Annotated in this window: 32 protein-coding genes (1 of these 32 running past the window's edge); 14 read left to right on the top strand and 18 right to left on the bottom strand. The window is 71.0% G+C overall.

The features are described 5' to 3' along the window. The 5 genes in view from ACIQRL_RS27550 to ACIQRL_RS27530 are tightly spaced (at most 34 nt apart) and all read left to right on the top strand, a layout consistent with a single transcriptional unit that may run on beyond the window. Nucleotides 1–81, top strand: partial view of a beta-ketoacyl-[acyl-carrier-protein] synthase family protein gene (locus ACIQRL_RS27550; RefSeq protein WP_401336566.1) — the end only. 1,188 nt of this gene lie to the left of the window's left edge; the window shows 81 of its 1,269 coding nt (coding positions 1,189–1,269); its start codon lies off the left edge, out of view; its stop codon occupies nt 79–81. After that, nucleotides 78–1,325 carry a ketosynthase chain-length factor gene (locus ACIQRL_RS27545; protein WP_401336563.1) on the top strand — a complete coding sequence of 416 codons (1,248 nt, stop codon included), beginning with the start codon at nt 78–80 and terminating at the stop codon, nt 1,323–1,325. The genes ACIQRL_RS27550 and ACIQRL_RS27545 overlap by 4 nt, the downstream gene beginning before the upstream one ends. A 29-nt stretch (nt 1,326–1,354) precedes the next feature. Beyond that, a complete protein-coding gene (locus tag ACIQRL_RS27540; protein WP_401336560.1) occupies nt 1,355–1,615 on the top strand; it encodes an acyl carrier protein in 261 nt (86 codons plus the stop codon). Nucleotide 1,616: 1 nt separating this feature from the next. Continuing rightward, on the top strand, nt 1,617–2,096 hold the full coding sequence (locus ACIQRL_RS27535) for an SRPBCC family protein (protein WP_401336557.1): 480 nt from the start codon (nt 1,617–1,619) through the stop codon (nt 2,094–2,096). Between the two features lie 34 nt (nt 2,097–2,130). Then, entirely contained in the window at nt 2,131–2,463 is a 333-nt protein-coding gene (locus ACIQRL_RS27530; RefSeq protein ID WP_401336554.1) for a TcmI family type II polyketide cyclase, read from the top strand. 84 nt (nt 2,464–2,547) lie between these two features. Here the strand turns inward: ACIQRL_RS27530 and ACIQRL_RS27525 are convergent, their stop codons facing one another. The 6 genes from ACIQRL_RS27525 to ACIQRL_RS27500 all read right to left on the bottom strand — a co-directional run bounded on the left by ACIQRL_RS27525 (nt 2,548) and on the right by ACIQRL_RS27500 (nt 9,137). Then, nucleotides 2,548–3,576 (bottom strand): methyltransferase, encoded by a 1,029-nt coding sequence (locus ACIQRL_RS27525; RefSeq protein ID WP_401336551.1) that lies wholly within the window; start codon nt 3,574–3,576, stop codon nt 2,548–2,550. Nucleotides 3,577–3,712: 136 nt separating this feature from the next. Next, nucleotides 3,713–4,771: a nitrous oxide reductase family maturation protein NosD gene (locus ACIQRL_RS27520; RefSeq protein ID WP_401336548.1), complete on the bottom strand. Its 1,059-nt coding sequence runs from the start codon at nt 4,769–4,771 to the stop codon at nt 3,713–3,715. A 113-nt stretch (nt 4,772–4,884) separates the two neighbouring features. Next, entirely contained in the window at nt 4,885–5,535 is a 651-nt protein-coding gene (locus ACIQRL_RS27515) for a hypothetical protein (RefSeq protein WP_401336545.1), read from the bottom strand. 59 nt (nt 5,536–5,594) lie between these two features. Next, nucleotides 5,595–5,825, bottom strand: coding sequence for a DUF397 domain-containing protein (locus ACIQRL_RS27510; RefSeq protein ID WP_401336543.1), 231 nt, complete (start codon nt 5,823–5,825; stop codon nt 5,595–5,597). Further along, complete coding sequence (locus tag ACIQRL_RS27505; RefSeq protein ID WP_401336540.1) at nt 5,822–6,685, bottom strand: helix-turn-helix domain-containing protein; 864 nt, start codon at nt 6,683–6,685, stop codon at nt 5,822–5,824. Before ACIQRL_RS27505 ends, ACIQRL_RS27510 begins: the two co-directional genes overlap by 4 nt. A 232-nt stretch (nt 6,686–6,917) precedes the next feature. Continuing rightward, nucleotides 6,918–9,137 carry an NADP-dependent isocitrate dehydrogenase gene (locus ACIQRL_RS27500; protein ID WP_401336537.1) on the bottom strand — a complete coding sequence of 740 codons (2,220 nt, stop codon included), beginning with the start codon at nt 9,135–9,137 and terminating at the stop codon, nt 6,918–6,920. Nucleotides 9,138–9,451: 314 nt separating this feature from the next. On the opposite strand from ACIQRL_RS27500, the gene ACIQRL_RS27495 reads away from it, so the two are divergent. Beyond that, entirely contained in the window at nt 9,452–11,005 is a 1,554-nt protein-coding gene (locus tag ACIQRL_RS27495) for a M1 family metallopeptidase (RefSeq protein ID WP_401336535.1), read from the top strand. A gap of 145 nt (nt 11,006–11,150) precedes the next feature. Here the strand turns inward: ACIQRL_RS27495 and ACIQRL_RS27490 are convergent, their stop codons facing one another. The 3 genes from ACIQRL_RS27490 to ACIQRL_RS27480 form a co-directional block, all read right to left on the bottom strand. Further along, the gene (locus ACIQRL_RS27490) at nt 11,151–12,236 is read right to left on the bottom strand and encodes a mechanosensitive ion channel family protein (RefSeq protein ID WP_401336532.1); all 1,086 of its coding nucleotides are present in this window, start codon (nt 12,234–12,236) and stop codon (nt 11,151–11,153) included. Between the two features lie 485 nt (nt 12,237–12,721). Continuing rightward, nucleotides 12,722–13,486: a crotonase/enoyl-CoA hydratase family protein gene (locus tag ACIQRL_RS27485; RefSeq protein WP_401336529.1), complete on the bottom strand. Its 765-nt coding sequence runs from the start codon at nt 13,484–13,486 to the stop codon at nt 12,722–12,724. 599 nt (nt 13,487–14,085) lie between these two features. Next, a complete protein-coding gene (locus ACIQRL_RS27480) occupies nt 14,086–15,069 on the bottom strand; it encodes a YbhN family protein (RefSeq protein WP_401337026.1) in 984 nt (327 codons plus the stop codon). A gap of 324 nt (nt 15,070–15,393) precedes the next feature. Here ACIQRL_RS27480 and ACIQRL_RS27475 point away from each other — a divergent pair, with 324 nt between their 5' ends. After that, nucleotides 15,394–17,295, top strand: coding sequence for an ABC transporter ATP-binding protein (locus ACIQRL_RS27475; RefSeq protein WP_401337024.1), 1,902 nt, complete (start codon nt 15,394–15,396; stop codon nt 17,293–17,295). 104 nt (nt 17,296–17,399) lie between these two features. On the opposite strand, the gene ACIQRL_RS27470 is transcribed toward ACIQRL_RS27475, so the two are convergent. The 3 genes from ACIQRL_RS27470 to ACIQRL_RS27460 form a co-directional block, all read right to left on the bottom strand. Beyond that, nucleotides 17,400–20,618 carry an alpha-L-rhamnosidase gene (locus ACIQRL_RS27470; protein WP_401336526.1) on the bottom strand — a complete coding sequence of 1,073 codons (3,219 nt, stop codon included), beginning with the start codon at nt 20,616–20,618 and terminating at the stop codon, nt 17,400–17,402. A gap of 271 nt (nt 20,619–20,889) precedes the next feature. Then, nucleotides 20,890–21,102, bottom strand: coding sequence for a DUF397 domain-containing protein (locus ACIQRL_RS27465; RefSeq protein ID WP_401336524.1), 213 nt, complete (start codon nt 21,100–21,102; stop codon nt 20,890–20,892). Next, nucleotides 21,099–21,929 carry a helix-turn-helix domain-containing protein gene (locus ACIQRL_RS27460; protein ID WP_401336521.1) on the bottom strand — a complete coding sequence of 277 codons (831 nt, stop codon included), beginning with the start codon at nt 21,927–21,929 and terminating at the stop codon, nt 21,099–21,101. The genes ACIQRL_RS27465 and ACIQRL_RS27460 overlap by 4 nt, the downstream gene beginning before the upstream one ends. A gap of 240 nt (nt 21,930–22,169) precedes the next feature. Between ACIQRL_RS27460 and ACIQRL_RS27455 the strand changes: the two genes are divergently transcribed. Next, a complete protein-coding gene (locus ACIQRL_RS27455) occupies nt 22,170–22,583 on the top strand; it encodes an ATP-binding protein (protein WP_401336518.1) in 414 nt (137 codons plus the stop codon). Here ACIQRL_RS27455 and pflA read toward each other — a convergent pair. From pflA to adhE, 3 genes are all read right to left on the bottom strand, one after another. Beyond that, entirely contained in the window at nt 22,555–23,379 is an 825-nt protein-coding gene (gene pflA / locus ACIQRL_RS27450) for a pyruvate formate-lyase-activating protein (RefSeq protein WP_401336515.1), read from the bottom strand. The two genes, ACIQRL_RS27455 and pflA, sit on opposite strands and share 29 nt — an antisense overlap. 70 nt (nt 23,380–23,449) lie before the next feature. Then, on the bottom strand, nt 23,450–25,714 hold the full coding sequence (gene pflB, locus ACIQRL_RS27445) for a formate C-acetyltransferase (RefSeq protein WP_401336513.1): 2,265 nt from the start codon (nt 25,712–25,714) through the stop codon (nt 23,450–23,452). Between the two features lie 52 nt (nt 25,715–25,766). Beyond that, complete coding sequence (adhE, locus tag ACIQRL_RS27440) at nt 25,767–28,466, bottom strand: bifunctional acetaldehyde-CoA/alcohol dehydrogenase (protein WP_401336510.1); 2,700 nt, start codon at nt 28,464–28,466, stop codon at nt 25,767–25,769. Nucleotides 28,467–28,941: 475 nt separating this feature from the next. On the opposite strand from adhE, the gene ACIQRL_RS27435 reads away from it, so the two are divergent. Further along, nucleotides 28,942–29,697 carry a thioesterase II family protein gene (locus ACIQRL_RS27435; protein ID WP_401337023.1) on the top strand — a complete coding sequence of 252 codons (756 nt, stop codon included), beginning with the start codon at nt 28,942–28,944 and terminating at the stop codon, nt 29,695–29,697. Between the two features lie 294 nt (nt 29,698–29,991). Next, nucleotides 29,992–32,850 carry an AAA family ATPase gene (locus ACIQRL_RS27430; RefSeq protein ID WP_401336508.1) on the top strand — a complete coding sequence of 953 codons (2,859 nt, stop codon included), beginning with the start codon at nt 29,992–29,994 and terminating at the stop codon, nt 32,848–32,850. Between the two features lie 124 nt (nt 32,851–32,974). On the opposite strand, the gene ACIQRL_RS27425 is transcribed toward ACIQRL_RS27430, so the two are convergent. Together ACIQRL_RS27425 and ACIQRL_RS27420 are read right to left on the bottom strand one after the other, a co-directional pair. Further along, complete coding sequence (locus ACIQRL_RS27425; RefSeq protein WP_401336505.1) at nt 32,975–33,610, bottom strand: response regulator; 636 nt, start codon at nt 33,608–33,610, stop codon at nt 32,975–32,977. Continuing rightward, a complete protein-coding gene (locus tag ACIQRL_RS27420) occupies nt 33,600–34,895 on the bottom strand; it encodes a sensor histidine kinase (protein WP_401336502.1) in 1,296 nt (431 codons plus the stop codon). Before ACIQRL_RS27420 ends, ACIQRL_RS27425 begins: the two co-directional genes overlap by 11 nt. 236 nt (nt 34,896–35,131) lie before the next feature. On the opposite strand from ACIQRL_RS27420, the gene ACIQRL_RS27415 reads away from it, so the two are divergent. The 3 genes from ACIQRL_RS27415 to ACIQRL_RS27405 are packed head-to-tail and all read left to right on the top strand — an operon-like array spanning nt 35,132 to nt 37,795. Beyond that, entirely contained in the window at nt 35,132–35,686 is a 555-nt protein-coding gene (locus ACIQRL_RS27415) for a hypothetical protein (protein ID WP_401336499.1), read from the top strand. A 58-nt stretch (nt 35,687–35,744) separates the two neighbouring features. Continuing rightward, a complete protein-coding gene (locus tag ACIQRL_RS27410) occupies nt 35,745–36,245 on the top strand; it encodes a PH domain-containing protein (RefSeq protein ID WP_401336497.1) in 501 nt (166 codons plus the stop codon). Beyond that, complete coding sequence (locus ACIQRL_RS27405) at nt 36,242–37,795, top strand: PH domain-containing protein (protein WP_401336494.1); 1,554 nt, start codon at nt 36,242–36,244, stop codon at nt 37,793–37,795. Before ACIQRL_RS27410 ends, ACIQRL_RS27405 begins: the two co-directional genes overlap by 4 nt. Nucleotides 37,796–37,942: 147 nt before the next feature. Here ACIQRL_RS27405 and ACIQRL_RS27400 read toward each other — a convergent pair whose 3' ends face one another. Further along, nucleotides 37,943–39,061, bottom strand: coding sequence for a nucleotide disphospho-sugar-binding domain-containing protein (locus tag ACIQRL_RS27400; RefSeq protein ID WP_401336492.1), 1,119 nt, complete (start codon nt 39,059–39,061; stop codon nt 37,943–37,945). Nucleotides 39,062–39,261: 200 nt separating this feature from the next. On the opposite strand from ACIQRL_RS27400, the gene ACIQRL_RS27395 reads away from it, so the two are divergent. After that, on the top strand, nt 39,262–57,671 hold an 18,410-nt coding region (locus ACIQRL_RS27395; protein ID WP_401336490.1), incomplete at its 3' end, for a type I polyketide synthase.

Here is a 57,671-nt window from a genome sequence, read left to right as displayed (position 1 = left end):
AATGTGCTCTCCGTCGGCAGCGGGTTCGGCGGATTCCAGTCCGCGGTGCTGCTGACCGGGCCGGCTGGGAGGACACGATGAGCACTCAGCGCCCCCGGCGCGCGGCCGTCACCGGCATCGGTGTGATCGCGCCCAACGGACTGCGCGCCGACGCCTACTGGAAGTCCGTCAGGGAAGGCCTCGGCGTTCTGGACCGGATCACCCGCGAGGGCTGCGAGTACCTGCCGCTGCGCGTCGCGGGCGAGGTCCGGGCCTTCGACGCCGCGGACCTCATCGAGGAGCGGTTCCTCGTCCAGACCGACCGCTTCAGCCATTTCGCGATGGCGGCGACCGTCCTCGCCCTCGACGACGCGGGCCTCGGAGCGGTCGACCCCGAGGAGGCGTACGACATCGGCGTGGTCACCGCCGCCGGATCCGGCGGCGGCGAGTTCGGCCAGCGGGAACTGCAGAAACTGTGGGGCCAGGGCTCCCGGTTCGTCGGCCCGTACCAGTCCATCGCCTGGTTCTACGCCGCCAGCACCGGCCAGATCTCGATCCGCGGCGGCTTCAAGGGGCCCTGCGGAGTCGTCGCGAGCGACGAGGCCGGGGGACTGGACGCCATCGCGCACGCGGCCCGCGGTGTGCGGCGCGGCACCGGCGTGATGGTCGTCGGCGCCGCGGAGGCGCCGCTGGCCCCGTACTCGATGGTCTGCCAGCTCGCCTACCCCGAGCTCAGTACCGTCGAGGACCCGGATCGCGCCTACCGCCCCTTCACCGAGGGAGCCTGCGGCTTCGTGCCCGCGGAAGGCGGCGCCATGCTCGTCGTGGAGGACGAGCGGCGGGCGCGCGACCGGGGAGCGGCCGTCCGGGCCGTCGTGGCCGGACACGCGGCCACGTTCACCGGCGCCTCGCAGTGGGAGCGGTCCCGCGAAGGACTCGCGCACGCGATCCGGGGCGCCCTCGCCGAGGCCGACTGCGCCCCGGAGGAGATCGACGTCGTCTTCGCCGACGCGCTGGGCGTCCCGGCGGCGGACCGCGCCGAAGCCCTGGCCATCGCCGACGCCCTCGGGGCGCACGGCACCCGGGTCCCCGTCACGGCACCCAAGACGGGAATCGGCCGGGCCTACTGCGGGGCACCCCTGCTGGACACGGCGGCCGCGGTGCTCGCGATGGAGCACGGCCAGATTCCCCCCACCCCCAACGTGTTCGACATCTGCCACGACCTCGACCTGGTGACGTCGAACGCCCGCCCCGCCGAACTGCGCACGGCCCTGGTCCTCAGCAGGGGACTCATGGGGTCCAACGCGGCCCTGGTCGTGCGCCGAGGCGGCGAACACGCCCGGTAGCCCGGGCCGCACGTGAGGAGAACACCCGCATGATCACCACCGAAGTCACCGTCGACGAACTGGCCGCGCTCATGAAGAAGGCGGCCGGGATAACCGTCGACCCCAAAGAACTCGCGCAGTCCCTGGACTCGCCGTTCGGCACCCTCGGACTCGACTCGCTCGCTCTGCTCGGCATCGTCGGCGAACTGGAGAACCGGTACAGCCGGCCCCTGCCGCCCGACGCGGAGCGCTGCAAGACCCCCCGCGCGTTCCTCGAACTCGTCAACGACACCCTCAAGGCTGGAGCCTGAAGTGGCCGGACACACCGAGAACAGCATCGTCATCGACGCCCCGCTCGATCTCGTCTGGGACATCACCAACGACATCGAGAACTGGCCGCGGCTCTTCAGCGAGTACGCGGCCCTCGAAGTCCTCTCCAGAGACGGCGACACGACGACCTTCCGCCTCACCATGCACCCGGACGACAACGGCAAGGTGTGGAGCTGGGTCTCGCAGCGCACCGTCGACCGCGCCGGGCGGACCGTCCGGGCGCGCCGTGTCGAGACGGGGCCGTTCGCGCACATGAACATCCGCTGGGAGTACGAGGAGACCCCGGCCGGCACCCACATGCGCTGGGTGCAGGACTTCGCGATGAAGCCCGACGCCCCGGTCGACGACGCCTGGATGACGGACAACATCAACCGCAACTCCGTCACGCAGATGGCCCTCATCCGGGACCGGATCGAGCAGGCCGCCCGGGAGCGCCGCAGCCCGGCCGCCATGCCCCGTTGACCGCCGGCACCGGCACAGAAAGAAGGGACACCCGATGCACCACGCCCTGATCGTCGCCCGCATGGCGCCCGGCTCGGCGCCGGCGATCTCCGACGTGTTCGCCGCCTCCGACCGGGGTGAACTCCCGCACCTCATCGGGGTGGACCGGCGCAGCCTCTTCCAGTTCGGTGACGTGTATCTGCACCTCATCGAGTCCGAGCGGGACCCGGCACCGGCCATCGCGAAGATCGCCGGACACCCCGAGTTCCGGAGCGTCAGCGAGGAACTGTCGGCGTACGTGAGCGCGTACGACCCGCAGACATGGCGGAGCCCCAAGGACGCCATGGCGCACTGCTTCTACCGCTGGGAGCGGGACGCCGCCGGCTGAGCGAGCGGCGGACACAACCCGAGGCCGCCGGCTCCGCGACGACGCGGAACCGGCGGCCTCGGGTTTTCCCGGGTGCCTTCCGGGTCAGCCGGGGACGGTGCACTCGAAGGCGTGCAGATAGGCGTTCACCGGGCGGATCTCGCCGATGACCAGGCCGGCGGCCGTGAGCCGGTCGACCATGCTCTGCCGGGTGTGCTTGGCACCACCGACGTTGAGGAGCAGCAGCAGGTCCATGGCCGTCGTGAACCTCATCGACGGGGTGTCGTCCACGAGGTTCTCGATGACGACGACCCGGGCGCCGGGACGCGCGGCCGCGCGGACGTTGGCGAGCGCCCTGCGGGTGCTCTCGTCGTCCCACTCCAGGATGTTCTTGATGATGTAGACGTCCGCCTGGACCGGGATGTCCTCACGGCAGTCCCCGGCCACGATCCGCACCCGGTCGGCCAGCGCCCCGCCGCTCCGCAGCCGCGGATCGGCGTTCTCCACCACGCCCGGCAGGTCGAGCAGGGTGCCGTGCATGCCGGGGTGCTTCTCCAGCAGACTGGCCACGACGTGTCCCTGACCGCCACCGATGTCGGCGACCGCCTTCACACCCCGCAGGTCGAGCAGCTCCGCGACGTCCCGCGCCGACTGCGAACTGGACGTCGTCATCGCCCGGTTGAAGACGTGCGCGGACTCGGGGGCGTCTTCGTTGAGATACGCGAAGAACTCCTTGTCGTACACGTCCTCGAAGACGTTGCGGCCGGAGCGGACCGCCTCGTCGAGCTGCGGCCACACGTTCCACGTCCAGGGCTCGGTGCACCACAGGGCGATGTACCGCAGGCTGTTCGGGTCGTCCTCGCGCAGCAGCCGGGACATCTCCGTGTGCGCGAACGTGCCGTCGGGGCGCTCCATGAAGACGCCCTGGCAGGACAGGGCGCGCAGGAGCCGGCGCAGGGTCCCCGGCTGGGTCTTCACCGCGCCGGCCAGGTCCTCCGCGCTCATGGGTGTTTCGTCCAAAGCGTCCGCCACACCGAGGCGGGCCGCGGCGCGTACGGCGGCGGCGCAGGCCGCCCCGAAGACGAGTTCCCTCAGCCGCATGGGCGGCGGGGGACTCTGATCGACAGTCGTCATTCAATGCCTCGTTTCTGATGTCGTGCCGTACGGGGAGCGGACCGGTCCGCAGAGGGGCGGACCGGACCGGTCCGCTCGGAGGCGGGACCGTGCCGTACGGGGGTGCGTACCCGGTTCCGCCGCAGGCCCGGGACGGTCAGCACATTCCGGCGGGCTCGGAGACCTTGCAGGTGTTGCCAGGGAACGTGTTGCCCTTGCCGGTGTCGCGGTTGGCCAGGTCGGACGGTCCGTTGCGCAGGACCACGTTGTCGCGCACGACGTTGCGCTCGCTGAGCGCGCCCACGAAGCTCTTGAACAGCACGATGCCGCCCGACAGCGGGGAGGTGCCCACGTTGTCCTCGACCCGGTTGTGCGTCACGCGCACGTCCTCCGCGCCGGTGAGGACGATCCCCGAGCCCTGGAGGGCGGGCAGCCGGGCGGTCTTGGGGCAGGACTTGTTGTTGGCGTGGATGTAGTTCCGGCGCACGGACAGGTCCCCGACGCGCGGTTTGTTCTCGTCACCCACGATGAACACGGCCGTGCAGTTGCCGGTGGCCTCGTTGCGGGCGACGGTCAGGTTCCGCAGCCGCCGCACCGTGATGCCGATCCGGTTGCCGCTGAGCTGGTTGTGGGCGACCAGCGTCCCCCGGGTGTCGCGGGCTCCCTCCTCGGTGGCGACCGTGTTGGAGAGGAACACTCCGGCGTCGCCGTTGTCCTTCGCGATGTTGCGGACGAACTTCGTGCGGACGGACCTCTCCTCGGCGAGGCCCCACTGGCCGTTCTTCTCGGCCGTCACCCCGCGGACCGTCAGCCCATCGGTCCCCGAAGCCCACAGACCCTGTTTGGAGAAGCCCCTGAGGGTCAGCGAGGCGACCGTGACGCCCCGGACGCGCTTGACGTCCGTCCCCGTCACACAGACGCCGTTGCCCGCCTTCGCGCACGCGTCGGTGGTGGAGGTGCCCGGCACGATGACGGTGGTACGGGCGCTCGCGCCGCGCAGGGTCAGGTCCGGCACCGTGATGGTGACGCTCTCGTGATAAGTGCCGGGGGCGACGACGACGGTGTCGCCCGCGCGCGCCGAGTCCACGGCCTTCTGGATGGATTCACCCGGGCGTACCAGGTGCACTGACGGGTGGTCGGCCGGCAGGGCGGCGCCCACACCGGACGCCACGACCACCGCGGTGCACGCGAGGTAGGCCATCTGTTGTTTGGTCATAGGCCGAAGTTATGAACGGGTGTTCCGGCCCGCCACCGGTGATCCCCCAGGTGGGCCGCAGCTGTCACCGTGACGCGCCGAGCGACGGAGCGGGACGGAGCGGACCCCGGCTGTCACGGCCCCACGAGCGGGAGCTGTCGCGGGGCGCGCCGCGACAGCGGAGCGGGGAGCTCCCCGACCCTGACGTCGAGGAGGGAGTGGGTACAGCGGTAGGAGGGGACGGTGTCGACGAGGAGCAGATACGTGATCGTCGTGCCGGAGCCGATCCGCCCCGGGCCGATGCTCACTTCCGAGCCGTCCACCGAGGCCGGCGGGGGCTGCGCCGCGCTCGGCTCGGACTCCGTGCCGAGCATCTCCAGGTAGGGCACGGCGAGGTCGACACGGAAGGGCTGCCCCCGGTCGAAGGCGCTGCTGGGGATGTCGAGCCGGCCGGGGTTGCTGAATACGAGCCGCACCAGATGGGGATCCATGAGCAGCGTGCCGTTGCGCCGGATCTCCAGCCGGCCACCGACGAGCGGGTCGACCAACGGGTCGTGGCCCGTCGAGTAGGTGAGGCGCCGCCTCGGATTCGAGGTGCGCAGGGCGGCCCAGATCGCACCGCCGCCCGTGAGGACGGCGACCACGACCCCCGTCGCGGCCCAGAAGGTGTTCGCGGTGTAGAAGGCGCCGGACGCGACGGGCGCGAGATGGTGAACGTCGTACACGGTCAGCCCGACGCGCCGAGGGGCCGGCCGCGCGTCGTACTCCATTCGTACGTGCGGCAACTGTTCCGGTTGTTTCGCTCACCGCCCCGGCCCGCCGGCGGTCCTGTGATGGCGGACGGTCAGGGGCGGCCGCGACAGCCGAGGTGCGGCCCGTCGAGGAACGCGGTCCAGCCCGCTGCCGAGAAGACGAGGACCGGGCCTCCGGTCTCCTTGGAGTCCCGTACCGCGACGACGCCCTCGGCGAAGGCGACCTCGACGCACGCTCCGTTGCCGGAACTGCGGCGGCTCTTGCGCCAGTGGGCCTCCCGCAGATCGACCTGGCGGGCCGACTGCCCGTCGTTCCCGCTCATGTGCCGTACATCTCCCTTGTGATCGCCTCCAGAGCCGCGGGTGTCTCCTGAGGATCGGGAGCCGCCGCGCGCACCAGGTCGAAGGTCTGTATGAACGTCCGGACGTCGCGCTCCTTCTCCAAGTACACGTTTCCTGCGATGGAGTTGACGTAGACGACGGTGGGCGTCCGGGGCTCGAACTCCAGGAGGGAGAACATCCCGGCCAGCGCCGCGTGCGCCCCTTTCGCGGTCGGCATGATCTGGATCGTCACGTTCGGCATCGCCGTCGCCTCGGCCAGATGGGCGAGCTGGGCCGCCATGACGTCCTTCCCGCCGACCGGTCGCCGCAGTGTGCTCTCCTCCAGGACCACCCACAGCTCAAGAGGTTCGGGCTCGCGGGTCAGCAGGGACTGGCGCTCCTTGCGGAAGTTCACCAACTGGTCGACCTCGTACGGTTCGTTGGGCCGGGCCGCGGCGATCACCGCACGGGCGTAGTCCTCGGTCTGCAACAGGCCGTGCACGAAGGTCGGTTCGTACGAACGCAGGGCGCGGGCGTCGGACTCCAGGCCCGCGTAGGTGGCCATGCCCGAGGGCAGCACCTCTCCGTAGTGCGCCCACCAGCCCTGCTGCTGTGCGTCCTTGTGGATCTGCATGACGGTCTCGGTCCGGGCGGCGTCCGTGACGCCGTACCACTCGAGCAGGTCCCGTACGTCGCGCGCCTTGATGGGAGCCTGGCCGGTCTCCACCCGGCTGATCTTGGACATCGAACACTCCAGATGGGCCGCGGCATCCTCGATCTTCTTGCCCGCGTGCTCCCGCAGTCGGCGCAGCTCCGATCCGAGCTGGCGGCGCCGTACGGTCGGCCCACCGGTTGGGGTCATGGCCCCTCCTCACACCGGACGTGGTGGCGTATTGCTCCACGCAAGTGTGCTCGCCCTTCAACTCCCTTGTCATCCGGTTCACTTGGTTCGAGACATGTGGCTGACGCAATTGCGTGGAGGAAGTCGGTCGGCCGCCCCCGGCGTGCGCCCCCGTCACGACGAAAACCGCCCCGGCCGGAGAGATCCGGCCGGGGCGGTATGCGCGGAGTGCGACCGCGAGGTGGTGCGGAGGTCAGGCGAGGGTCGCCAGTGCCTCGTTCCAGGTGGCGGACGGGCGCATGACCTTCGCGGCCTTGGCCGGGTCGGGCTGGTAGTAGCCGCCGATGTCGGCCGGGTCGCCCTGGACCGCGTTCAGCTCGCCGACGATCGTCGGCTCCTGCGCGGTGAGCGTCTCGGCGAGCTGGGCGAACGCCTTGGCGAGGTCCGCGTCGTCGCTCTGGCGCGCCAGCTCGTCCGCCCAGTACAGGGAGAGGAAGAAGTGGCTGCCGCGGTTGTCGATGCCGCCGACGCGACGGGTCGGCGACTTGTCCTCGTTGAGGAAGGTCGCCGTCGCGCGGTCGAGGGTGTCGGCGAGGACCTGGGCGCGCGCGTTGCCCGTGGTGGTCGCGAGGTGCTCGAAGCTGGACGCCAGCGCGAGGAACTCACCGAGGCTGTCCCAGCGCAGGTAGTTCTCCTTGACGAGCTGCTGCACGTGCTTCGGGGCGGAGCCGCCGGCGCCCGTCTCGAAGAGGCCGCCGCCCGCCATCAGCGGGACGATCGACAGCATCTTGGCGCTGGTGCCCAGCTCCAGGATCGGGAACAGGTCGGTCAGGTAGTCGCGCAGCACGTTGCCGGTGACCGAGATCGTGTCCTCGCCGCGGCGGATGCGCTCCACGGACAGCTTGGTCGCCTCGATCGGGGACAGGATGCGGATGTCCAGGCCCTCGGTGTCGTGCTCCGGCAGGTACCGCTTGATCTTCTCGATGAGCACGGCGTCGTGCGCGCGGTCCTCGTCCAGCCAGAACACCGTCGGGTCGCCGGTGGCGCGGGCGCGGGTGACGGCCAGCTTCACCCAGTCGCGGATCGGGGCGTCCTTGGTCTGGCAGGCGCGGAAGATGTCGCCGGCGGAGACGGACTGCTCCAGGACGACGTTCCCGGCCTGGTCGACGAGGCGGACCGTACCGGTGGCCGGGATCTCGAAGGTCTTGTCGTGGCTGCCGTACTCCTCGGCCTTCTGCGCCATCAGACCGACGTTCGGGACGGTGCCCATGGTCGACGGGTCGAAGGCGCCGTTGGCGCGGCAGTCGTCGATGACGACCTGGTAGACACCGGAGTAGCTGCTGTCCGGCAGGACCGCGAGCGTGTCGGCCTCCTGGCCGTCCGGGCCCCACATGTGGCCGGAGGTGCGGATCATGGCCGGCATCGAGGCGTCGACGATGACGTCGGACGGCACGTGCAGGTTGGTGATGCCCTTGTCGGAGTCGACCATCGCGAGGGCCGGGCCCTCGGCGAGCTCGGCGTCGAAGGACGCCTTGATCTCGGCACCCTCGGGCAGGGCCTCCAGGCCCTTGTAGATGCCGCCGAGGCCGTCGTTCGGGGACAGGCCGGCGGAGGCGAGGGCCGCGCCGTGCGCCGCGAACGTCTTCGGGAAGAAGGCGCGCACCACGTGACCGAAGACGATCGGGTCGGAGACCTTCATCATCGTGGCCTTGAGGTGCACCGAGAACAGGACGTCCTCGGCCTTGGCGCGGGCGATCTGCTCGGTGAGGAACTCGCGCAGCGGCGCGACGTGCAGGACGGACGCGTCCACGACCTCGTCCGCGAGGACGGGTACGGACTCACGGAGCACGGTGGTGGAGCCGTCGTCGCCGACCAGCTCGATCCGCAGCGAGCCCGCCTCGGAGATCACCGCGGACTTCTCGGTGGAGCGGAAGTCGTCGACGCCCATGGTGGCGACGTTCGTCTTCGAGTCGGACGTCCACTTGCCCATGCGGTGCGGGTGGGTCTTGGCGTAGTTCTTGACCGACGCGGGGGCGCGGCGGTCGGAGTTGCCCTCGCGCAGCACCGGGTTCACGGCGCTGCCCTTGACCTTGTCGTAACGGGCGCGGATGTCGCGCTCCTCGTCCGACTTCGGGTCGTCCGGGTAGTCCGGAAGCGCGTAGCCCTGCGCCTGCAGCTCGGCGACCGCGGCCTTGAGCTGGGGGATCGAGGCCGAGATGTTCGGCAGCTTGATGATGTTCGCGCCGGGCGTCTTGGCCAGCTCACCGAGCTCGGACAGGGCGTCCGCGATGCGCTGGTCCTCCTGGAGGAACTCCGGGAAGAGGGCGATGATGCGCCCGGCCAGCGAGATGTCACGGGTCTCCACAGTGACACCCGCCTGCGAGGCGTACGCCTGGACCACCGGCAGGAACGAATACGTCGCCAGGGCCGGGGCCTCGTCAGTGTGCGTGTAAATGATGGTCGAGTCAGTCACCGGGTGCTCCGCTCCACGTCTGCAACATTGCTCGACATCAAGATATCTCGTGAGCGGCCCCGGCTCGACAGGGGTCCGTCCCGGGCCGGGCCGGACAGGGGGAAAACCGCCGTTCGCGTCGGACCGGGCGGCCGGTGCGGACACCGCCCGCATCGGGCCCGGCCCGGGCGGATGTGAACGGCGGGGTCGGAGTGAACACGCGAAATGCCGATCGAAGGCAACCGGGCGCCCCGCCCAGGCGTACAGAAGGGTGATCGCCCAATTGATCTTGCGGCGGGCCTCCGGGCTCTCCGTCGCCCGAACGAAAGCGAACCATGAGAAATCGCACCAGAGTGACGGCCCCCGCGGCCGCGCTGCTCGGCACGGCCGCCCTGCTCGTCGCCGCACCCACGGCCTCGGCGCGGCCCCTCGCCTTACAGCCCGACCAGGGCACCCCGGGCGCGGAGACCCTCGGCGACTCCGTCTACCCGGCCCTCGGCAACGACGGCTACCGCGTCCAGGCGTACCACCTCGACTTCTCGTACGACGCCACGACCCGGCTGGTCGACGCCCAGGCCATCCTGATGATCAGGGCGACCCAGGACCTCTCCCGCTTCTCGCTGGACGCGCTCGGCCTGGATGTCCGCGCGGTCCGGGTCGGCGGTGTCGCGGCGGCCTTCGAGCAGGCGGGCGAGAAACTGCGGGTCACCCCGGCCCGGACCCTGCCGGAGTCCTGCGCCGTCGCGGTCTGCGTCGAGTACGGCGTCGACCCGGCCAAGGCGCTCGCGCACACCGCCTGGGTTCCCACCCCCGACGGCTTCGCGGTCTGCCCCCAGCCGAACTCCGCGCACACCGTCTTCCCCTGCAACGACCATCCGGTGGACAAGGCGGACTTCAGCTTCCGCATCACCGTGCCGAACACCCTGCGCGGTGTGGCGAACGGCAGGCTGATCGGCACGGAGAGCCTGGACGGCGGCCGGACCGCGTACACCTATCGCTCGGGTTCCCCGATAGCCACCGAGCTGGTGCAGATCACCGTCGGCGACTACACGGTCAAGGAGCGGCAGGGGCCGAACGGTCTGGGGCTGCGCGATGTCGTCCCGACCGCGCGCGCCGCCGCGCTGGAGCCGGCCCTCGCACTCACCCCCGGCCTCCTCGACTGGCTGGAACAGCGGCTCGGCGCCTACCCGTTCGAGACGTACGGGCTGCTGCCCTGCAACTCCGACGATGCGAACGCCTTCGACTTCACGGGCCTGGAGACCCAGACCCTGACGCTCTACAAGCCGAACTTCCTGCTCCAGGAGGAGAAGAAGATCGGCTCGCACATGATGCACGAGCTGGTCCACTCCTGGTTCGGCAACAGCGTCAGCCCGGCCAACTGGGCCGATCTGTGGCTGAACGAGGGCCACGCGGACTTCTACGGGCTGCTCTACCGCTACGAGCGCGGCTGGGCCGACTCGCTCGGCCTGACCACCATGGAAGCCCGGATGAAGGACACGTACGCCAGGGGCGACCAGTGGCGCCAGGACTCCGGGCCCGTCGCCGCGCCGAACGAGGCCAACCTCTTCGACAGCCAGCGGTACCTGGGTGGCGTCCTGGTCCTCTACGCGCTGCGCGAGGTCGTCGGCGAGGACGTCTTCAACGCCATCGAGCACACCTTCCTCGCGCGTCACCGCAACTCCTCGGCGACCACCGCGGACTACATCGCGGTCGCCTCCGAGATCTCCGGACAGGACCGGTCCGGCTTCCTGAACGACTGGCTGTACGGGACGAAGACACCGCGCATGCCGAACCACCCCGACTGGACGGTCACCCCGGTGGTGTCGAGCCTGGTCGCACCCCGCCACCGCGAGCCCGGCCACTACCCGGACTCGACCGCCACGCTCTGATCGCGCCGGTGACCGGTGACCGGTGACCGGACGGGGGCCGGGCGGAGTGTGCCGCCCGGCCCCCGGCCCGTTCCCTAGTCCGTTCCCCGGCCCGTTCCCGAGTCCGTCTCCGGACCCGTTGCCGAGTCCGGTCACGGGCCGGTTCTCAGATCCGCTTCGCGGCCTCGCGCTGATGGGGGATGGCCGTCTCCAGGAACCCCGCGCCGCCGGTCTGGAGCACGACCGACCGGGCGGGCGACGGAATCAGGATGCCCTCGTCGCGGTAGCGCTTGTGCAGGCGCTTGATGAACTCGTGCTTGATCCGGTACTGATCGCTGAACTCGCCGACGCCGAGGATCACGGTGAGACCGATGCGGGAGTCGCCGAAGGTGTGGAAACGCACGGCGGGTTCGTGCTCCGGCACGGCGCCGACGATCCCGGTCATCACCTCGGCGACGACCTCGTTGGTGACCCGCTCGACGTGGTCCAGGTCGCTGTCGTAGCCGACACCGACCTGCACGGTGAGCGTCATGCGCTGCTCGGGCCGGGTGAAGTTGGTCATGTTGGTGCCCGAGAGCTGGGCGTTGGGGATGATGACCAGGTTGTTGGAGAGCTGACGGACCGTGGTGTTGCGCCAGTTGATGTCGACGACGTACCCCTCCTCGCCGCTGCTGAGCTGGATGTAGTCGCCCGGCTGGATCGTCTTCGACGCGAGGATGTGCACGCCCGCGAAGAGGTTGGCGAGGGTGTCCTGGAGCGCGAGGGCGACGGCCAGACCGCCTACACCCAGGGCCGTCAGCAGGGGCGCGATCGAGATCCCGAGGGTCTGCAGGACGATCAGGAAGCCGATCGCCAGCACCACGACCCGGGTGATGTTGACGAAGATGGTGGCCGAACCGGCGACGCCCGAGCGGGACTGGGTCACCGACCGGACCAGGCCGGTGATCAGCCGGGCCGCGGTGACCGTCGTGACCAGGATGAGCAGGACGGTCAGCGACCGGTTGACGGTGCGGCCGATGGGGGCGGTCAGCGGAAGCACCGCGGCCGCCGCGGCGATGCCCCCGGCGACGGCCGACCACGGCACCACGGTGCGCAGCGCGTCCACCATGATGTCGTCGCCGCTCCAGCGGGTGCGTTCGGCGTGCTTGCCCAGCCAGCGCAGCAGCATCCGCAGCAGGAACGCCGCCAGCAGCCCGGCTGCCACGGCTATGCCGGCGATCATCAGGTCGTCCAGGGTGACGGAACGCTTCATCGATGACCTCCTCGGGAGCCGGGACCGGGGTGTGGGCCCGCGGGCCGAATGTGCTGTGTCGTCACTTGCCACCTGCTCGAATCCGGGAACGCGCGATCATGCCCGGACGTGTGTTCATCGCCGTCCGGGGGGACCGCTCATCCTGCCGCATCCGCGTGCCCCTCCGTCACCAGCCCTGCGCGCGAACGCCCTTGACGCCAGGCCCGGCCAACTGCCGTGGCCGGGCGGGGCCCAGGTGCCGCCGTCATGGCCCCTGCCGGCCAGGCGTCCGGGTGCGCCGGCCTCGCCCCTTGCCGGACAGGGGAGGGACAGGCGTCCCGGCCACGAGCCTTGCCGAGCAGGGGGACGGGCGCCCCAGCCACGAGCCTTGCCAGGCAGGGGCACACGTGTCCGGTCACGCCCTTGCCGGGCAACGGGTGCGGGAGTCTCGGTCACGGCTCTTGCCGGGCGAGGGCCCGGTGCCGGAGCGGGCGTCGGCCCCGGTGTCACAGCCCGCCGAACGAGCCGTGCCGCCCCGCACCGGAGGCGAAGCGGGCCGCGCCCTCCATGCTCTCGTCCAGCACGCCCATGCCGTAACGGAGTTCGGTCCGCATGGCCTCCTTCTCGATCAGGCCCTCCTGGTCGAGGACCGAGGCCCGGTCGCTGCGCAGACACGACTGCGGGAAGTCGGCGATCTCGGCGGCCAGTCGCTCGGCCTCCGCGCGGGCCCGGCCCACCGGGACGAGACGGTTGGCGAGCCCCATCCCGTACGCCTCCGGAGCGGCGACCGCGCGACCGGTGAGGATCATGTCCATCGCGCGGCTCGTGCCGATCAGCCGGGGGAGCCGTACCGTGCCCCCGTCGATCAGTGGGACACCCCAGCGGCGGCAGAAGACCCCGAAGACGGCGTCCTCCTCGGCGACCCGCAGATCGCACCACAGGGCCAGCTCCAGACCGCCGGCCACGGCGTGTCCCGCGATGGCCGCGATCACCGGCTTGGTCAGACGCAGCCGGGTGGGACCCATCGGGCCGTCCCCGTCCTCGGCGACCTCGTTCCCGTTCTCGGTGCCGATGGCCTTGAGGTCCGCGCCCGCGCAGAACGTGCCGCCCTCGCCCCAGAGGACGGCGACGCGCGCCGTCTCGTCGGCCTCGAACTTCCGGAAGGCGTCGGTGAGTTCGGCTGCGGTCGGCCCGTCCACCGCGTTGCGGGCTGCGGGCCGGGAGAGGATGACGGTGGTGACGTGACCGTGACGTTCGATGCGGACCGGCATCGCGCTGTCCCTTTCTCCGGCCGGCGCGCCTCACCGCGCACCGTGGTTACTCCTCGGTATCACAGCGCGCGGCGGAACGCACGGCCTGCGGCGGAAGGCGCGGGCCCTGACGCCCGCACCCCGGACGCCGGATCCCCGCACCCCGGGCGCCGGATCCCCGCACCCCGGGCGCCGGATCCCCGCACCCCGGACATCGGATCCCCGCACCCCGGACATCGGATCCCCGCACCCCGGACATCGGATCCCCGCACCCCGGACATCGGATCCCCCGGATCCCCCGGATCCCCCGGATCCCCGGATCCCCTGGAACCCCGGAACCCGGACCCAGCCCCAGGGACCGAGCGCACCGCGCGAGCCGGAGCGAGCGGACTGGCCCCGTTGGGACCGGCCCGGTTGGGACCGGCCCGGTTGGGACCGGCCCGGTTGGGGCCGGCCCGGTTGGGGCCGGCCCGGTTGGGGCCGGCCCGGTTGGGGCCGGCCCGGTTGGGGCCGGCCCGGTTGGGGCCGGCCCGGTTGGGACCGGCCCGGTTGGGACCGGCCCGGTTGGGACCGGCCCGGTTGGGACCGGCCCGGTTCGGACCGGACCGGACCGGCCCGGCTCAGATCACCTTGTAGCGGACCAGCGCGCCCAGCGTCAGCGCGCCCGGGAGGAGCGGCAGCCACACCGTGATGATCCGGTACGCCAGGACCACCGCGGTCGCCACGGCCACCGGGCCGCCCGCGGCGACCAGCGCCACGATCAGCGCCGCCTCCACCGAACCGAGTCCGCCGGGCGTCGGCACCATCGCGACCGCGATCGTCGCGGCCAGGTAGGCGATCATCATGTGCGTGGGCGACACCGGGAGGCCCAGCGCCCGCCCCACCGCGGCCAGTCCGGCCGCCTGGAGCAGCGGGAAGGCGAGCGAGCCGCCCCACAGGGCGAGGGCCCGGGACGGACGCGTGTGCACCGAGCGGGCCTCGCCGAACGCGGCGCGCAGGAAGGAGAAGACGGCCGTGCGCAGCCGTCGTGCGAGAACGAGCACCGCCACCGCGGCGCACAGGGCCACACCGATGCCGAGCAGCAGCGGTCCGACCGCCCCGTGCGGAAGCGGACCGCCGACCTGAAGCGCTCCCGGGAACGCGATCAGCAGGCCGAGGAGCAGGGTCAGCCGGGCGACCGACTCGGCGAGCAGATACAGCGCGAGCGCGGCGGAAGAGCGGGCCAGTGGCACTCCGCACACCGTCATGAACCGCAGATTGACCGCACCGGCGCCGAGCCCCGTCGGCAACAGATGGTTCGCCGCGCCCGCGGCGAACTGCGTGGCGAGCAGACGGCGTGCGGGCAGCCGTTCCATCACCGCGCCCTGGCGGGTCACGGCAGCGGCCACCCAGGTCAGACAGGTCGCGGCGGCCGCGGCCACTAGCCAGGGCCACTCGGCCGACCGCAGATGCCCGAAGCCCTCGACGAGCACGGACCGGTGGCGCACGGCCACCACCAGGACCAGGGCCAGCGGCAGCAGGCACAGGACCGGCCGGACGGCAGGGCGCAGGGTGAGGCGGCGGGGGAACCGGGGCAGTGCCCGGGGAAGTCGTACGGCTGTCACATCGGGAGAGGTTTTCCACACCGCACCAACGTGAGGTTGCGGGCGCGGAGACGGAGGCTGACACGCCGGGCAAGCTGCGGGAGGGGTGACCCTCTGGCGTCCCGCGTCGACCCTGGTGTTCACCTCGATGTCGACCCCTGTGCCGACCCCAGTGCGCACCCCTGTGCCGACCCCGGTGCGCACCCCTGTGCCGACCCCGGTGCGCACCCTGGTGCCTACCGGGATGTCGGCCCCGGTCGCGACGAGGGGTCGCCCGTGCGCGTGCTCCCGCCCGGATCGGTTGACCTCAACAAAGCTTGAGGTCCTACTGTCTCTCCCATGAGCATGGAGACCACAGCCTGGACACAGCTCCACAGTGTCATGAACGCCCAACAGGAGCGTCGTCCCTTCGACCGTGCGACGCTCCGCCGCATCGCCGCCTTCGCCCGTCCGCATCGCCGTCGTATCCGGCAGTTCGTCCTCCTCAGTGTGCTGACCGCGCTGCTGGCCGTCGCGACGCCGGTGCTCGCGGGGCGCGTCGTGGACGCCATCGTGACCCACGGCGACGAGAGCACCGTCATCCGTCTTGCCGTGCTCATCGCCGTCATCGCCGTCGCCGAGGCGGCGCTCGGGATACTGGGCCGCTGGCTTTCGTCGACGCTCGGCGAGGGACTCATCCTCGATCTGCGGACGGCTGTCTTCGATCATGTGCAGCGCATGCCGGTCGCGTTCTTCACACGTACACGTACGGGCGCGCTCGTCAGCCGACTCAACAACGACGTCATCGGCGCCCAGCGCGCCTTCAGCAACACCCTGTCCGGAGTCGTCAGCAATGTGGTGACCCTGCTGCTCACCCTCGTCGTGATGCTCACCCTGTCCTGGCAGATCACCCTGCTCGCGCTGGTCCTGCTGCCGGTGTTCGTGCTCCCCGCCCGGCGGATGGGCCGCCGGATGGCCAAGCTCCAGCGGGAGGCCGCCGACCTCAACGCCTCCATGGGCACCCGGATGACCGAGCGCTTCTCCGCGCCCGGCGCCACCCTCGTCAAGCTCTTCGGGCGGCCCGGGGAGGAGTCCGCCGAGTTCGCGGCCCGCGCGTCGCGGGTGCGGGACATCGGGGTGCGTACGGCGATGGCGCAGTCCGCCTTCATCACCGCGCTGACCCTGGTGTCGGCCCTGGCACTCGCCCTCGTCTACGGGCTCGGCGGCTGGTTCGCCCTGCGGGGCACCCTGCAGCCGGGCGCCGTCGTCTCCCTGGCGCTGCTGCTCACCCGGCTGTACGCGCCGCTCACCTCGCTCGCCGGGGCCCGCGTCGAGGTGATGAGCGCCCTGGTCAGCTTCGAGCGCGTCTTCGAGGTGCTCGACCTGAAGCCGCTCATCGACGAGAAGCCGGACGCCCGCACGGTCCCCGACGGGCCCGCCGCCGTCGAGTTCGACGACGTCCGCTTCGCCTACCCTTCCGCCGACAAGGTCTCCCTCGCCTCCCTGGAGGAGGTCGCCGCCCTCGACACCCGGGGCGGCGCCGAGGTCCTGCACGGCATCTCCTTCCGCGCCGAACCCGGCCAGACCGTCGCCCTGGTCGGCTCCTCCGGCGCCGGCAAGTCGACCATCGCGCAACTGCTGCCACGCCTGTACGACACCGACGCGGGCGCCGTGCGCATCGGCGGGGTCGACGTCCGCGAGCTCAGCGCCGCGTCGATGCGCGCGACCCTCGGCATGGTCACGCAGGACGGGCACCTGTTCCACGAGTCGGTCCGCGAGAACCTGCTCCTCGCCCGGCCGGGCGCGACCGAGGACGAGCTGTGGGACGTGCTGCGCCGTGCCCGCCTCGACGAACTCGTCCGGTCCCTGCCCGACGGCCTCGACACCGTGGTCGGCGAGCGCGGCTACCGGCTCTCCGGCGGCGAGCGCCAGCGCATGACCATCGCCCGGCTGCTGCTGGCACGCCAGCGGGTCGTCATTCTCGACGAGGCCACCGCCCACCTGGACAACACCTCGGAGGCGGCGGTGCAGGAGGCGCTCACCGAGGCGCTGGAGGGCCGCACCGCCGTCGTGATCGCGCACCGGCTGTCGACGGTGCGGGCCGCCGACCTGATCCTCGTGGTCGAGGCGGGCCGGATCGTCGAGCGGGGCACCCACGAGGATCTGCTCGCGGCGGACGGGCGCTACGCGGAGCTGTACCGGACGCAGTTCAGGACCGGGCGGGAGGACACGGCGGAGCTCCCGGTCACGGTGGACGCGACGCCGTAGGCCCGGGGGCGGGAGACCGAGTGGACGCCCGCCGCGTTCCCGGCGGGCGTCCACTCGTGTTCCCTTGCGGGACAGCCGGTCCCGGCTGCCCTCCGGGCACCGGGTCAGACGGTGAACCTGTGGCTGCCGGAGCCGACCCGGTACACCGCGCAGCCGTCCTCCGTACGCAGGAAGGTCGCGCGGGTGTGGGAGACCGCGTCCGGTCCGGTGGCGGGGACCCACACCTCGGCCGTGGTGTTGGCGGGCACCGCGCAGGTGAGGTCGAAGCCGCCGGAGCGCTGCTGCCACCGCGTGGAGACCGGGCCGTACAGGGAGGTGAAGGTGGCGCGCGCGGAGGTGACGTCGCCACCCGGGCGGGGACGGACGACGATCTCCCGGTAGCCGGGCCGGCCCGGCGAGATCCCGGCGATGTTGGCGTACATCCACTCGCCCACCGAGCCGTAGGCGTAGTGGTTGAAGGAGTTCATGTCCGGGGTCTGGAAGCTGCCGTCGGGCCGGATGGAGTCCCAGCGCTCCCACATCGTGGTGGAGCCCTTGTCGATCTGGTAGCCCCAGCTCGGGAAGGAACGCTGCTGGAGCAGCCGGTAGGCGACGTCGGTGTGCCCGGTGTCCGTGAGGACGGGCAGCAGCCGGGGTGTGCCCAGGAAGCCCGTCGACAGATGCCAGTCCTTCGCGCGGATCAGATCGACGAGACGGCCGGCCGCCGCGGTGCGCAGGGCGTCCGGCAGCAGGTTCATCGACAGGGCGAGGACGTACGCCGTCTGGGTGTCGCCCTTCACCTTCCCGTCGGTGCCGACATAGGCGTCCTGGAACGCTGCTCGGATGCGTTCGAACAGGGTGGCGTGGGGCGCGGGATCCTTGCCGAGCGCGGTGGCCATCCGGGCCGCGAGGTCGGCGCTGTGCGCGAAGTACGCGGTGGCGATGACGTCCTTGGGCGTCTCGTCCGAGACGTTCAGCCAGTCCCCGTATCCGTCGGCCGGCCGCAGCAGGTGGTCGCTGTGACGCTCCAGGTAGGCCAGCCAGGACTGGACGGACGGCCAGGCGTCGGCCAGGACCTGGCGGTCCCCGTAGGCCTCGTACAGCGACCAGGGGACCGTGACACCCGCGTCGCCCCAGCCCGCCACGCCGTTGCCGACCGTTCCGACCATGGGCGCCACGTCCGTGAACGCGCCCTCCGCCGTCTGGCCGTCGCGCAGGTCCACGAGCCACTTGGCGAGGAACCGGGCCGACTCCATCGTGTAGGCGGCCGTGGGCGCGAAGACGTTGATGTCACCGGTCCAGCCCAGCCGTTCGTCGCGCGCGGGCGTGTCCGTCGGGACGGAGAGGAAGTTGCCGCGCTGCCCCCACGTGATGTTGCTGTGGAGCTGGTTGAGCATCGGGACGTCGGTCTCGAAATCGAGGGTGAAGGGCGCCGACGTATGCATCACGCGGCCGGTCACAGCCCGCGCGGAGGGAGTGCCGGGGAACCCGGTGAGTTCGACATAGCGGAATCCGTGGAAGGTGAAGCGCGGTTCGTACGTCTCCTCGCCGCCGCCCTTGAGGGTGTACGTGTCGGTCGCCGCGGCCGAGCGCAGATTCGCGGTGTAGAGGGTGCCGTCCGGGTTCAAGACCTCGGCGTGACGCATCCGTACGGTCGTCCCGGCGTCGCCCGAGACGCGCAGCCGGACCGAGCCGACCATGTTCTGGCCCAGGTCGAAGACGAAGACGCCCGGCGCGGGTTCGGTCACCTTCTCGGCCGGCCGTTCACCGGCGACGCGCACCGGGCCGTCGGCCTGCGCGACGATCCGCGGGGGCGCGGCGTCGCCCGCGGCGCGGACCGCGAGCCACGTCCGGTCGTCGAAACCGGGTGAGGTCCAGCCGGCTGTCTCCATACGAGCGTCGTACGTCTCGCCGCCCAGCAGGTCGGCGGCGACGATCGGCCCGGCCGCGGCCCGCCAGTCCGTGCCCGAGGTGACGCGTTCACTGGTCCCGTCGGCGTAGTCGATCTCCAACTGGGCCAGCAGCGCCGGGCGTTCGCCGTACTGGTGCGGCCCGAACATGCCGACGTTCCCCGCGTACCAGCCCGGCGCCGCATACGCCCCGATGGCGTTCGCGCCCGGCCGGAGCAGGGAGGTGACGTCGTACGTCTGGTACTGGACGCGTTCGCGGTAGTCGGTCCAGCCGGGGGCGAGCTGATCGCGGCCCACCCGGCGGCCGTTGAGGTGGGCCTCGTACAGGCCGAGGGCCGTCGCGTACAGACGGGCGCGGGCCACCTTCTTGCGAGGCAGCGTGAACTCGTGCCGCAGCTGGTTGGCGGCGAAGGACGCCGGGACGACCCTGCCCCAGGGGCCCGACCCCCACGCGGCGGCCACCTTCGCCGCCGTCCAGCCGCTGTCGTCGAAACCGTCCCCGCGCCAGTCGCCCGCGGGCTCCGCGTCCGTCGTCCTCCAGGAGGCGTCGGTGACGATCCGCTGCTCGTCTGAGGCCGTGCTCAGGGTGAGAACGGCGACCAGACCGGCGGGCCCCACCGTCGCGTTGGTGGCCGCGACGGCGAGGACGTTCCGGCCGGGGCGCAGTCGCCCGAGGACGTCGAGGACGGCGGGACGGCGCCAGCCGTCGTGGTCCGTCGCCAGATCGGTGCGGGCCACCTCGGCGCCGTTCACGGACAGCGAGAAAACGTTGTCAACGGTGATGGCGATCTTCGCCGCCGTGACACCTTCGGGGAGATCGATCACCCGCCGGAACCACCGGGTTTCCGCCGGAGCACTGCTCGCCGGATCCCCTTCGGGGAACCAGATCCAGGAGCTGCCTTCGAGGGAGGGCGCGTCCGTGAGGACGGTGGGAGCGGAGACCCAGTCCGCCGACCACCGCGCGTCCATGAGCCCGGTCTCCCACCAGGACGGCGCGCTCCAGCCGGAGGCCGCGCCGTCGGTGTCCCAGACCCGAACGGACCAGAAGTAGCGCGTCCGCGAGGCGAGTTGAGGGCCCGCGTACGGGACGAGGACGGACTGGTCGGACGTCACCTTCCCGCTGTCCCAGACGTCCGGACGGGACAGCCTCGACGTGCTGGTGGCGACACGGAGTTGGTACGCGCTCTGGAGCGTCCCCGGCTTGTCCGAGACGATCGGCCAGCTCAGCCGGGGCTGTTGAACGTCGAGACCCAAAGGGTGCTGGACGTACTCGACGGTCGGAGCGGTGACGCGCGGAGCTCCGCGCCGGGCACGTGATCCGGCCGGCGCGGATGCCGGTGCGGACGTCGGCGCGGCCACGGCCGCTCCGGCTCCGGCGGCCGTCGCGGCGACGGCGCCCGCCGCGCCCGCCAGAATGTTCCTCCTGCTGATCAACTGCGGCCCCTCACCTCGAAGTTGTGAATCGATTCAAATCAACTTCACAGCGGCGAACGTAGGGGTGCGAGGGGTGAGGGTCAATGAGTGTGCAGGTATTTTCCGGGGTTCGGCGCTGCTGATCCGTGTCATCACGAGGATCTGGCCGGTTCACTCACCCAGGGATTGAACGGTTTCAGTTCTCGATCCGGGAAGGCGAACTGTCCTCGGTGACACGGCTGGGCCGCCTGGGTGACCACTCCAAGCGTGACTGGATCCGTCGCGCGACGCCTCAGACGGTGTGCCGGGCCGCGAAGCCGACGAACTCGGTCCAGGCGTGGTGGCCGAGGCTCACCATGGGGCCCGCCGTGTCCTTCGAGTCGCGTACGTGGGTGACGCCCATCCAGGGGGCTGCTTCGAGGCACTCGCCGCCGTTGCCCGCGCTGTAACTGCTCTTGAACCAAGCCAGGTTGTCGCTGTCCGGCCTGACCGCTGCCCCGCTCATCTCTCTCCCAACAGCTTCTCGATCAACGAGAGCGATTCAGCCGGCGTGAGTGCCTGTGCACGGAGACTCCCGTACGCGGCCTCGACTTCCCGGACCTTCCCACGCTCCGTATGGACGCGGCTGTCACCTTGGACCTCCGTATAGGCGATCCTCCGCCCATCCACTGTCTCCATCAAGGTGAACGGGCCCGCCAGTCCTGCGTGTTCCACGCGGGTCAGGGGCATCACCTGAATCTCGACGTTCCGTCTCGCTCCTGTCAGGAGGAAGTGTTCCAACTGGCCACGCCAGACTCCCTCCCCGCCAAGAGGGCGGTGAAGCACTGCCTCCTCGATCACGAAGGTCAAGTGAGGCGCCGGACGCCTGACGAAGATCTCGTGCCTCGCCAGCCGTGCGGCCACTCGCTGTTCGATGACCGCTTCGTCCAGCAGCGGCCGCCACATGACAAAGACCGCCCGCGCGTATTCTTCCGTCTGCAACAACCCTGGTGCGGCCTGGGTTGCGTAGACGTGCAGTTCAACGGCTTGGGCCTCCAAGCTCGCCGCGTCCCGGAAGAACGCCGGATACTGCGCCCGGGCCACTTCCTCCTTCCCGGCCGCCAACACCCCGCCCGCGTCCAGTACTTCATCGGTCCGGTCGATGAACCTGGGTGGCGGGATACGCCTTCCCTGCTCGAAGGAGGCGATCGTCGACGCCGAGTACCCGGTCCGGGACCCCAGTTCCGCCCGGTCGAGCCCCGCCCGCTCACGGAACAGCTTCAACTGCCGCCCGAACACGTGCAGGATGCCCGCCCCGGACTCGTACTCATCCTCCGCCCGCCGCTCCTCCACGCCCGGCACCTCCCGTACGCACCGCCGATGGAACCGCTCCCGCGACCAACGCGCCGCGGGGCAGGCCGGTCACGCCCCACACCGCGTACAACCGCTCAGCCGTCACGTACAACGGGTGCCGGTCCGCGCGTCGTGCCTGTTCAAAGCTGCGCACGGGCCGCGACCGTTCTCCCCATGAAGCCGGAAATTCCCCCACACAGGCATCTGCCGCAACGCACCGTGGCCGAACGGGAGTTCGCGATGCGGTTCACATCGACCCCACGCGGCGCACGACTCGCCCGCCGGCTCGTCTCGCACCGCCTGAACGAGTGGGGCCATCCGTACACGTCACCGGCCAACGAGACGGTCACCCTGATCACGGCCGAACTCGCCGCGAACGCCGTCCGGCACGGTCATGTCCCCGGCCGCGACTTCCACCTCCGGCTCGCCGCGACCGACCGTGTCCTGCGGGTCGAGGTCACCGACACGCGGGCCGGGAGACGGCCGGTCCCGGCGGCGCCGTACCCGGCCGGGGAATCCGGGCGCGGTCTGCTCCTCGTCGACGCCCTGGCCGACGACTGGGGGGTCGCCCCGCGCCCCGCCGCCCCCGGCAAGACCGTATGGGCGGAGGTGCGCCTCCCCGCGTTCACACCGCCTTCAAGCCGTACGCCGTGAACTCGGAGCGGGCCCTGGTTACCTGGGCGGCGGTCGGGGTGGGGGTGTCGGCGAGGGTGAACTCCTTTCCCAGTTGCTCCCACTTGGCGGCGCCGAGTTTGTGGAAGGGCAGGACGTCGACGCGGGTGACGTTGCCCAGGGACGCGGCGAAGGAGGCGACGCCCGCGACGTTCTCGGTGGCGTCGGTCAGGCCCGGGACCAGGACGAAGCGGACCCATATCTCCTTGCCCAGCTCGGCCAGGCGGCGGGCGAACGCCAGCGTGGGTTCCAGTTGCCGCCCGGTGAGGTGCAGGTAGAGCTCGCGGTCCCAGGACTTGATGTCGAGCAGCACCAGGTCGACGGCGGCCAGCAGTGCGTCGGAGGCGCGGGCGCCGAGGAAGCCGGAGGTGTCCAGAGCGGTGTGCAGGCCCAGCACGTCGTGGCAGCGGTGGAGGATCTCCCCGGTGAAGTCCGGCTGCAGGAGCGGTTCGCCGCCGCTGATGGTGAAGCCGCCGCCCGCGGCACGGATGAACGGGACGTACTTGCCCGCCTCCTCGACGACCGTGTCGGCCGTGGTGCGCCTGCCGTTGCGCATCCGCATGGTGTCGGGGTTGTGGCAGTACAGGCAGGCCAGCGGGCAGCCGGCGAGGAAGACGACGAAGCGGGTGCCGGGGCCGTCCACGCCCGTGGACAGGTCCCACGAGTGCACCGAGCCGCTGATCGGGCCGTCGCCCCGCAGCGCGGCCGCCTGTTCGGCGGGGCTGTCGGTGCTCACGGGGATGAGGGGCAGCAGCTCGCCCGGATGGATCAGGGTCATGACGGAGCCTCCCGGTGTCCTGCCCGAGGAGCGTGCCCGCCGCGGCGGGCACGCCCCCGGTCGGTGACGGCTACAGCGAGCCGTGGAAGGTGCGGCCCAGCACGTCGAGCTGCTGCTCGCGCGTCAGCCGCACGAAGTTGACCGCGTAGCCGCTGACGCGGACGGTCAACTGGGGGTAGTTCTCCGGGTGTTCCATGGCGTCCAGCAGGGTGTCGCGGTTGAGCACGTTGACGTTCATGTGGAAGCCCTGGCAGGTGACGAAGCCGTCCAGGACACCCGCGAGGTTGCGGATGCGGTCCTCCGGGCTGCGCCCCAGCGCGTCGGGGGTGATGGTGTTGGTGAGGGAGACCCCGTCCTCCGCCTGCTCGTAGGGGAGTTTGGCGACCGACAGCGCGCTGGCGACGTAGCCGTGGGTGTCGCGGCCGTTCATCGGGTTGGCGCCCGGAGAGAACGGCTCGCCGGCGCGGCGGCCGTCGGGGGTGTTGCCGGTCTTCTTGCCGTAGACCACGTTGGAGGTGATCGTCAGTACCGACTGGGTGTGCTCGGCCCCCCGGTAGGTGGGGTGCTTGCGCACCTTGCGCATGAACTCCTCGACCAGCCACACCGCGATCGCGTCGACCCGCTCGTCGTTGTTCCCGTACGCGGGATACTCGCCCTCGATGCGGTAGTCCACGGCCAGCCCGGTCTCGTCCCGGACCGGCGTGACCCGGGCGTACTTCACCGCCGAGAGGGAGTCCGCGGCCACCGCGAGACCCGCGATGCCGCACGCCATGGTGCGCCGGATGTCACGGTCGTGCAGCGCCATCTCCAGCCGCTCGTAGGCGTACTTGTCGTGCATGTAGTGGATGACGTTGAGGGCGTGGACGTAGGTCTCGGCGAGCCACTCCATCTGCTGGTCGAGGCGGGCCAGCACCTCGTCGTAGTCCAGCACATCGGCGGTGATCGCCCCGGTGGACGGGCCGACCTGGGCGCCGGAGATCTCGTCCCGGCCGCCGTTGATGCCGTACAGCAGGGTCTTGGCGAGGTTGACGCGGGCGCCGAAGAACTGCATCTGCTTGCCCACCTCCATCGCCGAGACACAGCAGGCGATGGCGGTGTCGTCGCCGAAGCGCGGGCGCATCAGTTCGTCGGACTCGTACTGCAGGCTGGAGGTGTCGATGGAGACCTGGGCGCAGAACTCCTTGAAGCCCTGCGGCAGCGCCGGCGACCAGAAGACCGTCATGTTGGGCTCGGGCGCCGGGCCCAGGTTGTAGAGGGTCTGCAGGTAGCGGAAGGACGTGCGGGTGACCAGGGTGCGCCCGTCCGAGCCGATGCCGCCGATGGACTCCGTCACCCAGGTCGGGTCGCCGGAGAACAGCTCGTCGTACTCCGGGGTGCGCAGGAACCGTACGATGCGCAGCTTGATGATGAAGTCGTCGATCAGTTCCTGCGCCGCGCTCTCGTCGAGGATCCCCGCGTCGACGTCGCGCTGGAGGTAGACGTCGAGGAAGGTGGAGGTGCGGCCGAGCGACATCGCCGCGCCGTTCTGCTCCTTCACCGCCGCGAGGTAGGCGAAGTACAGCCACTGCACGGCCTCCCGGCCGCTGGTCGCCGGGCCGGAGATGTCGTACCCGTAGGAGGCGGCCATCTCCTTCAGCTCGCCCAGCGCCCGGATCTGCTCGGCGGTCTCCTCGCGCTCGCGGATCACCTCCTCCAGCCGGGACGCGTCGTGCGGCAGGGCGTCCAGGCCGGCCTTCTCCTCCTGTTTGACCTCGATCAGCCGGTCCACGCCGTACAGCGGGACCCGGCGGTAGTCGCCGATGATCCGGCCCCGGCCGTAGGCGTCCGGCAGGCCGGTCACGATCCCGGCCTTGCGGGCGGCCCGGATGGCCGGGGTGTAGGCGTCGAACACCCCGGCGTTGTGGGTCTTGCGGTACTGGGTGAACACCTTCTCCAGCTCGGGGGAGACGGGGTAGCCGTAGGTCTGCAGCGCCCCGGCCACCATCCGCCAGCCGCCGAAGGGCATGATCGCCCGCTTGAGCGGGGCGTCGGTCTGCAGGCCGACGATCAGGTCCCGGTCGCGGTCGATCCAGCCCGGCGGGTGCGCGGTGATGGTCGACGGGACGTCGTACGACACGTCCAGGACGCCCTTGGCGCGCTCCTCGGGGAAGAGGTCGGTGATCTTCTTCCATACCGCCGTGGTGCGTTCGGTGGGGCCGGCCAGGAAGGAGTTGTCACCCTCGTACGGGGTGTAGTTCTGCTGGATGAAGTCCCGAACGTTGATCTCGTCCCGCCACAGACCTCCCCTGAACCCGTTCCAGGCGCTGCGGACGGGCCGCTGCTGCTGCGTGGTCATCGGTGCACGACTCCTTCGCGGTCGATCGGTCGGTGTCGCGTCGGCCCCGGGCTCACACCGGGTCGCCGTAGTAGGCGCGGCGCATCAGTTCCTGCATGTCGGCCAGCATCGGCAGCCGCGGGTTGGCGGGCGCGCACTGGTCCTCGTAGGCGTACATCGCCTGCTCGGGCAGGGCGTCCAGGAAGGCCGCCTCGTCGATCCCGGCGTCCTTGAACGACCGCGGGATGCCGACCCGTTCGCGCAGCTCCTCCACCGCGTGGGCGAGGGACTCCACGCCCTCCTCCGGGGTGTCGGCGGCCAGGCCCAGCATCCGGGCGACGTCCTGGTAGCGCTCGGGCGCGATGTACCTGTGGTACTTCGGCCAGCTCGTGACCTTGGTGGGCGCCGATCCGTTGTAGCGGATCACGTGCGGCAGCAGCAGCGCGTTGGTGCGGCCGTGGGCGACGTGGAACGTGGCGCCCAGGGTGTGCGCCATGGCGTGCACCACGCCGAGGAACGCCGATCCGAAGGCCATGCCGGCGATGGTGCCGGCGTTGTGCATGCGTTCCCGCGCGACCGGATTGTTCGGCCCCTCCAGCACGGCCTGTTCCAGGTTGTCGTAGATCAGCCGGATGCCCTGCAGCGCCAGTCCGTCGGTGAAGTCGTTGGCGTACACCGAGACGTAGGTCTCCAGGCAGTGGGTGAGCGCGTCGAAGCCGGAGTCCGCGGTGATGTCCCTGGGCAGGTTGGCGGTGAGTGCCGGGTCGCAGATGGCGACGCTCGGGGTGAGCGCGTAGTCGGCCAGCGGGTACTTCTGGCCGGTCTCGGTGTCGGTGATGACGGCGAACGGGGTGACCTCGCTGCCGGTGCCCGAGGTGGTGGGGATGCACACCAGATCGGCCTTGACACCCAGTTCGGGGAAGGTGAAGGCGCGCTTGCGGATGTCGAAGAACTTCTCCTTCAGATCCGCGAACTCCACCTCCGGGTGCTCGTACATCAGCCACATCACCTTGGCGGCGTCCATCGGCGAGCCGCCGCCGAGCGCGACGATGGTGTCCGGCTCGAAGTGGCGCATCAGCTCGGCGCCCCTGCGCACGGTGTCGATGCTCGGGTTGGGCTCGACGTTGTCGATCACCCGGACCTCCGCGTGCTCAGCGCGCCGCTGCAGGACATTGCGGATCCGCTCCAGATGGCCGATCTCCACCATCGTCTTGTCGGTGACGACGACGACCCGGCGGCCGCCGCGCATGTCGGCGAGGTACTTGATGGAGTCGCGCTCGAAGAAGATCTTCGGCGGGATCTTGAACCACTGCATGTTGTTGTTCCGCCGCCCGATCCGCTTGATGTTGATCAGGTTGAGCGCGGTGACGTTGCCGGAGACCGAGTTGCTGCCGTACGAGCCGCAGCCCAGGGTCAGCGACGGCATGAACGCGTTGTAGACGTCGCCGATACCGCCCTGCGAGGTGGGCGCGTTCCAGATCACCCGGCAGGCCTTGACCGCGTGCCCGTACTCCTCGGCGAAGGCCGCGTCCTCGGTGTGCACGGCGGCCGAGTGGCCCAGGCCGTTGAACTCGACCATCTCGGTGGCCAGCCGCACCCCGTCGGCCCGGCTGTCCACGGTCAGCATCGCCAGCACCGGGCAGAGCTTCTCCCTGGTCAGCGGCTCGTCCACGCCGACCTCGGAGACCTCGACCAGGATCACCGAGGTGTCCTGCGGTACCTCGAAGCCGGCGCCCTCGGCGATGGCGACCGAGCTCTGGCCGACGATGTCGGCGTTCAGCCGGGCGCCCGCGCAGTTCCGGCCGCCCTGCTGCTCGGCGCCGACCCCGAACAGGTACGCCTCCAGCAGTTCCTTCTCGTGGTCGTTGACGGTGTAGGCCTTGAGCTTGCGGAACTCCGTGATCGCCGCGTCACGGATCTCCCGGTCCAGGATCACCGCCTGCTCCGAGGCGCACACCATTCCGTAGTCGTAAGTCTTGGACAGCACCACGTCGTTGATCGCGCGCCGCACGTCGGCGCTCTTCTCGATGTACGCGGGCACATTGCCGGCCCCGACACCGAGAGCGGGCTTGCCACAGCTGTAGGCGGCGCGGACCATCGCGTTGCCGCCGGTGGCCAGGATCGTCGCCACCCCGGGGTGGTGCATCAGGGCGCTGGTGGCCTCCTTGGAGGGCTGTTCGATCCACTGCACGCAGTTTTCGGGGGCGCCCGCCCGTACCGCCGCGTCCCGGACGATCCGGGCCGCCTCTGCGGAGCAGCGCTGGGCGGCCGGGTGGAAGCCGAAGACGATCGGGTTGCGGGTCTTCAGCGCCATCAGCGCCTTGAAGATGGTGGTGGAGGTGGGGTTGGTGACGGGAGTGACGCCCGCGATCACCCCGACGGGCTCGGCGATCTCCACGATCCCGTCGATGTCGTCGCGGCGGATCACCCCGACGGTTTTCACGCCCTTCATGGAGTGGGTGACGTTCTCGCAGGCGAAGATGTTCTTGACGGCCTTGTCCTCGAAGACACCGCGGCCGGTCTCCTCGACCGCCATCACGGCGAGCCCGGTGTGCTCGGCGAGGGCGGCCAGGCTGGCCTTCTTCACTATGTGGTCGATCTGTTCCTGGGTGTAGTCGGCGTACTGGCCCAATGCCTCCAGACCGCCTGCGACCAGTTCGTCGACGGCCTGCTCGACCCCGGGTGGTCCGGAACGGGAGGCGGAGGCGGGAGAGGCGGTGGCCGGGGTGGCCCCGGAAGCGGGCTGTGTGTCCTTCTTGCGGCGGTTGGTCATCGGATCACTCTTCGGTCGAGACGTGCCGAAACCGCCGGGCTTTTACGGCTCCGGTGTCCTTCCACCCTCCCACCGCGCGCCGGATCGTGCAGACGAGCGATCCGTCGACGCCCTCGTCGGACTCGCCTCCGGCGTGAGGTGCTGTGCGGGAGGTTCACTCCGCGCCCTTAAATCATGGGTAAAGAAATCGGGCCACCGGTGAACCGGCCGTGTTTTTTGTTTTCGGGTGGTGACCGTAGGGGTGTACTGGGCTCAACGCGCGCGTCCGGACGGCTTCTCGGGGTGGTCCGGGCGGGCGAACACCTGGTCAGAATGGTGGAACTGGTGGTTCCAGCTAAAGGGGTGAGTAGGGGTACTCCCGGCTTTGTCGGCTCTGCTAGACATGACCTTGCCCGTAGCGCGTGCGAAGACGGAACAAGGGTTCGAGTCAAGAGAGCGCGCTGCATCTGGGGCCAGAACAGGGGGTTTCAATCCGTTGATTGAAAAGCAAAACACCAGTCGTTGGGTTCGCCGTTACCATGCTTCGGACGAAAGCCCGATCCAGCTGGTCTGCCTGCCGCACGCGGGCGGGTCGGCCTCTTTCTACTTCCCGATGTCGCAGGCCCTGGCGCCCGCCGTGGACGTGCTCTGCGTGCAGTACCCGGGCCGCCAGGACCGCCGCGACGAGCCGGGTATCACCGACATCGGCGCCTACGCCGACGCGTTGACCAGGCAGATCCGCCCCTGGGCCGACCGGCCGCTGGCCTTCTTCGGGCACAGCATGGGCGCCGTGCTGGCCTTCGAGGTGACCCGCAGGCTGGAGCGCGACCACGGGGTCACCCCGGTGCGGATCTTCGCCTCCGGCCGCCGCTCGCCCGCCAGTCACCGGCACGAGACCGTGCACCTGCGCGACGACGACGGCGTTGTCGCGGAAATGCGGGAACTCAGCGGAACCGACGGGCGGATCCTCGGCGACGAGGAAATCCTCCGCATGGTGCTGCCCGCGATCCGCACCGACTACACCGCGATCGAGAACTATCGCGCGTCGGCCGAGGACTCGGTCCGCGCACCCGTCACCGTACTGACCGGGGACGCCGATCCGCGCACCAGTTCGGAGGAGGCGGAAGCCTGGGCGGCACACACGTCCGGCGCGTTCGATATCCATCGTTTCCCGGGTGGCCACTTCTTCTTGGCGAACCATCAGGAGCAGATCCTCAAGATTGTCTCCGAGGAACTCACCGCCGTCCGTTGAAAATCGGACGGAAATTCGAGCACGTACAATAACGGCAGCGGCCGGGGTGACCACCCCGGCCCGGCCCCCGCCGGAATACGCACCGGCGCCGGGGCCCAGTACGTCGCCCGGCCCCCGGCCGAACGGCGACGATCCAACGGGGCGGGTCGCTGAGTCGACCCGGGCAGCGTGACTCGCGCTGCCCACACGCCCCCTTGGCGCACCGGCCGCGCGATGCGGCGCCCTGACCAGGCGTCCGCCGTGCCGGTCGCGCAGTCCTGAGGAATGCCATGCGTAACGGGGGAAGGAAAGCCAGTGGCGGCTAGGCTCGTCGAGCGGGAAAAGCAACTGGAGACATTGAGGGAACTGCTCGGCAGCGCCGGCAGAGGGCGCGGGCGCGTCGCCGTCATCAGCGGCGTGGTCGCCGGCGGAAAGACAAGTCTGCTGGAGGGATTCACCCAGGAAGCCATCACCGCCGGCGCACTGGTCCTGGAGGCCGCCGGATCCCGCGCCGAACGCTATCTGCCGTTCGGCATCCTGCGCCGGATCCTCGACGCCGCCGCCCCCCACGCGCCCGACGTCCACGCCTACGCGGTCTCCCTGCTGGACCAGGTTCCCTCCGACATCGCCGACGCCGACTGCGCCATGGACGCCGGCATGGCCGTGCTGCCGCACCTGTCCACCGCGCTGCTGCAGATCGCCCGGGACCGCACCGTGGTCATCGCCGTCGACGACGTGCACCACGGCGACGACGTCTCCCTCGCCTTCCTGCTCTGCCTCGCCCGCCGGGTGCGCCAGGCCGGAGTCCTCATCGTGCTGACCGCCGCCGCCCGGCTCGGGCCCGCCCAACTCGCCTTCCACGCCGAGCTCCAGCGCCAGCCCAACTGCACCGGCCTGCGGCTGCCGCTCCTCACCGCCGAGGGCACCGGGCGGGTGCTGGCCGACCACTTCTCGCCCGCCGCCGCCCAGCGGCTGGCCGCCGAGTGCCAGGAGACCACGGGCGGCAACCCGCTGCTGGTCGGAGCGCTCATCGAGGACGGACTGCGCGCGCGGGAGACCAGCGAACCCTTCCAGCGACTGGCCCCCGCCGAGACCTTCGAGCGGGCCGTCATGGACTGCCTGTACCGGGGCGACCCCGAACTCCTCGCCGTCGCCCGCGCCGTCGCCGTCCTCGGCGACTCCGGATCCACGCATCTGCTCAGCCAGGTCGCCGGCCTGCACGTGAAGGCCACCGAACAGGCGCTGCGGGACCTGGGCGGATGCGGGCTGCTGCACGGCGCCGCCTTCCGGGACCCGGCCGCGCGGGACGCGGTGTTCGAAGCCCTGCCGCCCGGTGCCCTGTCGGCCCTGCACCAGCGCGCCGCCCGGCTGCTGCACCAGGAGGGCGCTGCCGCCCTCGACGTGGCCCGCCACCTGCTCGCCGCCCGTCGCACCGGCGAGGAGTGGGCGATCCCCGTGCTGCAGGAGGCCGCCGAGTACGCCCTCGTCGGAGACGAGCGCGAACTGGCGCTCCAGTGCGGCGAGCTGGCGGTCGCCTCCTGCCCCGAGGGCCCCCGCCACGCGGCCCTGAACTCCCGGCTGGTGAGCATCGTGTGGCGCAGCAGCCCGGCGGCGGCCGAGAGCCATCTGCGCCAGCTCGCACGCGAGCTGGCCGACGGACTGCTCACCGACCGCGACCTCGTCCAGACCGTCTCCTGCCTGGTGTGGATGGGGGAGGCGCGCCGCGCCGGCGAGGCCGTGCGACACCTGCAGGCCTCGGGCCGAGAGGCCGTGGCCGCCGGACGGCTCCCGGTGTACGACCCGGGCACCCTCGCCTCCGCCCGCAGCTGGCTCTCCATGATCAGCCCCCCGCTCAGGGACACCGACGCCGCACAGGCCGCCCCGACCACGCCGTCGGGAGCCCGCGCCGCCGACGCGATCCCCTACGACATGCCGGACAACGCCCACGTCCAGGCCGCCGACGCCATGCGCACCGCGCTGCGCGGCACCGAGCACGCCGAGGCGACCGTCGCCGAGACCACCCGGGTGCTCCAGCGCTACCCGCTCAGCGACCGCACCCTCCAGCCCCTCGTCTTCGCGCTGCTCGCCCTGGTCTACGCGGGTCGCCCCGACCTCGCCCTTGCCTGGTGCGAACGGCTGCTGGGGGAGTGCTCCGCCCGCAACGCCCCCACCTGGCAGGCCGCGCTCAGCGCGGTGCGCGCCGAGATCTCGCTGCGCCAGGGCGATCTGCCGGGCGCCGCCGCCCAGGCACGGCACGCCATGTCGCTGATCTCCCCGCAGAGTTGGGGCGTCAGCGTCGCCCTGCCACTGTCGACCCTCGTCGAGGCGGAGACCCATATGGGCAACCACGAGGAGGCCCGGAGCCTGCTCGAACAACCCGTACCCGAGGCCATGTTCGACACTCTGCTCGGCCTGCACTACCTGCGCGCCCGGGGCCGCAGCCACCTCGCCACCGGCCGCTACCACGCCGCCCTGCGCGACTTCCTCAACTGCGGTGAGCTGATGCAGTCCTGGCAGGTGGACGCGGCCGAACTCGTGCCGTGGCGGCTGGACGCCGCCGAGGCATGGCTCGCCCTGGGCAAGCCGGCCCGCGCCAAGGAGTACACCGAGCAGCAGCAGCGCCGCGAGACCGGCACCGAGGGCAGCCGCACCCGCGGGCTGCTCCTGCTCGCCGCGGCCCGCACCGGGACCGACCTCTCCGCCCGGCTCAAGCGCCTCACCGAAGCGGTCGAGACTCTGGAGGAGGGCGGCAACAGGCTCCATCTCGCCCACGCGCTGGGCGAGTTGGGCGGTGGATACCGTGCGCTCGGCGACTTCAACCGGGCCCGGATGCTGGTGCGCAAGGCCTGGCACGTCGCCAAGTCCTGTGGTGCCGAGCCGCTGTGCCGGCAGTACATGCCGGGCCACGGCGACGGCGAGGTCCCGGTGCCCGCCGGTCCGGCCGGCGGCGAGGCGGAGCAGCCCAAGGAGGTCGAGGTCCTCTCCGAGGCCGAGGCCCGCGTCGCCCTGCTCGCCGCCCGGGGCCACACCAACCGCGAGATCGCCACCAAGCTGTACGTGACCATCTCCACCGTCGAGCAGCATCTGACGCGGATATACCGCAAGTTGAAGGTGAAGCGCCGCCGGGACCTGCCCGACCGCCTCTCGGACGTGTGCCTGCCGGGCGTCGCCTGAACAGGAGGGCGTCCGCCCGGCAGCACTTCGCCCCGCCGTGCAGCGGCAGGCATTCGCCCCGCCGTGCAGCGGCGGGGCGATCCGGGGGCGCTGCCGGGCGCTTCTCCCGCTGGAGCGGGTGCCCTCAGGACAGCAGTCCGCGCTCCAGCGCGGTGATCACCGCCGACGTCCGGTCGGAGACCCCCAGCTTCTTGAACGAGCGCAGCAGGTGCGTCTTCACCGTCGCCTCGCTGATGAACAGCCGCTTGCCGATGTCGGCGTTCGTCAGCCCCTGGCTGACCAGTTGGAGCACCTCGCGCTCGCGATCCGACACCACCGGCGGCGGCTCCGGCAGCCGGGCGCGGAACAGCTTGGGCGCCAGCGACGGTGTCAGCACCGTCTCGCCGCGCGCCGCCGCCTTCACCGCCTGCACCAGGTCGTCGCGCGAACTGCCCTTGAGGAGATAACCCGCCGCGCCCGCCTCGACCGCACGCAGGATGTCGGTGTCCGTCTCGTACGTCGTGACGATCACGACCTTGGTGGCGGGCGCGACGCGCAGGATGTGGCCGGTGGTCTCCACCCCGTCCATGCCGCCCATCTGCAGGTCAAGCAGCACGATGTCGGGTGAGGAGGCGGCGACCATGGCCACCGCCTCCTCACCCGAACCGGCCTGCCCCACCACGTCGATGCCCTCCGCGGAGCGCAGCATCGAGCTCAGGCCCTCGCGCACCACCGGATGGTCGTCGACCAGCATCACGCCGATCGTCCTGTCAGAGCTCATCGGCTTCCCCTGTTTCCTCGGCGTGCTCGGTCCGGCCCGCCCGGACGTCCTCCACGGGGACCGGGACCGTCACCTCGACGGTCGTGCCCCTGCCCGGGGCGCTGTCCGCGGTGGCGTCCCCACCGATCTCCTGGGCGCGGGTGCGCATGCCGGGCAGCCCGAACCCGCCCGTCGCGCCCGACGTCCGCTCGCCGGGCGCGAACCCGGGCCCGTCGTCGCGTACGTACAGCCGTACCGTGTCCGTCCCGTACAGCAGTCGCACCTCGGCGGAACGGGCCTTGGGGGCATGCTTGCGGATGTTGGCCACCGCCTCCTGCAGGGAGCGCAGCAGCACCACGCTGACCACCATGGGCAGTTCGCGCTCGTTGCCCTTCACGACCACCTCGGTACGCATCCCGGTCTGTGCGGTGAGCCCCTCGGCCTGCCGGCGCGCGGCCTGCACCAGCGAGGACTCCTTGAGCACCGGCGGGGTCAACGCGGTGACGAACTCCCGTGCCTCCGCCAGGGATTCGAGGGCCACCTCGCCGGCCAGGGCCAGGTGCGAGCGGGCCACCTCCGGGTCGGAGGCGAAATCCGTCTCGGCCGCTTGAACGAGGCTGATGATGCTGGTCAGACCCTGGGCGAGAGTGTCGTGGATCTCGCGGGCCAGCCGCTCGCGCTCGGCCGCGACACCCGCCTCCCGCGACAGCCGCGCCACCCGCTCGCGGTTGCGCCGCAGTTCCTCGATCAACTTCGCGCGCCCCCGGCTCTGCCGGGTCACCCGGGTGATCCACAACCCCAGCATCACCGAGAGCGCGATGCCCAGCAGCGAGGTCGGCAGGACGGCCGCGATGTCCCGGGACAGGGTGCCACCGCGCAGCCACACCACGATCACCGGCATCAGGTTCGCCAGCGTCACCACGGCGATCGCCGGGGAGGTCGCCAGACTCATCATCAGCATCGGCACCACGGCGAACAGCGCGAAGGACGACGACAGATCGAAGACGACGGCCACCGAGAACAGCACGAACAGGCCCACGGAGAAGATGACGCTGCGTCGTCCGTGGTCCTCCCCGACCTGCCGCAGCATCGCGTCCCGCCCCAAGCCCGCGTACCAGGGGACCGCCAGAGTCAACGCGGCCATCGCCACGGCCCGATGGACCTGCTCACCGACGGAGGTGAACAGCAGTACGGTGGTGACGGCGTACGACACCGCGAAGAAGGCGTCCCACAGGCCGAACCACCGGCTTCCCGCCTCGGGCGCATGGTCCGGGGTCTCTGCCGCCGCTCGGCTCTCAATGCTCACCGGACCAGTCTTATCAGCCTGATGGGGAACGGCACGAGTACGGCCGTCGGCGCCGGTGCCATCCTCCGCCCTCCACCGGTGTCCACCGGTCGGTGGACAGCCGATTCCACCGACCGGTTGTCCGTACGACCCCCTCCCGAACCATAGCGTTGCAGGTGAGAGCCACGGACGGCCACCTGACGGCCACGACGCAGGCTCACGAGCACCCACGCACCGAAGGAGGAGGGTCCACAACCATGAGCCCGTTCTTGACCGCCCTGATCGCCAGCGGGACCATCCTGACCATCATCCTCGCGACCGACCTCGGCACCCGCAAGATCACCAACATGCGGCTGCTGCGCTCGATCATCGCGGTCGCCATCGTGATCGCGCTCTTCGTCCACTCCCTGCCCATGGACGGCAACGACCCCTCGCTCCAGCTCGCCGGCATCGGTGCGGGCGTCATCTGCGGCCTGGTCGCCGCGGCGCTGCTCCCCGCCCACCGGGGCGCCGACGGCGAGATCTACACCAAGGGCGGCATCGCCTACGCGATCGCCTGGACGGTGCTGTCCGCCTCCCGCGTGCTCTTCGCCTACGGGTCCGAGCACTGGTTCACCCAGGGCATCATCAAGTTCAGCATCGACTACAAGCTGAGCGGCCAGGACGTCTACTCGAACGCCTTCGTCTTCATGGCCCTCGCCATGGTCCTCACGCGCACCGCGGTCCTGGTCGGCAAGCGCCGCCGACTGCGCGACAGCGCGGCGCCGGTGGCCGACACCGCCGACCGGCAGGAGAGTTCCGCCGCTCGCTGAGGCCACGTCACATGCCGACTGATCACGACTCCCCGTCCCAGTAAAAGGGTGAACAGCAGTGGAACGCTTGGATGATGTCAGGCTCCGGCCCCCGCGCAACCGGGTGGAAAGCCGCGCGGTCGGCTGGTGGACGCTCCAGTCGGCGGTGTTCGCCCTCCCCCTGCCGCTCACCTTCGGCATCCTCTACCTCTGCATCCCGCCCGCCAGGCCGTTCTTCGGCTGGGCGACCCTGATCTCCCTGGTGCCCGGACTCGCCTACATGCTGGTCATGCCGCTGTGGCGGTACCGGGTGCACCGCTGGGAGACCACCGACGAAGCCGTGTACGCCGCCTCCGGCTGGCTGTGGCAGCGCTGGCGGGTCGTCCCCCTCTCCCGGGTGCAGACCGTGGACACCCTGCGCGGCCCGATCCAGCAGATGTTCGGCCTGTCCGGCGTCACCGTCACGACCGCCTCCTCCTCGGGAGCCGTGAAGATCAAGGGCATCGACCACCACACCGCCCAGGAACTGGTCGAGCACCTCACCCGGACCACCCAGGCCACACCGGGAGACGCGACATGAGCCACCGTACCGAGCAGCGCACCGGCACGGCCGCGCCCCGGGCCACCGGCGACGACGGGGCCGACTGGGCCCGGCTCAGCCCCCGCCTGCTGCTGGTCAACCTCAGCATGCTGGCCGGACCGCTCGCCCTCTTCGTCGCCACCCTCGTCCTGACCGGTGCCAACCTCCAGGCGCTGATCTCGCTCGGCTCCCTGCTGACCACCTTCCTGGTGATCACCGGGATCAGCACGATGCGCCTGATCACCACCCGCTACCGGATCACCCCCGACCGCGTGGAGCTGCGCTCCGGACTGTTCTTCCGCAGCCACCGCTCGGTCCCCAACGACCGCATCCGCAGCGTCGACCGCGACGCGAAGCCGGTGCACCGGCTCTTCGGCCTCACCACGCTGCGCATCGGCACCGGCGAGCAGACCTCGTCCTCCGCCCGCAGGCTCTCCCTCGACGGCATCACCGTCCAGCAGGCCGAGGAACTGCGCCGGCTGCTGTTGGACCGCCGCGGCACCGGCGGCGCCACCGGCACCGACGAGAACCGCACCCTCATCGAGATGGACTGGGCCTGGCTGCGCTACGCGCCGCTCACCGTGTGGGGCGTCGGCACCGTCTTCATCGGCGTCGGCACCGCCTACCGCATCCTGCACGAGATGAAGGTCGACCCACTGCAGCTCGGCTTCGTCAAGGACATCGAGCACCGCTTCGGCACCGTGCCCCTGTGGTTCGGCATCCTCGTCACCGTCGTGGTCGTCCTGCTGGCCGGCATCGCCGTCTCCTACGCCACCTTCGTCGAGTCCTGGGCCAACTTCCGCCTGGAGCGCGAGCAGGACGACGTCCTGCGGGTCCGCCGCGGTCTGCTCGTCTCCCGCTCCGTCACCATGGAGGAGCGCCGGGTTCGCGGAGTCGAGCTCGCCGAGCCGATGCTGCTGCGCTGGGCCGGAGGTGCCCGCCTCAACGCCATCGCCGGCGGCCTCGGCGACAGCGACGAGAACCGCAGCCGGAGCATCCTCACCCCGCCGGTGCCGCGCGCCGAGGCACTGCGCGTGGCCGCAGCCGTCCTCGCCGAGGAGCGCTCGCCCAACGAGGCGGCCCGGCTCGTGCCGCACCCCCGGGTCGCGCTGCGACGTCGCCTCAACCGCGGCCTGATCGTGCTCGCCCTCATCGTCGCCGTCCCGCTGGGCCTGGGCCTGTGGCTCACCCAGATCCTGGTGCACACCGCCTGGATCACCGCCCTGTTCGGGCTGCCGGTGGTGTACCTGCTGGCCAGGGACGCCCATCGGTCGCTCGGCCACGCGCTGCACGACCACTACCTGGTCGTCCGCGCCGGCACCTTCACCCGCCGCACCGCCGCCCTCGAACGGGACGGCATCATCGGCTGGAACGTCACCCGCTCCTTCTTCCAGCGGCGCAACGGACTGCTCACCATCGGCGCCACCACCTCCGCGGGCCACGGCTCCTACAAGGTCCGCGACGTCCGCCTACGGGACGGTCTCCGCCTCGCCGAGGACACCGTGCCCGGGCTGCTCGCCCCGTTCATCGAACACGCGCCGCGCGGCTGAACCCACCGGACCAACTGGCGAACCCCCGAGAGGTGGAGGGGCGGCGACCTCCCCCGGGCCGCCCCTCCACCTCGCCCCCGGTTCCCCCGTACGCCGTGGGGGCGGTACCCGAGAACATCGGGTACCGCCCCCGCGGCGTACGGTCGTTCAGCCGGCCAGCGCCTCCAGCCGCGGCACCAGCGACACCGGCGACGGCATGGCGGCGATCTCCTCGCGCACCTCGCGCGCCACCGCCGCCAGCTTCTCGTCCGACAGCAGCCGGCGCAGCACCTCCACCTCCAGGTCGGCGGCCGTGCCCAGCAGTCCCGCGCCCCGGTCGCGCACGGCCTCGGCGTTGATCTGACGGTCCGCGCCGTCGGGCAGCACCAGTTGCGGGACGCCCGCGTTCAGCGCCGCCAGCGTGGTCCCGGCGCCACCGTGATGCACGGCCGCGTCACACGTCTGAAGCAGCCGAGTCAGCGGCACCCAGCCCACCACCCGTACGTTGTCGGGGAGTTCACCCAGCGCGGTGGTGTCCACCTCGCCGAGGGCCAGTACGAACTCCGCGTCCACCCCGGAGGCGGCGGCCACCAGCCGCTGGACCGGACCCAGCCCGTTGACATGCACCGAAGCGGTGCCCAGCGTCACCCCGATCCGGCGCCGCCCCGGCTCGTCCAGCAGCCAGTCCGGCAGCACCGCACCGCTGTTGTACGGCACCGGACGCATCGACCAGCCGTCCCGCTCCGGCTCCACCATGCTCGGCGGCGCGATGTCGATGACCGGCACCCGCTCGGCCACCTTCGCCACCCCGTGCCGGGCCATCGTCTCGCCCAGCATCGACACCGTCAGCTCGCGCAGCTCGGTGCCGCGCGCGAACCCGAAGTTGTGCTGCACCGCCGGAACACCCAGCCGCTCGGCGGCCATCAGACCCGCGACGAAGATCTGCTCGAAGACCACCAGGTCCGGCCCGAAGCGGTCGGCGACGCGGACGATCCCGTCCGCCAGCGACTCGTTGAGATGCTGGAACAGGCGCAGCCCGTCCATCGGGTCCACCCCGTCGGGCCCGCGCAACCGGGCCATCAATTCCGCGACCGTGGACTGCAGGAAGCCCTCCAGCTCGAAGCCGGGGTGGACGTCGGCGACGTGCAGACCCGCGTCCGCGGCCTTCAGCGCGTCGCCCGCGCTGGCCACCAGCACCTCGTGCCCGGCCGAGCGCAGTGCCCAGGCCAGCGGAATAGTCGGAAAGACATGGCCCAGGGCCGGATACGTGACGAACAGCACGCGCATGAAAACGCGCTCCTCCCGTATGGATGACTTATTTGCCAGGTCCGGCGATTCGGTGATGGAATTGGATTACCATCCACTTGCAATTGCCAGCCTTCTCGGCGCATCCTGATACAGTCGCGCATTCCGAGTCAAGGCGCTGCTCAGAGGCTCGGAATAGGGGTCGGTAGGGGCTTGTTAGGGGTTTCTCGACCTCCTGCCGCGTGTCAGAGTTACCCCGGTCTTGCATTTTTTATTCGGGGGTAATGGAGCGCGCCATGTGGAATGAGTCCCAAGATTTCACGCTCGAAATCAACGGCACCTCCGAAACCGGCGCGACGCCGGCGGAAAGTCCCGAGGGCATCCCCTGGGCGCAGCGTCTGACCGGCCTGACGCCCGACGAACAGCACGCACTGCTGCTGGAGTGGGTCGCCGCCATGGCCTCCGCCGCCCTCAAGGACCAGGCCCCCGACACACTCGACCCCGAACGGCCCTTCATGGAGCTCGGGTTCGACTCCCTGGCCGCCGTCGACCTGCACTCCCGACTCGTCGCCGGCACCGGTCTGAGCCTGCCGGTCACCCTCGCCTTCGACCACCCCACCCCCGCCCACCTCACCCGCCACCTGCGCGCCCGACTCCTCGGCCTCACCGAGGACATCGCTCCCGTGGCCGCCGCGACCAGCAGCGACGAACCCATCGCCATCGTCGGCATCGGCTGCCGCTTCCCCGGCGGCGTCCACTCGCCCGAGGCGCTCTGGGACCTCGTCGCCGCCGGCACCGACGCCGTCACCCCCTTCCCCGCCGACCGCGGCTGGGACCTCGACGCGCTCTACGACCCCGACCCGGACACCCCCGGCACCAGCTACGCCCGCCAGGGCGGCTTCCTGCACGACGCCGACGAGTTCGACGCCGACTTCTTCGGCATCTCGCCGCGCGAGGCCCTCGCCATGGACCCCCAGCAGCGACTGCTCCTCGAGACGTCCTGGGAGGCCTTCGAACGCCTCGGCGTCGACCCCGCCGCACTGCGCGGCGGCCAGGTCGGCGTGTTCGTCGGCGCCGAAACCCAGGAGTACGGCCCTCGACTCCTCGACGCCACCGACGGATTCGAGGGCTACCTCGTCACCGGCAACGCCGCCAGCGTCGCCTCCGGCCGCATCGCCTACACCTTCGGCTTCGAGGGTCCCACCGTCACCGTCGACACCGCCTGCTCCTCCTCGCTGGCCGCCCTCCACCTCGCCGCGCAGGCACTGCGCGCCGGAGAGTGCTCCCTCGCCCTCGCGGGCGGCGTCGCGGTCATGGCGAGCCCCGGCTCCTTCGTCTCCTTCAGCCGGCAGCGCGGCCTCGCCCCCGACGGGCGCTGCAAGCCGTTCGCCGACGCCGCCGACGGCACGGGCTGGGGCGAGGGCGCGGGCATGCTGCTCGTCGAGCGCCTCTCCGACGCCCGTCGCAACGGCCACCAGGTCCTCGCCGTCGTGCGCGGCACCGCGCTGAACCAGGACGGCGCCTCCAACGGCCTGACCGCCCCCAGCGGCCCCGCCCAGCAGCGCGTCATCCGCCAGGCCCTCGCCAACGCCGGCCTCACGGCCGCCGAGGTGGACGTCGTCGAGGCCCACGGCACCGGCACCAGGCTCGGCGACCCCATCGAGGCCCAGGCCCTGCTCGCCACGTACGGCCGTGAGCACACCGGCGAACTGCCCCTCTACCTCGGCTCCCTGAAGTCGAACATCGGCCACACCCAGTCGGCCGCCGGTGTCGCGGGCATCATCAAGATGGTCATGGCGATGCGCCACGGCGTGCTGCCCCGCACCCTGCACGTCGACGCGCCCACCTCGCACGTCGACTGGAGCACCGGCGCCGTCAGCCTGCTCACCGAGGACGTGGCCTGGCCGGAGACCGGCCGTCCGCGCCGCGCCGGCGTCTCCTCCTTCGGCATGAGCGGCACCAACGCGCACGCCGTCATCGAGGAGCCGGCCGCCGAGGACCGCACCGGTGCCCGTACCGACGGGCCGACCGGTCCCGACGCCTGCGCCGACGAGCCGACCAGTCCCGGTGCCCGTACCGACGAGCCGACCGGTCCCGACTCCGGGATCATCGACGGGGAGCAGGCCGGACCGCTGGCCTGGGTGCTGTCCGCCAAGACCCCCGAGGCGCTGCGCGGCCAGGCCCGCACCCTCGCCGCTCGCCTGGCCACCGACCCGGAGGCGGCCGCCGCCGACATCGGCCACTCCCTCGTCACCACCCGGGGCCGCTTCGAGCACCGTGCCGTCGTCCTCGGTGAGGACCGCGAGCGACTGCTCGCCGGACTGCACGCCCTCGCCGACGGCGCCGAGGCCCCCGGCCTCGTCCAGGACCCGCCCGCCACCGGCCGACTCGCCTTCCTCTTCACCGGCCAGGGCAGCCAACGTCTCGGAATGGGAAGGGAGTTGTACGACACCTACGCGGTGTTCGCCGACGCCCTGGACGACGCCTGCTGGTACCTGGACGAGCAACTCGACGTGCCCCTGCTGGACGTGCTGTTCGCCGAGGCCGGCACCCCCGAGGCCGCCCTCCTCGACCGCACCGCGTACACCCAGCCCGCGCTGTTCGCCGTGGAAGTGGCGCTGTTCCGCCTGCTGGAGTCGTGGGGCGTGAAGCCCGACCTCGTCGCCGGTCACTCGATCGGTGAGATCGCGGCGGCGCATGTGGCCGGGGTGTTCTCGCTGGAGGACGCCTGCACACTCGTCGCGGCGCGGGGCCGGCTCATGCAGGCGCTGCCCGAGGGCGGGGTCATGATCGCGCTCCAGGCGACGGAGGACGAGGTCGCTCCGCTGCTGACCGCGGGCATCGGGATCGCCGCCGTCAACGGGCCGCGGTCGGTCGTCATCGCGGGCGACGCGGACGAGGCCGAGACACTCGCCGGATCGTTCCCCGACCGTAAGTCCAAGCGGCTCACGGTCAGTCACGCCTTCCACTCGCCGCACATGGACGGCATGCTCGGCGAGTTCCGGCGGATCGCCCAGGTCGTCGGCTACGCGCGTCCCACCCTGCCCGTCGTCTCCCTCCTCACCGGCACCGTCGCCGGTGCCGAGCTGACCGACCCCGAACACTGGGTCCGCCACGTCCGCGAGTCCGTCCGGTTCCTCGACGGTGTGCGCACCCTCCACGAGCGCGGTGCCCGCACCTTCCTGGAGCTCGGCCCCGACCCGGTCCTCACCGCCCTCGCCCAGGAGTGCGTCGACCCCGAGGGCAGCGCCTTCGCGCCCGCCCTGCGCGCGGGCCGACCCGAGGCCGAGGGACTGCTCACCGCCGTCGCCCGCGCCCACGTCCGGGGCGCCGGGACGGACTGGTCCACCCTCTTCGCCGGCACCGGCGCCCGCCGCGTCGACCTGCCCACGTACGCCTTCCAGCGGCAGCGCTACTGGATGGACGCGACCGGTCCGGTGGCCAGGACCCTCGCCGCCGCCGGCTCCGACCCGGCCGACCACGTCTTCTGGGACGCCGTCGAGAACGAGGACGTCGCCGGTCTCGCCGCCGCCCTCGACCTCGACGCGTCCGACGAGCAGTCCCTCGGCGAACTCGTCCCCGCACTGGCGGCCTGGCGCCGCCGCCGCGCACTCCAGTCGGCCGTCGACTCCTGGCGTTACCGCATCACTTGGAAACCCTTGACGGGCGTCTCCTCGGGTGCTGGTGCTGGTGCTGGTGGCGGGTTGAGTGGTACGTGGCTGGTGGTGTCGGCTGATCCGATCGGTTCGGCCGATGTGGTGGCGGCGTTGTCGGGTGCTGGTGCTGGTGCTGGTGCTGGTGCTGGTGCGGGTGCGCTGGTTCGTTCGCTCGTCGTCCCTGGGGGATCGGATCGGGTGGCGGTTGCCGAACTGCTCGTGGATGCCGGTGAATTGGCCGGTGTCGTCTCGTTGTTGGGTGTGGTGGACACCGCCGTTCTGGTGCAGGCGTTGGGTGATGCCGGCGTTGCGGCCCCCCTGTGGGCGGTGACGCGGGGTGCGGTTTCGGTGGGTCGTTCCGATCGGCTGGTGGACCCGGTTGCCGCTGAGGTGTGGGGGCTGGGGCGGGTCGTTGCTCTGGAGCATCCGGATCGTTGGGGTGGTCTGGTCGACATTCCGGCGGAGTTGGACGAGCGGGCTGGTGCGCGTCTGGTGGGTGTGCTGGCTGGTGTGGATCCGGGCGAGGATCAGGTCGCGGTGCGCGGCTCGGGTGTGTTCGGGCGTCGTCTGGTGCGTGCTCCGCAGGGTGGGGGTGTGGTGCCGTGGACTGCCTCGGGGACGGTGTTGGTCACCGGTGGTACGGGTGCGCTGGGTGGGCGGGTTGCTCGTTGGCTGGCGGGTGCGGGGGCCTCGCGGCTGGTGCTGACCAGCCGTCGTGGCATGGATGCTCCGGGCGCGGCCGAACTCGCCGCGGAGTTGGCCGACTTGGGTGTCGAGGTGTCCGTGGTGGCGTGCGATGCCGCCGACCGGGACGTGCTGCGGGAGCTGTTGGCGGCTGAGGCGGAGGGGCTTACGGCGGTCGTGCATACGGCCGGTGTTCTCGACGACGGGGTGCTGGACTCCCTGACTGCCGAGCGATTCATGTCGGTGCTGCGGGCCAAGGCGGACTCGGCCCGTAATCTGCACGAGCTGACGAGTGAACTCGGTATCGAGCTCGATGCGTTCGTCCTCTTCGCCTCGGTCACCGGCGTGGTCGGTGCGGCGGGTCAGGCTAACTACGCCGCCGCCAACGCGTACTTGGACGCACTCGCCGAGCAGCGTCGTGCCGACGGTCTGGCCGCGACCTCGCTCGCCTGGGGCCCGTGGGCCGAGGGTGGCATGGCCGCCGACCAGGCGCTGGAAGCGCGCCTGCGGCGCGAGGGCATGCCCCCGATGGCGCCCGCCACCGCCCTGGCCGCCCTGGCGCACGCCGTGGGCACGTCCGACGTCGCGGTCACCGTCGCGGACATCGACTGGGAGCGGCTCCCGGCCGTCCTGGCCGGGGTCCGGGCCAACCCGCTGATCGGCGACTTCGTCGCGACCACGCGGGACACTCCGGCCGCCTCCGGCCGCGGCTCGGTGGTCACCGGCGCCGACGTCGCCGCCACCCTGGGACCGCTCGCCGGACTGAGCCGGACCGAGCAGGAGAAGGCACTGCTCGCTCTGGTCCGTACGCATGTGGCCGCGGTGCTCGGACACGGCGGCACGGACGCCGTCTCGGCCGAACGCGCCTTCAAGGAACTCGGCTTCGACTCGCTGACCGCCGTCGAGCTGCGCAACCGGCTCGGTGCCGTCACCGGAGTGCCGCTGCCCGCCACGCTCGTCTACGACTACCCGACCTCGGCCGCCCTGACGGCGTACCTGCTCGACGAACTCGGTGGTACGCCGCAGGAGTCGGAGGCCGCCGCGGCCGTCACGAGGGGAGTCGACGACGACCCGATCGCCATCGTCGCGATGGGCTGCCGCTTCCCCGGCGGCGTCACCTCCCCCGAGGAGCTGTGGCGGCTGCTCGGCGAAGGCACCGATGCCGTCGCCGACTTCCCGACCGACCGCGGTTGGGACCTGGCCGGGCTCTTCGACGCCGACCCCGACCGGCCGGGCACCTCGTACACCCGGCGGGGCGGATTCCTCTACGACGCACCCGAGTTCGACGCCGACCTCTTCGGTATCTCGCCGCGCGAGGCGCTCGCGATGGACCCGCAGCAGCGGTTGCTGCTGGAGACCTCCTGGGAGACTTTCGAGCGCGCGGGCATCGACCCGACCTCGCTGCGCGGCAGCCGGGCCGGTGTCTTCGTCGGCACCAACGGTCAGGACTACCTCTCGCTCGTCGCCCGTGAGGCCGACGGCCTGGAGGGCCACGTCGGCACCGGCAACGCCGCGAGCGTCGTCTCCGGCCGGCTCTCGTACGTCTTCGGCCTGGAGGGTCCGGCGGTCACCGTCGACACGGCCTGCTCCTCCTCCCTGGTCGCGCTGCACCTCGCCGTGCAGGCGCTGCGCAACGGCGAGTGCGACATGGCACTCGCCGGCGGCGTCACCGTGATGTCGACGCCGGACGCCTTCGTGGACTTCAGCCGCCAGCGCGGCCTCGCCGAGGACGGCCGCATCAAGGCCTTCGCGGCGGCCGCCGACGGCACCGGCTGGGGCGAGGGCCTCGGCATGCTGCTCGTCGAGCGCCTCTCCGACGCCCGGGCCAAGGGCCACCAGGTCCTCGCCCTCGTGCGCGGCTCCGCCATCAACCAGGACGGCGCCTCCAACGGGCTGACCGCTCCCAATGGTCCGTCCCAACAGCGCGTCATCCGCGCCGCGTTGGCCAGCGGTGGCCTCACCCCGGCCGACGTGGACGCCGTCGAGGCGCATGGCACGGGGACCCGGCTGGGTGATCCCATCGAGGCCCAGGCGCTGTTGGCGACCTACGGGAAGGGCCGTCCCGACGGGCTGCCGTTGCACCTGGGGTCGATCAAGTCGAACATCGGGCACACGCAGGCCGCGGCCGGTGTCGCGGGCATCATCAAGATGGTCCTCGCCATGCAGCACGGGGTGCTGCCGCCCACCCTGCATGTGGACGAGCCGACCCCGCACGTCGACTGGACGGCCGGGGACATCTCCCTGCTGACCGAGACCGTCGCATGGCCGGAGACCGGGCGTCCGCGCCGCGCCGGCGTCTCCTCCTTCGGCCTGAGCGGCACGAACGCCCACACCATCCTGGAACAGGCACCGGCCGCGGGGGCGGGGGCGCTCACCGCCGAGTCCGGTGAACCGGCCGGGACCGGGACGCAGACCGAATCCGGGACCGGGACGGGGGCGGGGGCGGAGACCGATGCAGGCAATGCCGCCGCGAACGCGTTCCCACCCGTACTGCCGTATGTGCTGGCCGCCCGTACCCAGGCGGGGCTGCGCGCCCAGGCCGGTCGCCTGGCGGACCGGTTGGCGCAGGACCCGGTCCCGCGCCCGGGCGATGTCGCCCACTCCTTGGCGGCTGGGCGCGCGGCGCTGGACGAGCGGGCCGTGCTGGTGGCCGGCTCCTCGGACCTCGACGGGCTCGTGGCGGGGCTGCGCGCGCTGGCCGCCGGAGAGCAGGTTCCCGGCCTGGTCCAAGACACCGTCGGCGGGGGCGGGCTCGCGTTCCTGTTCACGGGGCAGGGGAGTCAGCGGCTGGGTATGGGGCGGGAGTTGTATGCCGCGTATCCGGTGTTCGCCGATGCCTTCGACGCGGTGTGTGCCCACCTGGACACGGAGCTGGAACTCCCGTTGCGGGAGGTGGTGTTCGGGGATGACGCCGAGCTGCTGAACCGTACGGAGTTCGCGCAGCCGGCGCTGTTCGCGGTCGAGGTCGCCCTTTTCCGGTTGTTCGAGTCGTGGGGTGTGCGGCCGGACTTCGTGTCCGGTCATTCGGTCGGTGAGATCGCGGCCGCGCATGTGGCGGGGGTGTTCTCGCTGGAGGCCGCGTGCCGGCTGGTGTCGGCGCGGGGTCGGTTGATGCAGGCGTTGCCGGAGGGCGGCGTGATGATCGCCCTCCAGGCCACCGAGGACGAGGTCGTTCCGCTGCTGTCGGAGCGGGTGAGCATCGCGGCGATCAACGGGCCGCGGTCCGTGGTGATCGCGGGTGATGCCGACGAGGCGGAGCGAATCGCCGGTTCGTTCAGTGACCGCAGGTCGAAGCGGCTGAGCGTGAGTCACGCGTTCCACTCGCCGCACATGGACGGCATGCTGGACGCCTTCCGCGCAGTGGTGGAGACCCTGACATACGAGCTGCCGAAGATATCGGTGATCTCGAATGTGAGCGGTGCTCTCGTTTCGGAGCAGTTGACGCAGCCGGAGTTCTGGGTGCGGCATGTCCGTGAGGCGGTCCGCTTCGCCGACGGTATCCGCGCGCTCGAAGCCGCCGGTGTCACCACGTATGTCGAGCTGGGTCCGGACGGGGTTCTCTCGACCATGGGCCAGGAATGTGTCGAGGAGGGGAACGCTGTCTTCGTTCCCGTTCTTCGCGGCGGTCGTGATGAGGCGGACACGCTCACCACCGCTCTCGCTCGGGCTCACGCGCACGGCGTGGGCGTCGACTGGAGCGGTTATTTCGCGGGGACGGGTGCGCGGCGTGTGGACCTGCCGACGTACGCCTTCCAGCGCTCGCGCTACTGGCCCAGCGGGGCCGGGCTCGCGGCCGGGGACCCGGCCGCGATCGGGCTCGGCGCGGCCGGGCACCCGCTGTTCGGAGCGGCCGTCGCGCTCGCCGACTCCGAGGGCGTGCTCCTGACCGGACGGCTGGCCCTGGACTCGCATCCGTGGATCGGTGACCACGTGATTCACGGCAGCGTGTTGTTGCCGGGGACGGCGTTCGTGGACCTGGCGGTCCGTGCGGGTGATCAGGTGGGGTGTGACACGGTTGAGGAGTTGATGCTGGAGGCTCCGCTCGTGTTGCCCGAGCGTGGTGGGGTGCAGCTTCAGCTTGTGGTGGAGGCTCCCGACGGAGCGGGTCGGCGTTCGTTCAGTGTGCACTCGCGTCGCCAGGACGCGCTCGCGGAGGAGCCGTGGACGCGGCACGCCTCCGGTGCGCTGCTCGCGGGCGCCCGCTCTGAGACCCTGGACTCGGCCGAGCTCGCGATCTGGCCCCCGGCCGGTGCGGTACCGGTGGATGTGCGGGACCTGTACGCCGATCTGGTCGTCGAAGGGCTCGCGTACGGTCCGCTGTTCCAGGGGTTGACGGCTGCGTGGCGGCGTGGCGGTGAGTTGTTCACTGAGGTGTCGCTGCCTGAGGCCGGTCGGCGTGAGGCGGCGCGGTTCGGGGTGCATCCCGCGCTGCTGGACGCCGGCCTGCACGCCATCGGATACGGCGAGTCCGGGGACGCTTCCGCCGGTGCTCTGCTGCCGTTCGCCTGGTCGGGTGTCACGCTGCACGCGGCGGGCGCCAGCGGGCTGCGCATGCGACTCACCCCGCACGCCCTCGGAGACGCGCACACCTTCGCCCTGCTGGTGGCGGACGAGAGCGGTCGACCGGTCGCGACGGTCGATGCGCTCACTCTGCGTGCGGCTTCGGCTGAGCAGGTCCGGGCGGCTGATGGTGGTCATCTGGAGTCGTTGTTCCGGGTGGAGTGGGTCCCGGTGCCGGTGCCGGTGTCGGTGCCGGATGTGGCGGGTTCGGGGGGTGTTGAGGGGCGGCGTTGGGCTGTTCTGGGTCGGGACGTGCACGGGCTGGCGGCTTGCGGGGCTCGGGTGACCGAGTACCCGGACGTCGCCGCGCTCTCCGCCGCTCTCTCCGCGGCGGCGGGGGAGGGCGAACCGCTGCCGGACGCCGTGTTCGTCTCCACGGTGGTGTCGGACGAATCCGACGTGCCGGTTGCCGTGCATGGTGCGGTGACGGACGCGCTGGCCACTCTCCAGGCATGGTTCGCCGACGAACTCCTCACCGGGGTACCGCTGGTGTGGCTCACGGCTGGTGCTGTGGCGATCGGGTCCGGTGCAAGTGCCGTTGACCCGGTGGGTGGTGCGGTGCGTGGGTTGGTGCGTTCGGTGCAGTCGGAGAATCCGGGTCAGGTGGTGATGGTCGATCTGGATGGTCGGGTCGGGTCGCTGCCGGTGCTTTCTGCCGCGTTGGGGGTGGGGGAGCCTGAACTCGCTGTGCGTGAGGGGGTGGTGAGTGTTCCGAGGCTTGCTCGTGTGTCGGCGGGTGAGTGTGGGGGCGGGGTGTCGGGGCTGCTGGGTGAGGTTCCCGGGACGGTGTTGGTGACCGGTGCGACGGGGATGCTGGGCCGGCTTTTCGCTCGTCATCTGGTGGTCGAGCACGGTGCGCGCAGGCTGCTGTTGCTGAGTCGGCGTGGTGGTGATGCGGCGGGTGCTGCGGAACTGCTGGTCGAGTTGGGTGGGTTGGGTGCCGAGGCGGAGTTGGTTGCCTGTGACGTCGGTGACCGTGACGCGCTTGCCTCGGTGTTGGCTTCGGTGCCGGCTGAGTATCCGCTGTCTGCGGTGGTGCACACGGCGGGTGTTCTTGATGACGGTGTGCTGTCGTCGTTGACGCCGGAGCGGGTTGCTGCGGTGTTGCGGCCGAAGGTCGATGGTGCCTGGTATTTGCACGAGTTGACGCGGGATCTGGGTCTGTCGGCGTTCGTGGTCTTCTCGGGTGCGGCCGCGGCGTTCGGTGCGGCGGGTCAGGGCAGTTACGCGGCGGCCAATGCGTTTTTGGAGGTGCTTGCCGAACGGCGTCGGGCCGAGGGGTTGGTGGCGTCGGCGCTCGCGTGGGGTCTGTGGGCTGGGCAGGACGGTGGTATGGCGGAGCGGCTCGACGAGGTCGATCTGCGGCGCATGGCCCGTGACGGGGTGGGCGCGTTGTCCGGGGCGGAGGGTCTGGAGCTGTTCGACACGGCGATGACGGTGGACGCGCCGGTGTTGCTGCCGATGCGGTTGGATCTCGGGGCGCTGCGCGCCCGGGCCGGGTCCGGCGCTGCGACGGCGGGTTTGCTGCGCAGTCTGGTGCGGGTTCCCTCCCGCCGTCGCGCCGAGCAGCGAACCGCTGGGCAGGGCGGTTCTCCGCTGGTGGTCCGGCTGGCCGCGATGCCGGCGGGTGAACGTGCGGTGTTTGTGCTGGAGTTGGTGCGGGGTCGTGTCGCTTCGGTGCTTGGGCATGTGGGTGCTGGGGCGGTGGATGCCGAGCGTGCTTTCAAGGAGTTGGGGTTCGACTCGCTGACGGCGGTGGAGCTGCGCAATGTCCTGAAGCAGGAGACGGGTCTGCGGCTGTCGCCGACTCTGGTGTTCGACTATCCGACCCCTGGCGCCCTCGCCCGGCACCTGCTCGCCGAGCTCGGTGGCCTCGACACCGCCGACGCCGGTCGCGCGGTCGCGCGGACCGTGTCGGCCGGGCTGGACGATGATCCGGTCGTGATCGTGGGTATGGGCTGCCGCTTTCCGGGCGGTGTCAGCTCGCCGGAGGATCTGTGGCGGCTCGTCGCCGCCGGTGGTGACGGCATTACGACCTTCCCCGTCGATCGTGGCTGGGACATCGACTCGCTTTATCACCCGGATCCGGACCACACCGGTACTTCGTATACGCGTGAGGGTGGTTTCCTGCACGACGCCGCCGAGTTCGACGCGGAGTTCTTCGGGATCTCGCCGCGCGAGGCGCTGGCGATGGATCCGCAGCAGCGGCTGCTGCTGGAGACGTCGTGGGAGGCGTTCGAGCGGGCCGGTATCGACCCGGCCACGCTGCGCGGCAGCCGCACCGGTGTGTTCGCCGGTGTGATGTATCACGACTATGCGATCGGTGACGGCGGCGAACTGCCGGACGGGGTCGAGGGCTACCTCGGCACCGGCACCGCCGGCAGCATCGCCTCCGGCCGCATCTCCTACACCTTCGGTTTGGAGGGCCCGGCCGTCACCGTCGACACGGCCTGTTCTTCGTCGCTGGTCGCCCTGCACCTCGCCGCCCAGGCGCTGCGCAATGGTGAGTGCGACATGGCGCTCGCCGGTGGTGTCGCGGTCATGGCGACGCCGGAAACCTTCGTGGACTTCAGCCGGCAGCGGGGTCTGTCGGTGGACGGCCGGTGCAAGTCGTTCGCGGCGGCTGCCGACGGCACCGGCTGGGGCGAGGGCGCGGGCATGCTGCTCGTCGAGCGCCTCTCCGACGCGCGCCGCAATGGGCATCCGGTGCTCGCGGTCGTCCGTGGTACGGCCGTCAACCAGGACGGTGCCTCCAACGGTCTGACCGCGCCGAACGGGCCCTCGCAGCAGCGCGTCATTCGTGAGGCGCTCGCGAGTGCGGGACTGACCGCCGCCGAGGTGGACGCGGTGGAGGCGCACGGCACGGGCACGCGGCTGGGTGACCCGATCGAGGCGCAGGCGCTGCTGGCGACCTACGGCAAGGACCGTCCCGAGGGGCTGCCGCTGCACCTGGGGTCGATCAAGTCGAACATCGGGCACACGCAGGCCGCGGCCGGTGTCGCGGGCATCATCAAGATGGTCATGGCGATGCGCCACGGCGTGCTGCCCCAGACACTGCACGTCGACGAGCCGTCCCCGCAGGTGGACTGGGAAGCGGGTGACATCGCCCTGCTGACGGAATCGGTCGCGTGGCCCGAGACGGGTCGCCCGCGCCGGGCGGGTGTCTCCTCCTTTGGTATCAGCGGTACCAACGCCCACACTGTCATCGAGCAGGCTCCCGAGGTCCCGTTGGCTTCGGTGTCCGGGGTATCGCGTGTTCTGCCGGTGCTGCCCTGGCTTGTCTCCGGTCGTACGGCCGAGGCGTTGCGTGCGCAGGCTGTTCGGTTGCGCGGTTTCGCCGAAGGTTCGGTCGATGCGCTGGATGTCGGTTACTCGCTTGCCACCGGTCGTGCCGCTCTGGAGCATCGTGCGGTTGTGTTCGGGGTTCCGGGGGATGGGCACGCCGGTCTGACCGGCGGGCTCGCGACGCTGGCTGCTGGTGATGCTTCGGCGGCCTTGGTCCGAGGCGTGGTCGACAGTGGTGCGCTCGCCTTCGTGTTCACGGGGCAGGGGAGTCAGCGGCTTGGTATGGGGCGTGAGCTGTACGCCGTGTATCCGGTGTTCGCGGCGGCGCTGGACGCGGTGGCGGAGCGGATGGATCTCGAACTCCCGCTGAAGGATGTGCTGTTCGGGGACGATGCGGAGCTGCTGAACCGTACGGAGTTCGCGCAGCCGGCATTGTTCGCCGTCGAGGTCGCCCTTTTCCGGTTGTTCGAGTCGTGGGGTGTGAAGCCCGACTACGTGTCCGGGCACTCGATCGGTGAGATCGCGGCCGCGCACGTGGCCGGGGTGCTGAGCCTCGCCGATGCCTGCAAGCTCGTGTCGGCCCGTGGTCGGCTGATGCAGGCGCTGCCGGAGGGCGGCGTGATGATCGCCCTTCAGGCCACCGAGGACGAGGTCGTTCCGCTGCTGTCGGAGCGGGTGAGTATCGCGGCGATCAACGGGCCGCGGTCCGTGGTGATCGCGGGTGACGCGGAGGAGGCCGAGCGGATCGCCGGTTCGTTCTCCGACCGCAAGTCCAGGCGGCTGAGCGTGAGTCACGCGTTCCACTCGCCGCACATGGACGGCATGCTGGACGCGTTCCGTGCCGTGGCGGAGGGGTTGACGTACGAGCTGCCGCGCATACCGGTGATCTCGAATGTGAGCGGTGCTCTCGCTTCGGAGCAGTTGACGCGGCCCGAGTTCTGGGTGCGTCACGTCCGGGAGGCCGTCCGTTTCGCCGATGGTGTCCGCGCGCTCGAAGCCGCCGGTGTCACCACGTATGTCGAGCTGGGTCCGGACGGTGTGCTTTCCGCCATGGGCCAGGAGTGTGTCGAGGACATCGACTCGGCTGTGTTCGTTCCCGCTCTGCGGGGCGGGCGTGACGAGGCCGAGACTGCTGTCGCGGCTCTCGCCCAGGCTTACGTTCGCGGCGCGCCCGTGGACTGGTCCGCCTTCTTCGCCGGTACGGGCGGCGGAGCCTCGTCGCTGGTGGCCGACCTGCCGACGTACGCCTTCCAGCGTTCGAGGTACTGGCTGGACCTGGCGGGTGTCGCACGTGTGGCGGGCGACGGGGCGGATGACGGTTTCTGGGACGCGGTGGAGGAGGCGGACTGGGACTCCCTGACCGCCGAACTGGACGTGGCCGACGACGCCACCGTCAACGAGCTCTTGCCTGCCCTTTCTGCTTGGCGCAAGCGCCGCAAGACCGAGTCGGAGGTGGATGGTTGGCGTTACCGCATCACCTGGAAACCGTTGACGGGCGTCTCCTCGGGTGCCGGTGCTGGTGCCGGTGCCGGTGCTGGTGCTGGCGGCGGGTTGAGTGGTACGTGGCTGGTGGTGTCGGCTGATCCGATCGGTTCGGCCGATGTGGTGGCGGCGTTGTCGGGTGCGGGTGCGCTGGTTCGTTCGCTCGTTGTCCCTGGGGGATCGGAGCGGGTAGCGGTTGCTGAACTGCTCCCCGAGACAGATGAGTTGACGGGTGTCGTCTCTCTCCTTGGCGTGGTGGACACTGCCGTTCTGGTGCAGGCGTTGGGTGACGCCGGCGTTGCGGCCCCCCTGTGGGCGGTGACGCGGGGTGCGGTTTCGGTGGGTCGTTCCGACCGTCTTGCCGACCCGGTTGCCGCTGAGGTGTGGGGGCTGGGGCGGGTCGTTGCTCTGGAGCATCCGGATCGTTGGGGTGGTCTGGTCGACATTCCGGCGGAGTTGGACGAGCGGGCTGGTGCGCGTCTGGTGGGTGTGCTGGCTGGTGCGGATCCGGGCGAGGATCAGGTCGCGGTGCGCGGCTCGGGTGTGTTCGGGCGTCGTCTGGTGCGTGCTCCGCAGGGTGAGGGTGTGGTGCCGTGGACTGCCTCGGGGACGGTGTTGGTCACCGGTGGTACGGGTGCGCTGGGTGGGCGGGTTGCTCGTTGGCTGGCGGGTGCGGGGGCCTCGCGGCTGGTGCTGACCAGCCGTCGTGGCATGGATGCTCCGGGCGCGGCCGAACTCGCCGCCGAGCTGGCCGACTTGGGTGTGGACGTGTCCGTGGTGGCGTGCGACGCCGCCGACCGGGACGTGCTGCGGGAGCTGTTGGCGGCTGAGGCGGAGGGACTTACGGCCGTCGTGCACGCCGCCGGCGTCCTGGACGACGGGGTGCTGGACTCCCTGACAACCGAGCGATTCACGTCGGTGCTGCGGGCCAAGGCGGACTCGGCCCGTAACCTGCACGAGCTGACGGCCGAACTCGGTATCGAGCTCGATGCGTTCGTGCTGTTCTCCTCCATGAGCGGCACGCTCGGTGCGGCGGGGCAGGCCAACTATGCCGCCGCCAACGCGTACTTGGACGCCCTGGCCGAGCAGCGCCGTGCCGACGGTCTGGCCGCGACCTCGCTCGCCTGGGGCCCGTGGGCCGAGGGCGGCATGGCCGCCGACCAGGCGCTGGAAGCGCGCCTGCGGCGCGACGGTGTGCCGCCGATGGACGCCGACCTCGCCGTAACGGCCCTTCACCGGGCCGTCGGTGGCGGCGAGGCCGCGCTGACGGTGGCGCACATCGCGTGGGACCAGTTCCTCCAGGGCTTCGTCGCGGGGCGTCGCAGTGAGTTGTTCGCCGATCTGTCCGAGGTGCGCGCGGCGCAGGAACAGACGAGTGCCCCCTCCTGGGCGGAGGACCGTTCCGGCACCCTCGCCGGCAGTCTGTCCGCCCTGTCGGCGACTGAGCAGGAGCGGGAGCTGCTGGAGTTGGTCCGTACGCACGTGGCCTCGGTACTCGGTCACGCCGCCACTGACGCGGTGGGTGCGGAACGCGCGTTCAAGGAGCTGGGTTTCGACTCGCTGACCGCAGTCGAGCTGCGCAACCGGCTCGGTGCCGCCACCGGTCTGAAGCTCCCGGCCACCCTGGTCTACGACTACCCGACCGCGGCCTCCCTCGCCGCGTACCTCCGGGGCGAACTGGTCGGCGGCGTCGAGGTGTCCGGCGCGATACTGCCGGCCGTGGCCGTCTCCACCGACGACCCGATCGCGATCGTGGCGATGAGCTGCCGTTTCCCCGGCGGCGTGGTCACCCCCGAGGATCTGTGGCGGCTCCTGGTCGAAGGCCGGGACGCCGTCTCGATGTTCCCCACCGACCGCGGCTGGGACCTCGACCGGATCTACAGCCCGGACCCCGAGCGGTCCGGAACCTCGTACACACGTGAGGGCGGCTTTCTCGACGGCGTCGCAGACTTCGACGCCGAGTTCTTCGGTATCTCGCCGCGCGAGGCGCTCGCGATGGACCCGCAGCAGCGGTTGCTGCTGGAGACCTCCTGGGAGACTTTCGAGCGAGCCGGCATCGACGTGGCCGCGCTACGCGGCAGCCGTACCGGTGTCTTCGTCGGCACCAACGGCGGCGACTATCTCGCCCTGGTCGCCCGCGAAGCCGAAGGCGTGGACGGGCACTTGGGCACCGGCAACGCAGGCAGCGTGATGTCCGGCCGTGTCTCCTACGTGCTGGGTCTGGAGGGTCCGGCCGTCACCGTCGACACCGCCTGCTCCTCCTCTCTGGTCGCGCTGCACTGGGCGATCCAGGCGCTGCGCAACGGCGAGTGCGAGATGGCGCTGGCCGGTGGTGCGACCGTGATGTCCACCCCGGAGAACTTCATCGACTTCAGCCGTCAGCGTGGGTTGGCCGAGGACGGTCGGATCAAGGCGTTCGCGGGGGCTGCGGACGGTACGGGCTGGGGCGAGGGTGTCGGCATGCTGCTCGTGGAGCGGTTGTCCGACGCGCGGCGTAACGGTCATCCCGTGCTGGCCCTCGTCCGTGGGTCCGCTGTCAACCAGGACGGCGCGTCCAACGGGCTGACCGCTCCCAATGGTCCGTCCCAACAGCGTGTCATCCGCGCCGCGTTGGCGAGCGCTGGATTGTCCGTCGGTGAGGTGGACGCCGTCGAGGCGCACGGTACGGGTACGCGGTTGGGTGACCCGATCGAGGCGCAGGCGCTGCTGGCGACGTACGGGAAGGACCGGCCCGAGGGCCGGCCGCTGCTGCTCGGTTCGGTGAAGTCGAACATCGGGCACACCCAGGCCGCCGCGGGCGTGGTCGGCATCATGAAGATGGTGCTGGCCATGCAGCACGGGGTGCTGCCGCCCACTCTGCATGTGGACGAGCCGACCCCGCACGTCGACTGGTCGGCCGGGGACGTTTCGCTGTTGACCGAGTCGGTGGCGTGGCCGGAGACGGGTCGTCCGCGTCGTGCGGGTATCTCTTCCTTCGGTATCAGCGGGACGAACGCGCACACGATCGTGGAGCAGGCGCCGCAGCAGGCCCCGGAGACGGTGGCCGAGGCGGGGGCGCCGGTGTCGCAGCAGCCTGCGCGCCCGGTGCCGTATGTGCTGTCGGCGAAGGGCGTGGAGGCGCTGCGCGGCCAGGCGGCAGCGCTGCATGACCATCTCGGCGAGCGGGCGGACGCAGACCTGAACGACCTGGCCTTTTCGCTGGCGGTCGGGCGTTCGGCCTTTGAGCGTCGTGCGGTTGTGGTGGCCGGTGACCGGGACGGGTTGCTGGCCGGTCTGGCCGGTCTGGCGCAGGACTCGGGTGCGCCGGGGGTGGTGACGGGTTCGCCGCTGTCGGGGAAGACCGCGTTCCTGTTCACGGGGCAGGGGAGTCAGCGGCTGGGTATGGGGCGTGAGTTGTATGCCGCGTATCCGGGGTTCGCCGATGCCTTCGACGCGGTGTGTGCCCACCTGGACACGGAGCTGGAACTCCCGTTGCGGGAGGCGGTGTTCGGGGATGACGCCGAACTGCTGAACCGTACGGCCTGCACGCAGCCGGCGCTGTTCGCGGTCGAGGTCGCCCTCTTCCGGCTGTTCGAGTCGTGGGGTGTGCGGCCGGACTTCGTGTCCGGTCATTCGGTCGGTGAGATCGCGGCCGCGCATGTGGCGGGGGTGTTCTCGCTGGAGGATGCGTGTCGGCTGGTGTCGGCGCGGGGTCGGTTGATGCAGGCGTTGCCGGAGGGCGGCGTGATGATCGCGCTCCAGGCGACGGAGGACGAGGTCACGTCGCTGCTCGGCGAGCGCGTGAGCATCGCGGCGATCAACGGGCCGCGGTCCGTGGTGATCGCGGGTGACGCGGAGGAGGCGGAGAGGGTTGCGGGTTCGTTCTCCGACCGCAGGTCCAAGCGCCTCACGGTGAGTCACGCGTTCCACTCGCCACACATGGACGGGATGCTGGACGCGTTCCGTGAGGTCGCGGAGAGCATCACCTACGCGGTCCCTCGGATAGCACTGGTCTCGAATGTGAGCGGTGCTCTCGTTTCGGAGCAGTTGACGCAGCCGGAGTTCTGGGTGCGGCACGTTCGTGAGGCGGTCCGTTTCGCCGATGGCATCCGCGCGCTCGAAGCCGCCGGTGTCACCACGTTCGTCGAGCTGGGTCCGGACGGTGTCCTGTCCGCCATGGCGCAGGACTGTGTCGAGAACGCCGATGCTGTTTTCCTTCCCGTCCTTCGTGCCGGTCGCGATGAGGCGGACACGCTCACCACCGCTCTCGCCCGCGCCCACACCCACGGCGTGGGCGTCGACTGGAGCGGTTATTTCGCGGGCACCGGTGCGCGGCGTGTGGACCTGCCGACGTACGCCTTCCAGCGCTCGCGCTACTGGCCGGCCGTGTCTCCGTACCACCTGGGTGACGTCGAGGCGATCGGTCTGGACGACACCGGGCACCCGCTGCTGAGCGCGGGCGTGGCCCTGCCCGAATCCGACGGCATGGTCTTCGCCGGACGCCTCTCGCTCGACTCGCATCCGTGGATCGGTGACCACGTGATTCACGGCAGCGTGTTGTTGCCGGGGACGGCGTTCGTGGACCTGGCGGTCCGTGCGGGTGATCAGGTGGGGTATGACACGGTTGAGGAGTTGATGCTGGAGGCTCCGCTCGTGTTGCCCGAGCGTGGTGGGGTGCAGCTTCAGCTTGTGGTGGAGGCTCCCGACGGTGTGGGTCGGCGTTCGTTCAGTGTGCACTCGCGTCGCCAGGACGCGCTCGCGGAGGAGCCGTGGACGCGGCACGCCTCCGGTGCGCTGCTCGCCGGTGGGGCCCGTACCGAGGTCCCGGAACTGACGGAGTGGCCCCCGGCCGGTGCCGAACCGGTGGACGTAGGCAACCTGTATGCCGACCTGGGGGCCGAAGGACTTGCCTACGGTCCGCTGTTCCAGGGGTTGACGGCTGCGTGGCGGCGTGGCGGTGAGTTGTTCACTGAGGTGTCGCTGCCTGAGGCCGGTCGGCGTGAGGC

It is taken from the genome of Streptomyces sp. NPDC091209 (genome assembly GCF_044757755.1).
Taxonomy (GTDB): domain Bacteria; phylum Actinomycetota; class Actinomycetes; order Streptomycetales; family Streptomycetaceae; genus Streptomyces.
Note: the sequence above shows the minus strand (reverse complement) of the source record. Positions and strands in the feature narration are given on the sequence as shown.

Excerpts from the sequence above, each read along its gene's own strand:
- ACIQRL_RS27545 (WP_401336563.1), top strand. The coding sequence starts at position 78 with ATGAGCACTCAGCGCCCCCGGCGCGCGGCCGTCACCGGCATCGGTGTG.
- ACIQRL_RS27540 (WP_401336560.1), top strand. The coding sequence starts at position 1,355 with ATGATCACCACCGAAGTCACCGTCGACGAACTGGCCGCGCTCATGAAG.
- ACIQRL_RS27530 (WP_401336554.1), top strand. The coding sequence starts at position 2,131 with ATGCACCACGCCCTGATCGTCGCCCGCATGGCGCCCGGCTCGGCGCCG.
- ACIQRL_RS27525 (WP_401336551.1), bottom strand. The coding sequence starts at position 3,576 with ATGACGACTGTCGATCAGAGTCCCCCGCCGCCCATGCGGCTGAGGGAA.
- ACIQRL_RS27520 (WP_401336548.1), bottom strand. The coding sequence starts at position 4,771 with ATGACCAAACAACAGATGGCCTACCTCGCGTGCACCGCGGTGGTCGTG.
- ACIQRL_RS27510 (WP_401336543.1), bottom strand. The coding sequence starts at position 5,825 with ATGAGCGGGAACGACGGGCAGTCGGCCCGCCAGGTCGATCTGCGGGAG.
- ACIQRL_RS27505 (WP_401336540.1), bottom strand. The coding sequence starts at position 6,685 with ATGACCCCAACCGGTGGGCCGACCGTACGGCGCCGCCAGCTCGGATCG.
- ACIQRL_RS27495 (WP_401336535.1), top strand. The coding sequence starts at position 9,452 with ATGAGAAATCGCACCAGAGTGACGGCCCCCGCGGCCGCGCTGCTCGGC.
- ACIQRL_RS27490 (WP_401336532.1), bottom strand. The coding sequence starts at position 12,236 with ATGAAGCGTTCCGTCACCCTGGACGACCTGATGATCGCCGGCATAGCC.
- ACIQRL_RS27485 (WP_401336529.1), bottom strand. The coding sequence starts at position 13,486 with ATGCCGGTCCGCATCGAACGTCACGGTCACGTCACCACCGTCATCCTC.
- ACIQRL_RS27475 (WP_401337024.1), top strand. The coding sequence starts at position 15,394 with ATGGAGACCACAGCCTGGACACAGCTCCACAGTGTCATGAACGCCCAA.
- ACIQRL_RS27465 (WP_401336524.1), bottom strand. The coding sequence starts at position 21,102 with ATGAGCGGGGCAGCGGTCAGGCCGGACAGCGACAACCTGGCTTGGTTC.
- ACIQRL_RS27455 (WP_401336518.1), top strand. The coding sequence starts at position 22,170 with ATGCGGTTCACATCGACCCCACGCGGCGCACGACTCGCCCGCCGGCTC.
- pflA (WP_401336515.1), bottom strand. The coding sequence starts at position 23,379 with ATGACCCTGATCCATCCGGGCGAGCTGCTGCCCCTCATCCCCGTGAGC.
- pflB (WP_401336513.1), bottom strand. The coding sequence starts at position 25,714 with ATGACCACGCAGCAGCAGCGGCCCGTCCGCAGCGCCTGGAACGGGTTC.
- adhE (WP_401336510.1), bottom strand. The coding sequence starts at position 28,466 with ATGACCAACCGCCGCAAGAAGGACACACAGCCCGCTTCCGGGGCCACC.
- ACIQRL_RS27425 (WP_401336505.1), bottom strand. The coding sequence starts at position 33,610 with ATGAGCTCTGACAGGACGATCGGCGTGATGCTGGTCGACGACCATCCG.
- ACIQRL_RS27415 (WP_401336499.1), top strand. The coding sequence starts at position 35,132 with ATGAGCCCGTTCTTGACCGCCCTGATCGCCAGCGGGACCATCCTGACC.
- ACIQRL_RS27405 (WP_401336494.1), top strand. The coding sequence starts at position 36,242 with ATGAGCCACCGTACCGAGCAGCGCACCGGCACGGCCGCGCCCCGGGCC.
- ACIQRL_RS27400 (WP_401336492.1), bottom strand. The coding sequence starts at position 39,061 with ATGCGCGTGCTGTTCGTCACGTATCCGGCCCTGGGCCATGTCTTTCCG.